Source organism: Bradyrhizobium liaoningense, assembly GCF_018130955.1.
Lineage (GTDB): Bacteria > Pseudomonadota > Alphaproteobacteria > Rhizobiales > Xanthobacteraceae > Bradyrhizobium > Bradyrhizobium liaoningense_C.
In genome coordinates this window covers 173015-226382 of sequence record NZ_JAFCJM010000007.1, presented here as the reverse complement: position 1 = coordinate 226382, position 53368 = coordinate 173015, and the positions used below count along the sequence as shown (strand labels likewise).

At 63.7% G+C, this 53368-nt stretch carries 48 protein-coding genes and 1 pseudogene; 36 read left to right on the top strand and 13 right to left on the bottom strand.

The window, feature by feature from the left end:
• The first annotated feature begins 1054 nt into the window (after positions 1-1054).
• Positions 1055-1429, top strand: coding sequence for a hypothetical protein (locus JQ632_RS08725; RefSeq protein WP_212401881.1), 375 nt, complete (start codon positions 1055-1057; stop codon positions 1427-1429).
• A gap of 116 nt (positions 1430-1545) precedes the next feature.
• Positions 1546-1833, top strand: coding sequence for a hypothetical protein (locus tag JQ632_RS40415; RefSeq protein WP_409363473.1), 288 nt, complete (start codon positions 1546-1548; stop codon positions 1831-1833).
• A 110-nt stretch (positions 1834-1943) separates the two neighbouring features.
• On the opposite strand, the gene JQ632_RS08720 is transcribed toward JQ632_RS40415, so the two are convergent.
• The 3 genes from JQ632_RS08720 to JQ632_RS08710 form a co-directional block, all read right to left on the bottom strand.
• A complete protein-coding gene (locus JQ632_RS08720) occupies positions 1944-2201 on the bottom strand; it encodes a DUF3551 domain-containing protein (protein WP_312015587.1) in 258 nt (85 codons plus the stop codon).
• 64 nt (positions 2202-2265) lie between these two features.
• Positions 2266-2454 carry a hypothetical protein gene (locus JQ632_RS08715; protein ID WP_249151597.1) on the bottom strand — a complete coding sequence of 63 codons (189 nt, stop codon included), beginning with the start codon at positions 2452-2454 and terminating at the stop codon, positions 2266-2268.
• The gene (locus tag JQ632_RS08710; protein WP_212401897.1) at positions 2451-2624 is read right to left on the bottom strand and encodes a hypothetical protein; all 174 of its coding nucleotides are present in this window, start codon (positions 2622-2624) and stop codon (positions 2451-2453) included. Before JQ632_RS08710 ends, JQ632_RS08715 begins: the two co-directional genes overlap by 4 nt.
• Positions 2625-2915: 291 nt before the next feature.
• Between JQ632_RS08710 and JQ632_RS08705 the strand changes: the two genes are divergently transcribed.
• From JQ632_RS08705 to JQ632_RS08660, 10 genes are all read left to right on the top strand, one after another.
• Positions 2916-3593 (top strand): Spy/CpxP family protein refolding chaperone, encoded by a 678-nt coding sequence (locus JQ632_RS08705; RefSeq protein WP_212401879.1) that lies wholly within the window; start codon positions 2916-2918, stop codon positions 3591-3593.
• Positions 3594-3666: 73 nt separating this feature from the next.
• Positions 3667-4149, top strand: coding sequence for a DUF411 domain-containing protein (locus JQ632_RS08700; RefSeq protein WP_212401878.1), 483 nt, complete (start codon positions 3667-3669; stop codon positions 4147-4149).
• 71 nt (positions 4150-4220) lie between these two features.
• A complete protein-coding gene (locus tag JQ632_RS08695) occupies positions 4221-4475 on the top strand; it encodes a DUF2933 domain-containing protein (protein WP_212401877.1) in 255 nt (84 codons plus the stop codon).
• Positions 4475-5152 carry an isoprenylcysteine carboxylmethyltransferase family protein gene (locus JQ632_RS08690; protein ID WP_212401876.1) on the top strand — a complete coding sequence of 226 codons (678 nt, stop codon included), beginning with the start codon at positions 4475-4477 and terminating at the stop codon, positions 5150-5152. The genes JQ632_RS08695 and JQ632_RS08690 overlap by 1 nt, the downstream gene beginning before the upstream one ends.
• A gap of 15 nt (positions 5153-5167) precedes the next feature.
• On the top strand, positions 5168-5626 hold the full coding sequence (locus tag JQ632_RS08685) for a hypothetical protein (RefSeq protein WP_212401875.1): 459 nt from the start codon (positions 5168-5170) through the stop codon (positions 5624-5626).
• Positions 5627-5684: 58 nt separating this feature from the next.
• A complete protein-coding gene (locus JQ632_RS08680; protein WP_212401874.1) occupies positions 5685-6392 on the top strand; it encodes an ABC transporter ATP-binding protein in 708 nt (235 codons plus the stop codon).
• A gap of 4 nt (positions 6393-6396) precedes the next feature.
• A complete protein-coding gene (locus JQ632_RS08675) occupies positions 6397-8760 on the top strand; it encodes an ABC transporter permease (RefSeq protein ID WP_212401873.1) in 2364 nt (787 codons plus the stop codon).
• A 2-nt stretch (positions 8761-8762) separates the two neighbouring features.
• The gene (locus JQ632_RS08670) at positions 8763-10001 is read left to right on the top strand and encodes an efflux RND transporter periplasmic adaptor subunit (protein ID WP_212401872.1); all 1239 of its coding nucleotides are present in this window, start codon (positions 8763-8765) and stop codon (positions 9999-10001) included.
• A 266-nt stretch (positions 10002-10267) separates the two neighbouring features.
• Positions 10268-10711: an SRPBCC family protein gene (locus tag JQ632_RS08665; protein ID WP_212401871.1), complete on the top strand. Its 444-nt coding sequence runs from the start codon at positions 10268-10270 to the stop codon at positions 10709-10711.
• Positions 10712-10866: 155 nt separating this feature from the next.
• The gene (locus tag JQ632_RS08660) at positions 10867-12768 is read left to right on the top strand and encodes an adenylate/guanylate cyclase domain-containing protein (RefSeq protein ID WP_212401870.1); all 1902 of its coding nucleotides are present in this window, start codon (positions 10867-10869) and stop codon (positions 12766-12768) included.
• A 5-nt stretch (positions 12769-12773) separates the two neighbouring features.
• Here JQ632_RS08660 and JQ632_RS08655 read toward each other — a convergent pair whose 3' ends face one another.
• Both JQ632_RS08655 and JQ632_RS08650 read right to left on the bottom strand, forming a co-directional pair.
• Positions 12774-13262, bottom strand: coding sequence for a YHS domain-containing (seleno)protein (locus tag JQ632_RS08655; RefSeq protein ID WP_212401869.1), 489 nt, complete (start codon positions 13260-13262; stop codon positions 12774-12776).
• A gap of 129 nt (positions 13263-13391) precedes the next feature.
• A complete protein-coding gene (locus JQ632_RS08650) occupies positions 13392-14717 on the bottom strand; it encodes an Hsp70 family protein (protein WP_212401894.1) in 1326 nt (441 codons plus the stop codon).
• 295 nt (positions 14718-15012) lie between these two features.
• Between JQ632_RS08650 and JQ632_RS08645 the strand changes: the two genes are divergently transcribed.
• The 9 genes from JQ632_RS08645 (at position 15013) to JQ632_RS08605 (ending at position 24584) form a co-directional block, all read left to right on the top strand.
• Positions 15013-15150 carry a hypothetical protein gene (locus JQ632_RS08645; protein WP_212401868.1) on the top strand — a complete coding sequence of 46 codons (138 nt, stop codon included), beginning with the start codon at positions 15013-15015 and terminating at the stop codon, positions 15148-15150.
• Positions 15151-15620: 470 nt separating this feature from the next.
• Positions 15621-16628, top strand: coding sequence for a tripartite tricarboxylate transporter substrate binding protein (locus JQ632_RS08640; RefSeq protein ID WP_212401867.1), 1008 nt, complete (start codon positions 15621-15623; stop codon positions 16626-16628).
• Positions 16629-16727: 99 nt separating this feature from the next.
• Complete coding sequence (locus tag JQ632_RS08635; protein ID WP_212401866.1) at positions 16728-17225, top strand: tripartite tricarboxylate transporter TctB family protein; 498 nt, start codon at positions 16728-16730, stop codon at positions 17223-17225.
• A 42-nt stretch (positions 17226-17267) separates the two neighbouring features.
• A complete protein-coding gene (locus JQ632_RS08630) occupies positions 17268-18767 on the top strand; it encodes a tripartite tricarboxylate transporter permease (protein WP_212401865.1) in 1500 nt (499 codons plus the stop codon).
• 410 nt (positions 18768-19177) lie between these two features.
• Positions 19178-20467, top strand: coding sequence for an oxalate/formate MFS antiporter (gene oxlT, locus JQ632_RS08625; protein ID WP_212401864.1), 1290 nt, complete (start codon positions 19178-19180; stop codon positions 20465-20467).
• A gap of 227 nt (positions 20468-20694) precedes the next feature.
• Entirely contained in the window at positions 20695-22023 is a 1329-nt protein-coding gene (gene oxlT, locus JQ632_RS08620) for an oxalate/formate MFS antiporter (protein ID WP_212401863.1), read from the top strand.
• 174 nt (positions 22024-22197) lie between these two features.
• Complete coding sequence (locus JQ632_RS08615; protein ID WP_212401862.1) at positions 22198-22623, top strand: CBS domain-containing protein; 426 nt, start codon at positions 22198-22200, stop codon at positions 22621-22623.
• Positions 22624-22785: 162 nt separating this feature from the next.
• On the top strand, positions 22786-23802 hold the full coding sequence (locus tag JQ632_RS08610) for a 2-dehydropantoate 2-reductase (protein WP_212401861.1): 1017 nt from the start codon (positions 22786-22788) through the stop codon (positions 23800-23802).
• Positions 23802-24584 carry a fumarylacetoacetate hydrolase family protein gene (locus JQ632_RS08605; RefSeq protein ID WP_249151595.1) on the top strand — a complete coding sequence of 261 codons (783 nt, stop codon included), beginning with the start codon at positions 23802-23804 and terminating at the stop codon, positions 24582-24584. The genes JQ632_RS08610 and JQ632_RS08605 overlap by 1 nt, the downstream gene beginning before the upstream one ends.
• A 75-nt stretch (positions 24585-24659) precedes the next feature.
• On the opposite strand, the gene JQ632_RS08600 is transcribed toward JQ632_RS08605, so the two are convergent.
• The gene (locus JQ632_RS08600; protein ID WP_212401859.1) at positions 24660-24893 is read right to left on the bottom strand and encodes a hypothetical protein; all 234 of its coding nucleotides are present in this window, start codon (positions 24891-24893) and stop codon (positions 24660-24662) included.
• Between the two features lie 619 nt (positions 24894-25512).
• Here JQ632_RS08600 and JQ632_RS08595 point away from each other — a divergent pair.
• On the top strand, positions 25513-25716 hold the full coding sequence (locus JQ632_RS08595) for a hypothetical protein (RefSeq protein ID WP_212401858.1): 204 nt from the start codon (positions 25513-25515) through the stop codon (positions 25714-25716).
• On the opposite strand, the gene JQ632_RS08590 is transcribed toward JQ632_RS08595, so the two are convergent.
• Positions 25706-26449, bottom strand: coding sequence for a Crp/Fnr family transcriptional regulator (locus JQ632_RS08590; protein WP_249151635.1), 744 nt, complete (start codon positions 26447-26449; stop codon positions 25706-25708). The genes JQ632_RS08595 and JQ632_RS08590 overlap by 11 nt on opposite strands.
• Before the next feature lie 1260 nt (positions 26450-27709).
• Between JQ632_RS08590 and JQ632_RS08585 the strand changes: the two genes are divergently transcribed.
• The 4 genes from JQ632_RS08585 (at position 27710) to JQ632_RS08570 (ending at position 33867) form a co-directional block, all read left to right on the top strand.
• Positions 27710-28705, top strand: a complete 996-nt coding sequence (locus tag JQ632_RS08585) for a nitronate monooxygenase family protein (protein WP_212401856.1) — start codon at positions 27710-27712, stop codon at positions 28703-28705.
• A gap of 46 nt (positions 28706-28751) precedes the next feature.
• Positions 28752-29720 (top strand): zinc-binding dehydrogenase, encoded by a 969-nt coding sequence (locus JQ632_RS08580; RefSeq protein ID WP_212401855.1) that lies wholly within the window; start codon positions 28752-28754, stop codon positions 29718-29720.
• A gap of 219 nt (positions 29721-29939) precedes the next feature.
• Entirely contained in the window at positions 29940-31313 is a 1374-nt protein-coding gene (locus tag JQ632_RS08575) for a cation-efflux pump (protein WP_212401854.1), read from the top strand.
• 226 nt (positions 31314-31539) lie between these two features.
• The gene (locus JQ632_RS08570; protein WP_212401853.1) at positions 31540-33867 is read left to right on the top strand and encodes a PAS domain-containing sensor histidine kinase; all 2328 of its coding nucleotides are present in this window, start codon (positions 31540-31542) and stop codon (positions 33865-33867) included.
• Between the two features lie 4 nt (positions 33868-33871).
• Here the strand turns inward: JQ632_RS08570 and JQ632_RS08565 are convergent, their stop codons facing one another.
• The gene (locus tag JQ632_RS08565; protein ID WP_212401852.1) at positions 33872-34765 is read right to left on the bottom strand and encodes a LysR family transcriptional regulator; all 894 of its coding nucleotides are present in this window, start codon (positions 34763-34765) and stop codon (positions 33872-33874) included.
• A 214-nt stretch (positions 34766-34979) separates the two neighbouring features.
• Between JQ632_RS08565 and JQ632_RS08560 the strand changes: the two genes are divergently transcribed.
• From JQ632_RS08560 to JQ632_RS08525, 8 genes are all read left to right on the top strand, one after another.
• The gene (locus JQ632_RS08560) at positions 34980-35456 is read left to right on the top strand and encodes a formate dehydrogenase subunit gamma (protein WP_212401851.1); all 477 of its coding nucleotides are present in this window, start codon (positions 34980-34982) and stop codon (positions 35454-35456) included.
• Positions 35453-37006, top strand: coding sequence for an NADH-quinone oxidoreductase subunit NuoF (locus JQ632_RS08555; protein WP_212401850.1), 1554 nt, complete (start codon positions 35453-35455; stop codon positions 37004-37006). Before JQ632_RS08560 ends, JQ632_RS08555 begins: the two co-directional genes overlap by 4 nt.
• Before the next feature lie 10 nt (positions 37007-37016).
• Positions 37017-39890, top strand: a complete 2874-nt coding sequence (gene fdhF, locus JQ632_RS08550; protein ID WP_212401849.1) for a formate dehydrogenase subunit alpha — start codon at positions 37017-37019, stop codon at positions 39888-39890.
• Between the two features lie 4 nt (positions 39891-39894).
• The gene (fdhD, locus tag JQ632_RS08545) at positions 39895-40722 is read left to right on the top strand and encodes a formate dehydrogenase accessory sulfurtransferase FdhD (RefSeq protein WP_212401848.1); all 828 of its coding nucleotides are present in this window, start codon (positions 39895-39897) and stop codon (positions 40720-40722) included.
• Complete coding sequence (locus tag JQ632_RS08540) at positions 40712-40927, top strand: formate dehydrogenase subunit delta (RefSeq protein WP_212401847.1); 216 nt, start codon at positions 40712-40714, stop codon at positions 40925-40927. Before fdhD ends, JQ632_RS08540 begins: the two co-directional genes overlap by 11 nt.
• A 95-nt stretch (positions 40928-41022) precedes the next feature.
• Positions 41023-42063 (top strand): iron ABC transporter substrate-binding protein, encoded by a 1041-nt coding sequence (locus JQ632_RS08535; protein ID WP_249151593.1) that lies wholly within the window; start codon positions 41023-41025, stop codon positions 42061-42063.
• 13 nt (positions 42064-42076) lie between these two features.
• Complete coding sequence (locus JQ632_RS08530) at positions 42077-43096, top strand: iron ABC transporter permease (protein WP_212401846.1); 1020 nt, start codon at positions 42077-42079, stop codon at positions 43094-43096.
• Positions 43093-43860, top strand: a complete 768-nt coding sequence (locus JQ632_RS08525) for an ABC transporter ATP-binding protein (RefSeq protein ID WP_409363474.1) — start codon at positions 43093-43095, stop codon at positions 43858-43860. Before JQ632_RS08530 ends, JQ632_RS08525 begins: the two co-directional genes overlap by 4 nt.
• Before the next feature lie 292 nt (positions 43861-44152).
• Here JQ632_RS08525 and JQ632_RS08520 read toward each other — a convergent pair whose 3' ends face one another.
• The 4 genes from JQ632_RS08520 to JQ632_RS08505 form a co-directional block, all read right to left on the bottom strand.
• Complete coding sequence (locus tag JQ632_RS08520; RefSeq protein ID WP_212401845.1) at positions 44153-44617, bottom strand: DUF2269 domain-containing protein; 465 nt, start codon at positions 44615-44617, stop codon at positions 44153-44155.
• 227 nt (positions 44618-44844) lie between these two features.
• On the bottom strand, positions 44845-47805 hold the full coding sequence (locus tag JQ632_RS08515) for a bifunctional [glutamine synthetase] adenylyltransferase/[glutamine synthetase]-adenylyl-L-tyrosine phosphorylase (RefSeq protein ID WP_212401844.1): 2961 nt from the start codon (positions 47803-47805) through the stop codon (positions 44845-44847).
• The gene (locus tag JQ632_RS08510; protein ID WP_212401843.1) at positions 47802-49262 is read right to left on the bottom strand and encodes an ATP-binding protein; all 1461 of its coding nucleotides are present in this window, start codon (positions 49260-49262) and stop codon (positions 47802-47804) included. The genes JQ632_RS08515 and JQ632_RS08510 overlap by 4 nt, the downstream gene beginning before the upstream one ends.
• Positions 49263-49426: 164 nt before the next feature.
• Positions 49427-49585, bottom strand: coding sequence for a hypothetical protein (locus JQ632_RS08505; RefSeq protein ID WP_212401842.1), 159 nt, complete (start codon positions 49583-49585; stop codon positions 49427-49429).
• A 95-nt stretch (positions 49586-49680) separates the two neighbouring features.
• Here JQ632_RS08505 and JQ632_RS08500 point away from each other — a divergent pair, with 95 nt between their 5' ends.
• Both JQ632_RS08500 and JQ632_RS08495 read left to right on the top strand, forming a co-directional pair.
• A complete protein-coding gene (locus JQ632_RS08500; RefSeq protein ID WP_212401841.1) occupies positions 49681-51111 on the top strand; it encodes a DUF1254 domain-containing protein in 1431 nt (476 codons plus the stop codon).
• 355 nt (positions 51112-51466) lie between these two features.
• Positions 51467-52714, top strand: coding sequence for a site-specific integrase (locus JQ632_RS08495; protein WP_212401840.1), 1248 nt, complete (start codon positions 51467-51469; stop codon positions 52712-52714).
• Positions 52715-52781: 67 nt separating this feature from the next.
• Here the strand turns inward: JQ632_RS08495 and JQ632_RS39370 are convergent.
• A pseudogene (locus JQ632_RS39370) lies at positions 52782-53025 on the bottom strand (Ku protein); the annotation flags it as partial.
• Between the last annotated feature and the right edge of the window lie 343 nt (positions 53026-53368).

Here is a 53368-nt window from a genome sequence, read left to right as displayed (position 1 = left end):
GACTGCGCTTCATGCTCTGGTCCTTGTCGTGGGCCAGAACGAACTTCAAACTGGATTAAGCCCGTGGGGCAAGGTCATCACGAACTAAGTTCTTGGCAAGCGGCAGCGCGCCCGTATTTCTGACAGCTTTCCTTTCCCATCAAAGAAGTTCAAGTCATTTGAGCTGAATCAAGTCCCTTCGCCGTGGCTCCCCTCCTACTAGTATCAGGGCACACTGCTTCAGAGGAGGCAGGCTATGGCGCGACGATCTTTCGGTGGGAGTGCCGAGGACAACGGCGGAGAGGATAAGGACCCCGGTAGAAGCGGGGCCCGGTCTACCTTCGATCGCTTGTTGCGAGAGTATTTCGAACTTTTCGACGGAGAATTCCCGGCGACGAGCAAAGAAACACGATCGTCCGATCCTCCTTCTGACGCACGCAACGAAGAGTCCGTCGCGACGCGGGACACCGAAGGAAGTCTCGGTGCGTTTCGCGCTGCAGCGCAGCTAGCCTGGTCTTCAAGGCAGTTGAATGTGCTCGAATGGGGCCGACCTGAACCTTTGGACAGTCGAGATGTCTAAATCTGTATGCAGTGCACTCCGCTGCTGGATGCACATGCTCAAACTGAGCTGAACCAACGTCGAATTTGGATAGCCACGTGTCCTAGGTTGAAACATCTGTGCTGGAGAGCTCATATGTTCCTCACCGCGTCCCGCGCCCTCATCCTCGCTGTTACCGCTTTCGCGATAACGGGAACGGCATCTGCCCAGACAACGCCTCCCCCTCACGTCCCGCTGCAGAAAGCCACTGGCACCGCGAAGCCGGAAGTGGTGCCATCGCTGTTCGTGCTCAACTCAAGGGTCGTGACGCCCGCCGATGTTCGCCAGGCTGCACCTCTAGCGGGTCACTGCAGGAGCGGCTTTGTCTGCAGGCAGGACTTATTTGATCGCAACAACAGGAACAACCTGCGATCCGATTGGCCTGGTCCTCCGGCTCAACCGGGCCAGTTCTAACGCAGTGCTTCCTGGTGGCACCTCAAGGTGCGGTTCAATTGATAGAGCTTGAAGGAGGTCAAGATGAAGATAGCGGCGTTATCTACCGCGCTCCTCGGAAGCCAATTGTTTGTAATGCCCGTTTCCGATCGCGTCCCGGAGTTGAAGGTGGAGGCGTTGTGCAAGGCCACCACGACGGACGACAAGGCAATGGGGCTCGCCATGCCACAAAGCTTTGCCGACTGCATGCGCGACGAGACGGCTGCACAACAACAGCTCATCGCGGCTTGGGGCAGTGCTTCCGTTCCCCTTCGCGATAGCTGCGAAGGCGAAGCAACAGCCGGCGGAAGCCAGAGCTATGTTGACCTGCTCACGTGCATCCAGATGGCGGAGTGGGTGAAGTCGCCGTCCACTGCGACGCGCTTGAAGGGAGCAAGCAAGACTCGAAATGCCCAGTGATGCGCCTCTCGTTTCGAGAGCGGCAGCCGCGCCGCCGCAGGCAGGAGATCAGCTACGCCAACGGATGTCCTGAGTAGCAAGCAAGAGTAGCGTTCATGTCAGCAAAGGAGGTCGTTATGAAGTATCCCCATATGAAATGGTGGCTCGGGGCGGCGATCATTGCCTGCGCCGCGATCGGCTCCGTGCAGTGGTCGCCAGAGCAGGGACTGTCTCTCTCGGTCGACAGCGCACAGGCAAGGGTCGGGCGACCGGCGACTCCCATGAGCGCTGCGGGCGTCGCGCGTCGAACAACCCGCCGCGCAGTCGTGGGTGGAGCTGCCGTCGGTGCAGCGACCGTAGGAGCCGCTGTGGCGGCACCAACTTGCGCCCGTGTGCTGGTGAACGGAGTTTGGGTCTGTCGCTGACCAGTCACCGCTGAAGCCGACCATTTAGGCTGTACGAGCGGCAAGACAACGTGAGAGAGAGCGTGGCTCCTTCTCGCGGGCGTGCCGCCGTATAGTGGCTTGTCGTGCTTCTAGTTGACGCCACCTTGGCGCCGTCGGGAATTGTGGCCCAGCGCCCCCCGCCAATATGGGTTCTCCAGGCACATGGCCGAGAGTCCCGAAGCGGTCATCTTGCACTGATCCATTGAAGCATAGCTGCAGTCAATGATGGTGAGGCTCCGCCCGGGCCACGACTGAAGGCACACCGGGTAACGCGGGTCGTAGCGCTGAGCCGTGGCCGGGACGACCGCGAGAATTGTTGTGCCCGCCAGGATCATCCCATAGAGCATGCGCATCGCGTACCTCTTTCCGGATTTCAGATTGACCCGCGACAGCGTCGATTGCTCGTCACGCCTATTGGATCGTCGCGTTCACTGTGATGACCGACCTGCCCGAGCCATACGGACCCTCTCCTGAGCCGTAGATGGCAAACGTATCGCCGCCCTTGTAGCCACGTGGCGCCGTATAGGTGAAGGTCGTGATGTTGACCTGCCTTAGCGTTCCGCGCGCGGGCTTCTGCGAGATGCCGGAACTGGCCATCATTCCTGGAATCCTGATCGGGAAATTGCATGTTTCGCCGGACCTGACAGCGAAAATGCCATCATGTCGACGCCAAAGGCGGAAGGGTGTCCGGTGACCCGGCAATCGGCTGCGTGGGCCGAGACGGGTGCCAGGCCAAGCGCAATGATTGCCAGGACGGAGAAACGCCGCATGGCCGACCTCCTGTGACGACGGCTTTTGGGACTTGGCGTCGGATCACGTCCACCACCATTGATTTGAGTCAAAGGTTCGCAACGTGGAAGCATTGCGGCGACGCGCTATGCGGCGGGAATGAAATTGAAAACTCCAAAAGGGGCCGCCGGCTTCGGCGCCTTTTTGCTTGAGGTCCCTCCCCATGTGGTGAGGGCTTTTGTCGCGACGGCTTCGTTCGTTGAGCTGGGTCAACCCGGCTTGATCATCGGTCGGCAGAATGGAGTGGAATGCTGAATCTCAGGAGAACCACGATGCGAAGCCCAACGCTTGCGGCAACCCTGCTGCTCACCATCCTCGGCAGCCCCTCCCTCGCGCAATCGCCGTCCGAGCACCAGAGCCATCACCCGGATCAGAAGGAGGCGCCAGCGGCCAACCAGACTGCGCCACCGGAGGCTCCGCGCAACACCGGCCCCTCGCAGGGCATGATGGGCGGCGGCATGATGAACATGATGGGAGGCGGCATGCCGATGTCGGACATGATGCCGATGATGGGCATGATGCGGCCGTCCGGCGGCGGAGACGGAATGGGCGGCATGGAGACGATCGATCGCGTCGAAGGACGGATCGCGTTCCTCCGGACCGAGCTCAAGATCACGGACGCCCAGCAGTCTGCCTGGAACGCGTTCGCCGATGCGCTGCGGACCAACGCCAAGACACTGGGAGACATGCGCAGTTCGATGATGTCCCAGAGGTCTCCGGGGCTGGTCGAAAAGCTTACGTTGCAGGAAAAATGGCTCGCGGCCCGGCTGGAAGGAACCCGGGCGATGAAGTCGGCGCTCTCGACCCTGGCCGCGACGTTTTCCGACGAGCAGAAGAAGGCTGCCGACGAACTACTCGCGCCGAATATGGGTATGATGCCGATGATGTCGGCGATGCGGGCGGGCGGCACGATGGGCATGGGAATGCCGCCCCGCAAGGCACCGCAATAAACTGGATCTCGAGCACCGCCACGGAGTTACGGCATGACGGGCCACATGACGGCGAAGTGAAAGGGAGCGAAGGATGAAGGGCTGCAGCTATCCCATAACACGCCGGTCACTTGTGAAACTGATGGGTCTGGCGGCCCTGGTGGGGTCTGCCGCTGCGGCGCGTGCCGAAGCGACGCTTGTCCTCGTGCATAAGGATCCGAATTGCGGCTGCTGCACCGGTTGGGCGCAGCATCTGAGCGATTCCGGATTCGCGGTGCGAGTGGAGGAAACATCGGACCTGGAGTCGGTCCGAAACCGTCTGGGAGTGCCGACCGAGCTGGCGGCCTGTCACACGGCCGAAGTCGGTGGCTATCTCGTCGAAGGGCACGTCCCGGCCGAGGCCATCCGCCGACTTCTCCTCGACCGACCGAACGCACGCGGCATCGCCGTGCCGGGCATGCCGGTCGGATCGCCCGGCATGGAGGGGGGCAGCCCGCAGCCCTACACGGTCGTCCTGTTCGGCGCCGATGGCCAACGCCCATTCATGCGGTTCATCGGGAAGCAGACGATCACGTAGCCGGGCCGCCGTTGACCTGCGTCAACAATGATGGCAACGGCGCCACTATGCTCCGAAACAGGAGCATGCCGATGTCGGTGCAGGACCAGTCCGGGTATCGAGAGCGCCCTCAGGAGGGCTTGTCCCTCAAAGCCAAGGCCGGCCTGGTCCTGATGGGATTCATGGCCATCGCCGGCGTGCTCTTGTTCACTGAGCACAGGGCCCACGTGCTCGGATTGCTGGTTTGGCTGCCGCTCCTCGCCTGCCCGCTGATGCACTTCTTCATGCATGGACGACATGGTCACCACCACGGCGGTGGTCGACCGAACGGTCCAAGGAGCGTGTGATGCACGACGCCGCGCCCGCCTACGGCCTCTGGAGCCTTGTCGTCGTCAATTCGGCGGTCTTCATCCTGTTCGCCTACAGCTTCTTCAAGCCGCAGACGTCGCGCGACTGGCGCTCGTTCGGTGCGTTCAGCGCGTTCCTGGTGGCACTGTTCGTCGAGATGTACGGTTTCCCGCTCACCATCTACTTCATGTCTGGATGGCTGCAGTCGCATTACCCGAATGTCGACTGGTTCTCCCATGACGCCGGCCATCTGCTCGAGATGATGTTCGGCTGGAAGACAAATCCGCACGCCGGGCCGTTCCACATTTTGAGCTTCATTTTCATCGCCGCCGGTTTCATTCTGATCTCGGTCGCCTGGAGGGTGCTGTACGACGCGCAGCAGACCCGCAGCCTGGCGACCACCGGCCCCTACAGCTACGTCCGGCACCCGCAATATGTCGGCTTCGTCCTGGTGATGTTCGGCTTTCTGTTGCAGTGGCCGACGATTCTCACGCTCGCGATGTTTCCCGTCCTGACCGTCATGTACGTGAGGCTCGCTCGCGGCGAGGAGCAGGATGCCAGGTCAGAGTTCGGCGAGGCCTATGCGAAATACGCTGCGGAAGTCCCGGGCTTCATCCCGCGGTTGAGCCGAATTTTCGGGCAGGGCTCGACCGGCGGCACCTATCGTCACGGTTGATCCGGGGCGGCCACGATGCGCGACGCACCGTACCGCTGGCGTCCATCCTCGATGCTGCTGGCGGCCTCCGGCATCCTGTTGATCGGGGTCGGCATCTACTTCCTTGTCCTTCGGCCACCCTTGCTGCCGGAGGACATCTGGTACATGAGCCTCACTCCGGCCGAGTTGCAGTCGATCGGGCCCAGGCTGACATCATGGCTCACCCACGTCTTTCGCGTCATGGGCGGCTACGTGGCGGCTACGGGAGTGCTCGCGCTCACCCTGGCCCTGACGTCCTTCCGTGACCATCGCGCTCTGGCTGCGGCCGGCGCCGCGCTTGCCGGCGGGCTCTCGATCGGTTTGATGGCCGTCGTCAACTTCATGATCCATTCCGATTTCAAATGGGTCCTGCTCGGCATGGCGCTCGTCTGGGCGGCGAGCCTTGCAGTGTTCGTCCGTGAATCCGCCGTTGCTCCGTCGGGCGCGAAACCCTGACCTAGGTCAATACCGGAACGGCTGAGACGGCCGACAATCGCGTCCCGAAAGGGCAGCCATGAGCGAGGCCGTGTTCACCGCGAAGGGACTGACGAAGACCTACGTCTCCGGCGAGGTCACCGTGAACGCGCTGAACAGCGTCGATCTGGAGATCGCCGAGAAGGAAGTGATCGTGCTGCTCGGCCCCTCCGGCAGCGGCAAGACGACGTTGCTCAACATCATGGGCGGCCTCGACCGGCCGACCAGCGGCAGGCTGTTCTTCCGCGATCTGGACCTGACCGATCTCGAAGACCGCGAACTGACGAAATATCGCCGCGACCACGTCGGCTTCGTCTTCCAGTTCTACAATCTGGTGCCAAGCCTCACGGCGTACGAAAACGTCGCGCTGGTCACCGAGGTCGCGCGGAACCCGATGCGGCCGGCCGACGCCCTCACGCTGGTCGGACTGGAAGAACGCATGCATCACTTTCCCGCCCAGCTATCGGGCGGCGAGCAGCAGCGTGTCGCCATCGCGCGCGCAATCGCAAAACGCCCGGCGGTGCTGCTCTGCGACGAACCGACCGGGGCGCTGGACTCGAAGACGGGCATTCGCGTGATCGAGGCGCTGCTCGGGGTCAACCGGCAGCTCGGCACGACTACAGTCATCATCACGCACAATGCCAGCATCCAGGAGGTCGCCGACAGGGTGCTGTTCTTCGCCGACGGCCGGATCTCCCGGATCCAGAAGAACGAGACCCGGCGGCAAGCGGCCGAGCTCACCTGGTGACGGCATGACCGCACTCGACATCAAGCTGTTTAGGGACGTCAGGCGGCTCTGGGCGCAGGTGCTCGCCGTCGCGCTGGTCATCGGAGGCGGCGTCGCGACGCTGGTGCTCGCCGTCGGATCGCATCGCTCCCTCGAAGAGACCCGGATCGCGTATTACGAACGATATGGGTTCGGCGACGTGTTCGCAGAGGTGAAGCGCGCGCCCAAGGCGCTCGCCGACAGAATGGCGGAGATCCCCGGCGTCGCCGCCGTCGACACCCGGATCGCCAAGCTGGCACTGCTCGACATTCCCGGCTTCTCAGAACCGGCCAGCGGACAGGTCGTTTCGCTGCCGGACAACAGCGAGCCGCATCTCAATCGGCTCTACATGCGTTCCGGACGGCTTCCCGAACCAGGACGGTCCGAGGAAGTGGTCGTCAATGAGCCGTTCGCCCGGGCTCACGGCTTCTCGGAAGGCGCGCGGTTCTCGGCCATCCTGAACGGCAAGAAGCGCGAGCTCGTCATCGTCGGCACCGCGCTGTCACCCGAGTTCGTCTACACGGTCGGCCCCGGCGACCTGATGCCGGATGACCGCCGCTACGCGATCATCTGGATGTCGGAAAAGGCGCTCGCCGGCGTCTACGATCTCGACGGCGCCTTCTCCGCGGTGTCGATCAAGCTGCAGCCCGGCGCCTCGGAGCGCGAGGCGATCTCGCGGCTCGACGCCTTGCTCGACCCTTATGGCGGACAGGCCGCCCACGGCCGCAAGGACCAGACCTCGCACGCCTGGCTCGATCATGAGCTCGACATGCTCAACAACATGAGCCGCACGCTGCCGCCGATCTTTCTTCTGGTCGCCGCCTTCCTGGTCAATCTCACCCTGAGCCGGCTGGTCGCGCTCGAACGCGAGCAGATCGGCCTGCTCAAGGCGCTGGGCTATTCCGACAGCAGCATCGTGCTGCACTACTTCAAGTTCGTCGCCCTGATCGTCGTGATCGGCATCATTCTCGGCGGCGTCGCGGGCACATGGCTCGGATTGCGCGTCACGGCGCTGTTCGGCGATTTCTTTCACTTCCCGTTCCTGGTATTCGCGAAGGCGCCGGATCTGTACGTCACCGCGGGCGCGCTCAGCGCAGCGGCTGCCGCGATCGGCGCGTTGCGGGCGCTGCGCGAAGTCGTGAACCTGCCGCCCGCCGTCGCCATGCAGCCCCCTGCCCCTCCGGTCTACAGACGGCTGCTTCCTGCGCGCATCCAGCTCGACCAGATCGTGTCGCAGCCGACGCTGATGATGGTCCGCAACATCGCGCGGCATCCGGTCCGGGCGGCGTTCACGGCCCTTGGAATGGCGCTTGCCACGGCGATCCTGGTCGTCTCGCTGTTCACCCGGGACACGATGGGGCAACTGATCGACGTGACCTACTTCCTCGCCGACCGGCAGGACGCGACCATCGGATTCGTCGAGAAGCGGGTCGAGAACGTCGTCGAGCAGGTGAACCGGCTTCCGGGCGTTCTCGCCGCGGAGCCGTTCCGAGAAGTGCCGGTGCGGATTCGCCATGGCAACGTCGAACGCCGGATCACGATCAGCGGCCGGCCCGCCGATGCCGATCTGAGGCGCATCATCGACGTCGATCTTCGACCCGTCGTACTTCCGCAGACGGGCCTCGCGATCTCGGGCATGCTCGGTCATATCCTCGGCGTCGGAGCCGGCGACACCGTCGAGATCGATCTGCTGGAGGGCGCCCGCCGCACGGTCACGATGCCGATCGTCGCGACCGTCGAGGACTATTTTGGCATCAGGGGAATGATGGACATCGAGGCTCTCCGGAAGCTGATGCGCGAGGCGCCCGTCGTGAACAGCGTGAACCTCAGCCTCGACGAGAACCGGAAGGAGGATTTCTACGCCGCGGTGAAGTCCATGCCGACGGTCGGTGGCGTGGCGCTGCAGCGCGTGTCGTTGGCGAATTTTCGCAAGACCCTTGCGCTGCTCGTCACCACGATGGCGAGCATCTACACCGGGCTGGCCGCCGTGATCGCATTCGGCGTCGTCTACAACAACGCCCGTATCTCGCTCTCCGAACGGGCGCGGGAGCTTGCAAGCCTGCGCGTCCTTGGCTTCACGCGCGGCGAGGTGCTGCGCATTCTTCTGCTCGAACTCGCCATCCTGACACTGATCGCCCAGCCGCCGGGCTGGGTGATGGGCTACGGGCTGGCGTGGGTCATGAAGACGAACCTGGCCGGCGAACTGATGCGCGTCCGCCTTGTCGTCGAGCATTCGACCTACGTCGTCGCAACGTCCGTCGTGGTGCTGGCTGCCGTCGCCTCCGCGGCGGTCATCCGCGAACGCATCAACAAACTGGACCTCGTTGCGGTCCTCAAGACGCGAGATTAGCCATGCCGGCGAACTGGAGCAAACGCATGATCGGTGCTGCGGCTCTGGCCGCAATCGCGGGAGGACTGGCCTGGTTCGCCTGGCCTCGGCCGGCTCTGGTCGATCTCGCAACGGTCGCGAAGGGCCCGATCGAAGTCACCGCCGATGACGACGGCAAGACCCACGTTCGCCACGTCTACACCGTTTCGGCGCCCATCGCCGGAAAGGTGCTGAGGATTTCGCATCCGCTCGGCGAGCAGGGCCCGTCGCTTCACGTCGGCGACGAGGTCGTCGCGGACCGGACCGTGATCGCCCTGATGCAGCCGACGCTGCCGGGCTTCATCGACGTTCGCTCGCGCGACCAGCTTCAGGCCGAGGTCCTGGCCGCGGACGCGGCCATCCAGCAGCAGGAAGCCGAGGTGAAGCGGATCGAAGCCGCGCTGGATTTTTCCCGGACCGAATTCCAGCGAGCCCAGGCGCTATCACGAACGCAGACCATTTCCGCCCAGGCCTTCGACAAGGCGAAGTTCGAGGTGGCCACCAACGAGGCCGCTCTGGCGAGCGCGAAGGCCCAAGTCGACATGCGCCGCGCGGTGCGCACCAGCTTGGCGGCCCGTTTGATGGACCCGGCCAACGCCGCTCCGTCGGCAGAGCCGACGTGCTGTGTCCGGGTGCTTGCGCCTGCAAGTGGAAGAGTGCTGAAGATCATCCAGGACAGCGAGGCGACGGTCTTGCCTGGAACACCGCTGGTCGACATCGGGAACCCTCTCGATCTGGAGGTCGTGGCTGACCTGCTCTCGACCGATGCCGTCCAGATCAAGGTGGGCGCGCCCGTCCGGATCGACGGCTGGGGCGGACAGCCCATCAAGGGCAAGGTTGTCCGGGTGGACCCGGCCGGATTCCTGAAGGTCTCGGCGCTTGGAATCGAGGAGCAGCGCGTCCGGGTGACCATCGACTTTGTGGATCCGCCGGAGAATTGGGCCTCGCTTGGCCACGACTACCGCGTCGTTGTCCATGTGACCACGTGGAGCGCTTCTGATGTCCTGACCGTGCCGGTGAGCGCCTTGTTTCGCAGAGGTGACCAATGGGCCGTTTTTGCAGCTGAGAACGGCCGCGCCCGAACAAGACCGATCCAGATCGGCCATCGCAATAATCGGGTGGCCGAGATTCTCTCGGGGCTCGCTGCCGGCGACCGCGTCGTGCTGCATCCCAGTGACCGGATCGCCGATGAAGGCAGGATTGCGCAAAGAAGCGCGCAGTAGATACAGATCGGTCCGACGATCCACCCTCGGCGCTCCCGAATTCAGGTTGAATCGTCATCGCGCTTTAGCTTCTTGTTTGAGCACGATCTCGGCACAAATGCGTCCGCGTTTGTCGCGAGGGAAAAAGCGCTGCACACTGTTCCGGATCGTGCTCCAGCAATAAATCTGCGCTGCCGTGTCGGATCGGCCCGGTCTCCTTCGTCCTTGGGCCATGAATGGGCGATAGACGTCGACGTCGGGCCCACCAATTCATGAGGATGACGATCATGCCCAGCACTGTACGTCTGCACCGCGTTCTGGCGACCAGCCCGGAGAAAATCTATCGCGCCTTCCTCGAGGCTGATGCGCTTGCAAAGTGGCTTCCGCCGAATGGCTTTGCCTGCACCGTGCATCACCTGGAGCCAAAGGTTGGCGGCACGTTCAGAATGTCCTTCCGGAACTTCACGACGGGCAACAGCCACGCCTTCGGCGGCGAATATGTCGAGCTCGTACCTGGCGAACGTCTCCGCTACACCGACAAATTCGACGACCCCAACTTGCCGGGCGAAATTCAGGTGACCGTGATCTTGAAGAAAGTCTCCGTCGGCACTGAGTTGGATATCACGCAGGCCGGCATACCCGACGTCATTCCACCGGAGGCCTGTTATCTCGGCTGGCAGGAGTCGCTGCGGAACCTGGCCAGGCTCGTCGAGCCCGAGATCAACCAATAGCGCGTCGTGCCGGGTTTCGCGAAGGGCGGCGAGCGATCATCCGCACTCCTGATGCCCTATCGGATCTTTACCTCCTCGCACGGTCTCTGTGGCTATTTGGCGTCGCCGTACGGGACCGAATAGAGCTAAGATCATGGATTATGAGACTGGTAGGGATGGATCTCTCGACCGTGTCTACGGGCCTTACCGAGCGTCACCTCGCTGCAATCGTCGCCGCCGACGTGGTGGGCTACTCGCGTCTGATGGGCGCGAACGAGAAAGGCACCTTGGCGGCGTTGAAAGCACATCGCCTGGCGCTGATCGATCCGCTTATTGCCGCTCACAAGGGGCACATCGTTAAGACCATCGGGGACGGCTTATTGCTTTCGTTCCCGTCGATTGTGGAGGCGGTCTCCTGTGCTGTGGCGATGCAGAGTGGAATGGCACGGCGCAACGAGAACATTGCTGCCGACGTCCGCATCGTATTCCGCATCGGAGTCAATCTCGGAGATGTGATTGTCGAGAAAGGCGACGTATTCGGCGATGGGGTCAACATCGCGGCACGGTTGGAGCAGATTGCACCGCCGGGGGGCATCTGCCTGTCCGAAGATGCGTACCGACAAGTACGGAGCAAGCTCGAAATTCCGATCGCCGAGGTCGGCGAACAGAAGCTCAAGAATATTGCGAATCCTATCAAGGTCTATTGCATCGAGCCTTCAGTGGCGGCGGCGGTCGAGCCGGAACCGCCGCTCGCTCAACCGAGACGACGACCGTCGGTGTGGGCCTGGGCGGGAGCGGCGATAACGGCCGCGATGGCCTTGGCGGTGATCGCATGGTTCAGTTTGCCTCGCGCACCACACGATGTATCGCGGAGTGCCGAGCCGGCAAAGCCGGTTGCGTCCATCGCGATCCCGGTCATTGCCGTGCTGCCCTTTGCCAACCAAACCGGCGATGCAAGCCAGGAATATTTCGCCGATGGCGTAACCGAGGAAGTCATCAATGCGCTCGGCCGCTTCAACACGCTGCGGGTGATCGGACGAAATGCCGTGCTGCCCTACAAGAAGCGGCCGGCCACACGCGAGGAAATCGTTTCCGAGCTAGGCGCGAACTATCTGGTTGGGGGAAGTGTGAGGCGCTCCGGTACACGTGTGCGTATCGCCGCGGAATTGACCAACTCACGAGTTGGCACAGTGATCTGGACCAATCATTTCGACGGCGAGCTCACCGATATTTTCGAGCTTCAGGACACGATCGCCCGTCGGATCGCGGGTACCCTTGCCGCCAATGTGACACTCATCGAAGGCCGGCGGCAGCTCGATCACCCAAGCCCAAATCCGACGGCCTTCGATCTGGTTTGGCGTGCGAGGGCGATTGGCCATGGAGGTTCGCGAACCACGAACCGCCAGTTTCGGGAGCTGATCACGAAGGCGATCGAGTTGGACCCGAATTATGCTACAGCCCGAGCCCTCCTGGCCGAAGCGCTCTACTCCATGGCTGTTCTGGGCTGGACGGAATTCCCCGATCAGGAGCTCGCGCGAGGAGCGGCAGAAGCACGCAAAGCGATCGCGCTGGCCCCCAACGAGCCCGACGGATACCGTGCACTCGGCTATATTCTTCTTTCGCGTACCGAGTACGATCAAGCGAAGGACGCGGTGAAGCGGGCGATCGAAATCAACCCGAGCGACGCCAGTGCCCTTGCTGTATGGGGGTCGGTGCAATCCTTCTCGGGCGAGGTCGGCGGAGCGACCGAAACGCTCGAGCTGGCCCTCAAGCTCGATCCCATGCTCGAACCGAAATTCGTGTTCGATCTGGCCGTCGCCTATTATCTCGCGCATCGCCACGAGGACGCGCTCCGCATCGCCGAGCGCGGCCTTGCGCGCTATCCCGAGTTTCCCATGTTCAATGCTCCGGCTGCTGCGGCTGCTGCCCAACTCGGCCGCAAGGAGCAAGCAGCGCGCTATGTCGCGGCACTCCGCCGCCGTGTGCCGTTTCTCGATTTGGACAAGCTGGGCTCGCGCTTCAAAGACCCTTCTCATCCCGAGTATCTGCGGGAGGGGCTGAAAGCGGCCGGCTTGTAGGCCGGCTATTGCGGTTGGCCGGCGCCACGCGTGTAGTCGGGCAGTGGTGGAACCGGCAAGCCTGAAACCTTCGGCCAGTTCTCGTTGGCCCGGCTTATCATGCCCCCATCCTTGCTCATCAGGTTCGGACCGATCGGCTGCCCGAACAGATAAAGGCGGCCGTCGACCACAAGCCAATATTCCGGATTCCCGTACACCTTCTCGCCTTTCGCCACCGATGCAGCGCACCAGTTGTTGTATTGCGGCAGATAGTGGTCGGGGTCGGCCTTGAACAAACTGAGATGCTGGGCGGATGCAAATCGGTAGACCGCTCCGTCCCACTCGTACTGATATTGCGGATCGCCGACCATTGGACGTTGGTCAGTGAAGTAGGCCACCGGGTCATAGCCCTTAAGCGCAATACGGACCTCGCCAGCCCGCGTGACCGCGTTCCACCCGAAGAAAATCGCCGCGGCAAGGCCAGCCAGCATCAGAGATCTTCTGAGAAGCTTCATGGCTGCTCCCCTTCTTCCCTGTGCCTGAAATCTAGCACGCCACTGAAACGCAGAGTAGCCCTTTCGAACGACCGAACCTACTGCATAGCCGGCTGCGCTGGCGCCGTGCCGGGTAGTACAAAAAACCACTCACGCCCCCGACTTGAGTCCCCCGCCTGCAGTCCAGCGGTCGGGGTCGGGACTGTGTCCGATCAAAGCGAGGCCGTAGGCGATCGACTCGAACTGATCTCCCGACATCAGCCGTTCGTTGCCGAACCGCTCGGCGAACAGTTTGCGGACGGCGGGTACGAAGGAGGTCCCGCCGGTCAGAAACACCTTCTCCACCTCGCGCGCGGTGATGCCGGCCTCGCCCAGCACCTTGTCCACGGTGGCGCCGAGACGAGCGATGTCATCGGCAATCCAGGCTTCAAAGTCCTTCCGTGTGATGGTGGAGCGAATGTCGACTCCGCCGCCATTGAAGCGAAAATCCACCTGATCCTGGGCCGACAGCGCGACTTTGGCGTCGGATACCGCACGGTACAGGGAAAAGCCGAGGTCGAGGTCGACGATGGTGATGAAATCCTGAAGCAGCGCCGGCTTCAGCGCGGTGCGCGCAAGCTCGCGGAGCTCGCGCAGGTCGCCGTTGCTCTTCATCATCGCGAGCTGATGCCAGCGTGCGAGGTTGGTGTAGTGACCGCTCGGGACTGGCAGCACCTTGTCGAACGAGCGGAAGCTGGTGCCCTTGCCGAGCCGCGGCGACACCACGTGGTCGACGATGCGGTAGTCGAACGTGTCGCCCGCAATGCCGATGCCGGCGTGTCCAAGCGGCTCGGCGCGCAACGTGCCGCCCGCGCGCGAGAAACGCATCACGGAGAAATCGCTGGTGCCGCCGCCAAAGTCCGCGACCAACACGGTGGCATCGCGCTCCAAGCGACGGGCGAAGGAGAACGCTGCTCCCACGGGCTCGTAGACATAGCGCGCATGGCCGGCGCCCAGGCGTTCGAACGCGGTCCGATAGCGCTGCATCGCCAGCGTCTCGTCGGGATTGCCGCCAGCGAAGCGCACGGGGCGGCCGACAGTGATATTTGCCGCCTCGAAGCCGAACTTGTCGCCACCATGGCGCGCCAGCGTGCGCAGGAACGCCGCCAAAATATCCTCGAACTTGTAGCGCTGCCGGAACACCTGGGTGGAATTGAAACTGGCGCTGGCCGCAAAAGTCTTGAACGACTGGAGGAAGCGGTAGATGTGGCGGCCTTCGAGAAACTGCTCGATCGCCCACGGACCACCTTCAGCCTGGGCTCCGCTTCCCGGCCGGTCCTCCCAGAAGCACAGGGCCGACACGTAAACGCTATGCCGCTGTCCGCCATGATCGAAGCGGATGGCCTCGACCCGACGGTCGTCCGCCGCAAGCGCTACGACCGTGTTGCTGGTTCCAAAATCGATGCTGATCGAGACGGCGGGCGAGGCGCTCGACATGAACCACTCTGAAAGCTGTTTGGAAAAAGGGGGCAGACCACTAACGGCTTTGAATTGCCCTGCCAAGCCCTGGCCCGCCGCGGCTCGGACGGAATCCCCCAAGGGCCGGATTTTTGGCGCCCTTTTTGGATCTTTATGCCCGAAACGGCCGCGGTAGGGGAATATTATGTTGCGATGCAATACGCCAAATGCTGCTATGCAAACAAAACAGTAGTCCTTGGCATCTGGTATACATAGATTGTCTTTCGACAACGGGGACGGCGACCGGCCGGTCCCCGCAAGAAAGGAAAGACCGATGTCCAAGACTGCTTCCGTCGCGCTCGCGCCCTCCAGCTCCCTGTTCGCCCGCCTGCTCGCCTCGATCGACCGCCTGCTGATGGCGAGCGCCCGGATCTCGATCCGCAACGGCGATCTGCCCCGGTTCGGCCTGTAGGAAGGCCTTCGCCGCGCAGCCGAAACGGCGCGCCGGTTTTGGAACCCTAAAGCGCTTGGATTGTTGAATGGCCCCGTACGGCGGGGCCATTTTCGTTTTACCCTCGCATCGTCCGCGGTTGGAACTGCGACGATTGGTCCGGCGACGTGACCCACTGATCCAATTGTTTGTCTGCTGGCATCTCGCATACCATTCGGCAACCAAGAGGAATTGCACACCCAAAAGTGCAAGACGGGGATGCATAACGCGGGACGGGAACGACCGAGGGCGAGCCACGCTCGTGGTCCTTGGTGGAACCTTAGCCCAAAGGAGCGGATGCCGCGCCTTGTCCCCGCTCATAAACTTCTGGTTGGTGAGGCTGCCATGGGAGATCGACCGTAAAGGGTGACCCCAAACATGTGAATCGGGATGGGCTGACGCGAGCCGACAAAGAGCGGCCGCGTTCAAGGTTCGACAGGGAGAGAAACAAGATGAAACCATTCGTTCTGAATGTCGCTTTTGCGGCAATCGCGATGTCGTGCGTCTGCAGTGCGCCAAGCTCTGCGGCGTGGGAGCCGGTCCGTCCGGTCGAGTTCATTGTGCCCGCGGGCACCGGCGGCGGTGCCGATCAGATGGCGCGCACCATCCAGGGCATCGTCACCAAGCACAATCTGATGAAGCAGCCGCTGGTCGTCATCAACAAGGCCGGCGGCGCCGGCGGTGAAGGCTTCCTCGATGTGAAGACGGCGTCGAACAACCCTCACAAGATCATCATCACGCTGTCGAACCTGTTCACGACGCCGCTGGCAACTGGGATTCCTTTCAACTGGAAGGACCTGACCCCGGTCGCAATGCTGGCGCTCGATGAATTCGTGCTCTGGGTGAACGCGGAGAAACCGTACAACACAGTCAAGGACTACGTCGAAGCCGCGAAGGCGGCACCGGCCGGCTCATTCAAGATGGGCGGCACCGGCTCGAAGCAGGAAGACCAGATCATCACGGTCGGCATCGAGAAGGCGATCGATGCGAGGTTCACCTACATCCCCTACAAGGGCGGCGGCGAAGTCGCCGTTCAGCTCGTCGGCAATCACGTCGATTCGACCGTCAACAATCCGATCGAAGCGATCGCGCAATGGCGCGGCGGCAAGCTCCGTCCGCTCTGCGTGTTCGACGCCCAGCCAATGGCCTATGACGAGCCGATCGCCGATGGCAAGGCCTGGAAGGATATTCCAACCTGCAAGTCGCAGGGGCTTGCAATGGAATATCTCATGCTGCGCGGCGTCTTCATGTCGCCGAAAGCCACGAAGGATCAGATCGAGTACTACGTCGAGCTGTTCAAGAAGGTCCGTGCCACGCCGGAGTGGCAGGAGTTCATGAAGAGCGGCGCCTTCAACACGACCTTCCTGACCGGGGCCGACTACGCCAAGTGGATCGAAGCGGAGGAGAAGCGCCACGAAGGCTTGATGAAGGACGCCGGCTTCCTCGCGCCAGGGAATTGACCTGCGAATTGATCCGCGACAGCGCTGACCGCTGAGGACGCAAGCCGTCCTCCCGTCGGCCCGCGCACGCGAAAGACCGCGACGTTGCCTGGAGGTCCCATGACTGAACAACCCGGATCCGAATCTGGCCCGGCACACAAGACGCTGGAAACCGGCACGGCGCTGTTGATCGGCGCCTTCGGCCTGGTCGTGATCTTCGGCAGCATCAAGGCCGGCATCAACTGGGGTGCTGAAGGCCCGCGTGCCGGCTTCTTCCCCTTCTATGTCGGCGCCGCCATCGTCGGCGCGAGCGCCATCAACCTCTGGAGCGCGCAACGCGACCATGGCGGGCGGCTGTTCGCGACCTGGGGACAGCTCCGCCAGGTGATGAGCGTCGTCGTGCCCACCGCGATCTATGTCGGCTCGATGCCGTTCATCGGACTCTACGTCGCCTCAACGGTCTTCATCGCCTGGTTCATGCGCTGGCTCGGCGGCTATCGCTGGCTGACCACCATCGCCGTGGCCATCGGCATGCCGGTCCTGACCTACCTTGTTTTCGAACGCTGGTTCCTGGTCCCGCTTCCCAAGGGGCCGCTCGAGGAGTGGCTCGGCCTGTAAGGGCTGCGCCGTCATTTGGTTATTGTTGCAGGACGCATCGAGATGGAAGAGTTAGCCAACCTGTTTCACGGCTTCGCGGTCGCCCTGCAGCCCTACAACATCATGCTGATGATCATTGGCATCACGCTCGGGGTCATCATCGGCGTGCTTCCGGGGCTCGGCGGCGCCAACGGCGTGGCGATCCTCCTGCCCCTGACCTTCAGCATGCCGCCGACATCGGCGATCATCATGCTGTCCTGCATCTATTGGGGCGCCTTGTTCGGCGGCGCCATCACCTCGATCCTGTTCAACATACCCGGTGAGCCCTGGTCGGTGGCGACCACTTTCGACGGCTATCCGATGGCGCAGCAGGGCAAACCCGGCGAAGCACTGACGGCCGCCTTCACCTCCTCCTTCGTGGGCGCGCTGTTTGCCGTCATCATGATTACGCTTGTCGCCCCCCTCGTCGCAGGCTTCGCGCTGCGATTTGGCCCGGCGGAAAAATTCGCCGTGTACTTCCTCGCCTTTTGCAGCTTCGTCGGCCTGAGCAAGGAGCCGCCGTTCAAGACCATCGCGGCGATGATGATGGGTTTTGCGCTCGCGGCGGTCGGGCTGGATTCGATCACGGGGCAGTTGCGGCTGACCTTCGGCGTCACCGAGTTGCTCAACGGGTTCGACTTCCTGATCGCCGTGATCGGCCTGTTCGGGATCGGCGAGATCCTCTTGACCATGGAGGAAGGGCTGGCTTTCCGCGGCGGCAACGCGACGATCAACCTGCGGGTCGTACTGCACACATGGCGTGAACTGCCGAGCTACTGGATGACCTCGCTGCGCTCCTGCCTGATCGGGTGCTGGATGGGCGTGACGCCCGCCGGCGCAACGCCGGCCTCCTTCATGAGCTACGGCATCGCCAAGCGGCTGGCGCGGCGTGGCAATAACTTTGGCAAGGGCGAGATCGAAGGCGTGATCGCGCCGGAGACGGCCGCGCATGCTGCGGGCACCTCGGCGCTGCTGCCGATGCTGTCGCTTGGCGTGCCCGGTTCGCCTACGGCCGCGGTTCTGCTTGGCGGCCTGCTGATCTGGGGCCTGCAGCCCGGCCCGATGCTGTTCGTCGAGCAGAAGGAGTTCGTCTGGGGCCTGATCGCCTCGATGTATCTCGGCAATCTCGCGGGCCTGCTTGTCGTGCTCACCTGCGTCCCGATCTTCGCCGCGATCCTGCGCGTACCCTTTGGCATCATCGCGCCGCTCATCCTGGTGCTCTGTGCGATCGGCGCCTACTCGGTGCATAACAGCACCTTCGACGTGATGCTGATGCTGGTGTTCGGCGTGCTCGGCTATCTCCTGAAGAAGTGCAACTACCCGCTGGCGCCGCTGGTGCTCGCCATCGTGCTCGGCGACAAGGCGGAGGAAGCCTTCCGCCAATCGCTGCTGGGATCGCAGGGCTCGCTCGGCGTGTTCTTCTCCAACGGCCTCGTCAGCACGATCATGGTGCTCGGCCTGGTCGCGTTGTTCTGGTCCGCGATCCAGGAAGGCTTTAGCCGGCTGCGCACCGCGGCCGCGTGAATCGCGCGCACGCCAGCGCGCCGCGATCCGCCCTCTCGCGTCGCTTCTGGAATAAAGAATTCCACGCTTTACACGATCGCCCGACCGTCGCACCTCGACGTGCGCTGCCCCGCGCGCCCAGCGGAATCTGAAAAAGCCGTGGAGGCGTGAGCTTCCCGCAGCAGGCGGACTGAGTGCGGCGAGGAATATATCTTACGAAATCAAAGTATTAAGTGCGAACCGGTGGTGGTTTCGGGCTGCGCATGGATGGGCTTTACAATTCCGCCGTCATGGGATGATGTGAGCATCTCCCGCGATATTTCGCCGCACCTCTCAGCCCAGCCCGTCGCTTGAATCTTGGCATAATGAATACCAAGATGCCCGCCGCGCATTCGGGAATGATAAGATAAGCAAGGCGCGTCGGAGGATTCATGACGGATATGGTGCAGGCAACAGCGGCCCCCACTGCCGCGCGCGTGAGCGATGCCTATCGCTGGACGCAATTGGCGGTGGGCGTTCTGGCGATGGTGATGATCGCCAACTACCAATACGGATGGACGTTCTTCGTCCCCGACATCCAGAAAAAGTTCGGCTGGGATCGCGCGTCGATCCAGTGGGCGTTCACGCTCTTCGTGCTGTTCGAGACCTGGCTCGTGCCGGTCGAAGGCTGGTTCGTCGATAAATACGGCCCGCGCATCGTCGTGCTCGTCGGCGGCGTGCTCTGCGCCATCGGCTGGGCGATCAACGCCCAGGCCACCTCGCTCAACGGCTATTATCTCGGCATGATCATCGCGGGTATCGGCGCCGGCGGCGTCTACGGCACCTGCGTCGGCAATGCGCTGAAATGGTTTCCCGACAAGCGCGGTCTGGCCGCCGGCATCACGGCCGCCGGTTTCGGCGCCGGCTCCGCGCTCACGGTTGCGCCGATCCAGGCGATGATCAAGGACTCGGGCTTCCAGACCACCTTCCTCTATTTCGGTCTCGGCCAGGGCATCATCATCTGCATCCTCGCCTTCTTCCTGCTCGCGCCGAAGGCCGGACAGGTGCCGAACGTCGTGGCGAATGCGGCACTGCTGCAGAGCCGCCGCAACTATCAGCCGACCGAAGTGCTGCGTCAGCCGATCTTCTGGCTGATGTACTTCATGTTCGTGATCGTCGGCGCCGGCGGGTTGATGGTGACGGCGAACCTGAAGCCGATCGCGGCCGACTGGAAGGTCGACAACGTGCCGGTCACGCTGATGGCGGTGACGATGACCGCGGTGACCTTCGCTGCCACGATCGACCGCGTGCTCAACGGCCTGACGCGTCCGTTCTTCGGTTGGATCTCCGACATGATCGGCCGCGAGAACACGATGTTCATCGCCTTCGGCATGGAGGGCCTTGGCATCTGGATGCTCTACCTCTGGGGCCATGATCCGGTCTGGTTCGTGCTGCTCTCGGGCTTCGTGTTCTTCGCCTGGGGTGAGATCTACTCGCTGTTCCCCTCGACCTGCACCGACACGTTCGGCGCCAAGTTCGCGACCACCAATGCGGGCCTGCTCTACACCGCAAAGGGCACGGCCGCTCTGCTGGTCCCGATCGCCAACTACATGCAACAGTCGTCGGGCACCTGGGACAGCGTGTTCATCATCGCGGCCGGCGCCAACATCCTGGCCTCGGCGCTGGCGATCGCAGTGCTCAAGCCCTGGCGCAAGGTCGTGGTCGCCAAATCCACGCTTTGACGCAGCCCTCCTTTTCCTGACGAAAAAGCGCGCTCGGCCCCTCGGGGCCGGGCGTTTTCATTCGCGCTGCTTCTGCTTTCACGAGGGAGCGGATTTGATGCAGGTTCCCTCAAGATAGGGCTTGCATTCTGGGATATGGTATACCAGATTGCCCGATGCGCTTGCGACAATACGCCACAACATTGCGACACTAGGTCACAACCGGCGAGCGCATTGGGAGGACATTGATGATGACCGATACGGACGGCGCCGTTACGGCCGCGCCCCTGCGAAGTGGTTACCGTTGGCTCCAGCTCGCGATGGGCATCGTCTGCATGGCGATGATCGCCAACCTGCAATATGGCTGGACGCTGTTCGTCGATCCGATCGATGCCAAGTATCATTGGGGTCGCGCCGCGATCCAACTCGCCTTCACGGTCTTCGTCGTGACCGAGACCTGGCTCGTGCCGGTCGAAGCCTGGTTCGTCGACAAGTACGGCCCGCGCGTCGTCATCATGTTCGGCGGCGTGATGATCGCGCTCTCCTGGATCCTCAACTCCTACGCCGACTCCCTCACCCTGCTCTATGCGGCCGCGATCGTCGGCGGCATGGGTGCGGGCGCCGTCTACGGCACCTGCGTCGGCAATGCGCTGAAATGGTTTCCCGACCGGCGTGGGCTTGCTGCCGGCGCGACCGCGGCCGGCTTCGGCGCGGGCGCAGCACTCACCATCGTGCCGATCGCGAGCATGATCGCGTCGAGCGGCTACGAGAGCGCGTTCCTCAAATTCGGTATCGGCCAGGGCCTGATCGTCTTCGTGCTCGCCTTCTTCATCAGCCCGCCGCGGGTCTCGATCCCGCCGCGCAAGAAGAAGCTCAATCTGCCGCAGACCAAGATCGATTTCACGCCGCCGCAGGTGCTGCGCAGCCCGATTTTCTGGGTGATGTACCTGGTTTTCGTGATGGTCGCTTCCGGCGGCCTGATGACGGCGGCGCAGATCGGTCCGATCGCGCACGACTTCAAGATCGCCGACACGCCCGTCACGCTGGCCGGCTTCCAGATGGCCGCACTGACCTTTGCGATCTCGCTCGATCGCATCTTCGACGGTTTTGGACGTCCGTTCTTCGGCTGGGTGTCCGACACGATCGGCCGCGAGCACACCATGTTCATCGCGTTCGGAACGGCCGCGCTCATGTTGCTGACGCTGTCGGCCTACGGCCACGTGCCCGTCGTCTTCGTGCTGGCGACTGCGATCTATTTCGGCGTGTTCGGCGAGATCTACTCGCTGTTCCCCGCGACCTGCGGCGACACTTTCGGTTCCAAATTCGCAACCACCAACAACGGCATGCTCTACACCGCCAAGGGCACCGCGTCCCTGCTGGTCCCGCTCGCGAGCGTGATCTCGACCACCTATGGCTGGAAGGCCGTGTTCGTCGTGGCGGTGGCGCTGAACGCCACGGCGGCGCTGATGGCGCTGTTCGTCATCAAGCCGCTGCGGCGCTCCTTCATCCTCGGCAACGAGGCGACCGAGACGGACACCGCGACAGGCAAGGCCACGAGAAAGCCGAAGACGGCTTGAGCGGCCAGAGATCCGCAATACCTGAGAAGGGCGCTCAACGGCGCCCCTTTTCATTTGGGCCGGGAACGTCAGCGATCCTGCCGTTTAAATTTTCGGCTGAACCGCATCTTCGGTTTGACAATTGGCATAATGTATACCAGACTTATCCTGCACGATTGATCCAGGGAGGTTGCAATGCTGGTCGGAGACATTCTGAGCAAGAAGACGTCGCGCGTTGTAACGGTGCGGATGAACGAAACGGTCGAAATCGCCGCCAAGCTGATGCGCGCCAACAACATCAGCGCGCTGGTGGTGAAGGACGTCGTCCGCTCCGAGGGCAATACCGCGGTCGGCATGTTCACCGAGCGCGACGTGGTCCGCGCAATCGCCGAGCACGGCGCGAACGGCGTCAACGTCAAGATCTCGCAGCTCGTCTCGGTGCAGCAGCTCGTCTCCTGCTCGACCACTGATACCCTCGAGCATGTCCGCCACCTGATGAAGCGGCATCACATCCGCCATCTGCCGATCATCGACAATTACAGCCTCGTCGGCGTCGTCAGCATGCGTGACGTCTCGGCCGCCTTCGACGAAGTCGCCGCGAGCACGCCGCACGCGGCCTAAGACTCTTTGTTTGAGCATGATCTTTTCGGAAAACCGCTACGCACTTTTCCGGATCATGCTTTAGAGCCACTTCCCCTGCGACTGCCGGCCCCGGCTCGGATGCGTCCGAGCCGGACCGGACCTTTCGTCCCAAAATCTGGCTTCTGCCCGCGAGGAACTTCCATGAAGATCTGCATCTACGGCGCCGGCGCGATCGGCGGATATCTCGGCGTGCAGTTGGCGCGCGCCGGTGCCGACGTCAGCCTGGTCGCCCGCGGCGCCCATCTCGCCGCCATGCGCGAGCGCGGCCTGACCCTGCTCATGGGCGATGAGGAGCACACCGTGCATCCGCGCTGCACCGACGACGCCGCCGAGCTCGGCGTGCAGGACTACGTCATCATTACGCTGAAGGCGCACTCCATCACCGGCGTGATCGAGAAGATGCAGCCTTTGCTCGGGCCCCACACCCGCATCATCACGGCCGTCAACGGCATCCCCTACTGGTACTTCTACAAGCACGGCGGCGCTTACGAGAATTCGACGCTGGAGAGCATCGATCCCGGCGGCCGGCAGTGGCGCGAGCTGGGTGCCGAGCGCGCCATCGGCTGCATCGTCTATCCCGCCACCGAGATCGAGGCGCCCGGCGTGATCCGCCACGTCTACGGCAACAATTTTCCGCTCGGCGAGCCCTCCGGCGAGATCACTGGCGATGTGCAGCGCCTCGCCGACCTCTTCGTCCATGCCGGCATGAAGGCGCCCGTGCTCGACCGCATCCGCGACGAGATCTGGCTAAAGCTCTGGGGCAATGTCTGCTTCAACCCGATCAGCGCGCTGTCGCATGCAACCCTCGACGTGATCTGCACCGATCCCGCCACGCGCGCGCTGTCGCGGGCGATCATGCTGGAGACGCAGGCGATCGCCGAAAGCTTTGGCGTAAGATTCCGCGTCGACGTCGAGCGCCGCATCGAGGGCGCCCGCAAGGTCGGCGCGCACAAGACCTCGATGCTGCAGGACCTCGAGCGCGGCAGGCCCATGGAGATCGATCCGCTCGTCACCGTGGTGCAGGAGATGGGCCGCCTGACCGGCATTGCCACGCCCGCGCTCGACTCGGTGCTGGCGCTGGTGGCGCAGCGCGCCCGTATCGCTGGCCTCTATGACGGCACGACCGTCGCGTCCGGCCTCGCGCGGGCGGTGGCGTGATGGCGGCGGTGACCAGATGGCTTCGCTTCCGCCACGGCGGCAAAACCGGATTCGGAACGCTGGAGGCCGGCCGCATCGCCGTGCATGACGGCGAGATGTTCGGCACCTCGGCACCGAACGGCAAGGTGCTGGCGCTGTCGGAGGTCGAGCTGCTTGCGCCTTCCGCGCCGAGCAAGATCGTCGCGCTCTGGAACAATTTTCACGCGCTCGCCGCAAAGCTCAATCAGCCCGAGCCGCCGGAGCCGCTCTACCTGCTGAAGGCCACCACCAGCGTCGCAGCGCCCGGCGCGGTGATCCGCCGCCCCTCCTCCTATGACGGCAAGACCACCTATGAGGGCGAGCTCGGCATCGTGATCGGCAGGACCTCCAGCCGCGTCTCGCCGCCGGAAGCCGGCCGCTTCATCTTCGGCTACACCTGCGTCAACGACATCACCGCCAACGACATCCTCACGCGCGACCCGACCTTCCCGCAATGGGCGCGTGCCAAGGGCATCGACGATTACGGCCCGTTCGGCCCTGTGATCGCCACCGGCCTCGATCCAGCCAAGCTCGTGGTGCGCACCATCCTCAACGGCGCGGAGCGGCAGAACTATCCGATCTCGGACATGATCTTCAGCGCTGAGGAGCTGGTCAGCAAGATCTCCCACGACATGACGCTGCTCCCCGGTGACCTCATCGCCGTCGGCACCTCGGTCGGCGTCGGCGTGATGAAGGAGCCGGTCAACACCGTCACCGTCGCAATCGACGGCATCGGAGAACTCACCAACGAGTTTCGGCTGTAAGCGGGCGCACCGTTACCGCTTGCGAACCGCCGCGCGATGATGGGCTTCGCGAGAGCTCAACCCATCCTGCACACGTCACGCGACAGCAATCGTGGTCCACTGTTTGTCGTTCGCGTTTGCAATTGGTCGTGACTGCGTCACGTCAAGTGAGCTGGCGGTGCACTCCTTGAAATGTTCAGCGAGCACCGCATCGGCCAGGTGCTCCCAGAACTCCGCCTCGGCGAGCAGCTTCCAGCTTCTGTCGGGATGATAAGCGGCCGACTGTCGGCAGAGTGACGCCTGCGCGCGCAAGCGACGTACTGTTTCCATTCCCCAACCTCCCGTTGGTTCCCGTTTTTGGTTTCTTGTTTTTGTTGAGCAGGCTCACATGCGTTGGCGTCCTCAGGTGAAAGACGCCAGCCCTGCCATCGCGTCAGACCGGCTCCACGATCTGCTCGTTATTCACAGACGCAGTAAACATACGATCGTGTATATTGACAATCTAAAAAAAATATTTCTGCGAGAGTCGCAAACCGAACCATCAACTCGGCTTGAGTGAGGCATAGTCAGTCAGGCAGGGGTTTTCATCGAAAAACAGATCGCACCTCGAGCAAGAGCACGCGTGACGTCAGCGAGCGTCGCGGCAATGCTTTCGCTTGAGAGGCGCGATCAAGCCGCGAGTGAAAGCCGAAACAAAAGTCATACTAAATGGCCTGCTACGCGGTAGCTCACGTCAGGTTAGAGGATTCGTTCAAGGAGGGATCCGGCCGGTTGGAAAGAAGCGCTAGCCTCGAGCACCTCCCCCGGGCGCTCGTACAAGGCTTGCGGTGCATGCCCCCCAAGTGAAACGCGCCGACAGAGGCGCCAATTCCGACCGGCCGGTTTTTCCTGCAAAAAAGCGACGGAATCGCTTCCGACGCAGTTCAATGATCGCGATGGGAGGGACACCATGGCGCGCTTGCAGACCTCAACCGAAGAATCCACCTTCCTGATGCAGGCGAGGGAATTTCTCAACGAAGCTCGAAGGCTGAAGCCGGGCCCCGCGCGCAACGAGCTGCGCGAGACGGCCAAGGTGCTGCACGAGCTTGCGAGGCTCGATGCGGCATCAATGTCCGGCACCGCCTCGCATGGCGGCCCCCGATTCAACTCCTGAGGCTGTCCGCCGCCGCGCGACAATGGTTCGCAGTCGCCGGGTAGATCTGTTCGACTTCGAGACGCATGGTGTCGTGGCACTCGCACGCCGCCGCCTCGAGCCGGGACTTGTCGATCTCGATCCGACCTCGTTGATCGGACCTGATCGCTCCGCGCATGCGCAGATTGCGCATCAGGAGCGTCACCGTCGTACGCCGCACACCGAGTATTTCCGACAAGGCCTGCTGGGTGAGCGGAAGCATGTCATGGTCGATGCGGTCGCGAAGCTGAAGCAGCCAGCGGGCCATGCGAGCTTCGACCGGGTGCAGCGCGTTGCAGGCCGAGCCGCGCTGGAGCTGCGTCAGCATCGCCCTGACGTGGTTCTGGACAGCGCTCCTGATCGCTGGACTCCGGCTGAACGCGGCATGGAATCGCGACGCCGGGACCCGCGAGCCGGTGCCCGCCGCACGAACGACCGCGGTGATGGCTGAAGGTGCCGGGCCGAGCACCGAGAGAATGCCCACTGCCCCCTCGCGCCCGACGACGGCGGTGGCAACCGTCTGTCCGTCCGCCATATCGATCATCAGCGAAATAGCGCCACTATGGGGGAAGAAGACATGGTCGATCTGGTCGCCCGTGCGCGAAAGCACTGCGTCCTGATCGAGCGCCACCGTCTCCAGGTCGGGCAGCAGAAGGTCGAGGTCCGGCGCCGGCAGCGCCGCAAGGAGGTGATTTCCAATTCGGCCGGGATGCATCACTGGGCGCACCCCACGGCAAGATATCCGCGGCATTCCCCATTCGGAGCGTCGCGGAACAGTGGTCCTAGCATATGTTCAAATCTGTTGGTTCGACCTGCACTGGGATTGGAGTCACTTGATTGACTTGATTTCGCACTCAACAACGCACTCCGCACAACTCGGCGGCGGCATTTTTTCTTCTCGCCGCATTGTGAGAAATTAGAAGCAAATGCGTGTGCAGACGCAACTGCAAAATGCGAATGGGTAACACCGTACGCCGTCACGCTGAGTTCCAATTTCCGGCGCGCGGCAAACCACGCTCGCGAGCCGATCTGACATGGCTAAGACGCGCTGACTTGCTCGAAGCGCATCACACAGCAGTGATGCGACCTGCAAGTCGCCTTCCCTTTCCGCCGGACAGGATGGATGTGCAGAGCGAAGGTCCGGAACTTGATCGAAGTCGTTCTGTCATTCCGGGGCGGAGCGAAAGCGACGAGCCATGATGCGCAATTGCGGATCATAGCTCGCGACTTCGTCGCGCCCCGGAATGACGATCTTCGTGCGGCGACGCAGCAAAATTGATCCAGCGCAATTTCGCCGCCCCGATCGCTCCTATCCTCCGCGCAAGAAGAAAGTCCATTTCTGGGTGCAAGGGAGGAAGCGCCATGACGAATGCCGGCAATGCTCTTTTGTGGACGAGCCTGTACTTCGCGCTCTCGTTCGCTGCGATCTTCGTGGTCTGGTTCGCCGACAAGATGCGCTCGAACATTCTCGGGAAATGATAGCCGGAGGCGAGCTGGCTCCGGTCGACGGCGGCTGCTTGGCTTGATCCAGACGAGATGATTGCAGCACATGCGCGCGTCGTCTCGGGTCTGATTAATTGCTGGATTGCTTCGCAATGACGAGACTGGCGAGCGAGTGTGCCGCACTCTCATGCCCCTGACGCTGCGCAGCGCCGTGAGCGCGTTCATGCGCCTCTTCGACGCGCTGTGTTGGTGCGCTGCCGAGCCGGGGCCCATCTCACCGCCTCGAGCCGTGGCCGCATGGCTCCCGGCCTTGCGCAGCAACGCTTGGACGTTGCGGCGGGTCCGGGACATGAGAGACGAAAGAATTATCCCGCCGCACGGAATCACATCCCTCGCCCCCGGCATGATCGCCCTGCCCTGACCGCACCCTACGTCGATAGACTTTTGCCGACCTGGCCGGCATCCTCCCGCCGAAGGCAACCAACAACGGGCCGCGCGAAAAACCACGGGCCAGAGGAAACAGAGGGCGACCATGCTGAAGACACGTTTCACCGAGCTTGTCGGCGTCGAGCACCCGATCGTCCAGGGCGGTATGCAATGGGTCGGGCGCGCCGAGCTGGTCGCGGCGGTGGCGAATGCCGGGGCGCTCGGCTTCATCACGGCGCTGACCCAGCCGACGCCGGAGGACCTCACCCGCGAAATCGCGCGCTGCCGCGACCTCACCGACAAGCCCTTTGGCGTCAACCTCACCATTCTGCCCGCGATCAAGCCGCCGCCTTATGCCGAGTACCGCGCCGCCATCATCGAAAGCGGCATCAAGGTGGTGGAGACCGCCGGCAACAAGCCGCAGGAACATGTCGACGAATTCAAGAAGAACGGCGTCAAGGTCGTGCACAAATGCACCAGCGTCCGCCATGCGCTCTCGGCCGAACGCATGGGCGTCGACGCCATTTCGATCGACGGTTTTGAGTGCGCCGGCCATCCGGGCGAGGACGACACGCCCGGCCTGATCCTGATCCCGGCCGCCGCCAACAAAGTCAAGATCCCGATAATCGCCTCGGGCGGCTTTGCCGATGCCCGCGGCCTGGTCGCGGCGCTGGCGCTCGGGGCCGAAGGCATCAACATGGGCACCCGCTTCATGGCCACCAAGGAAAGCCCGATCCACCAGCTCATCAAGGAGAAGATCGTCGCCAATGACGAGCGCGAGACCGAGCTGATCTTCCGCACCATGCGCAACACTTCCCGCGTCGCAAAAAATGCCGTTTCGAGCAAGGTTGTCGCCATGGAGAAGGAAGGCGCAAAATTCGAGGACATCCGCGAGCTCGTCGCGGGCGCCCGCGGCAAGATGGTCTATGCGACCGGCGATTCCGACGAGGGCATCTGGTCGGCCGGCCAGGTGCAGGGCCTGATCCAGGACATCCCGAGCTGCGCCGAACTGATCTCGCGCATCGTGCGCGAGGCGGAGGCCATCATCCGCGAGAGGCTCGAAAGCATGATCGCGCGACCCAAGGCGCAGGCGGCCGAGTGAACACAAGAGCGATTGAATCAAGCGCATCAAGTTCCAGAGGTGACACATGAAGGCCTACGTCTATGGCCCTAACGGAGCAGCGATTTCCGACGTCGCTCAACCAAAACCAAAGGGCACGCAGGTCCTCGTACGTGTCCGCGCCTGCGGGTTGAACCGAGCCGACATCGGCATGCGCAAGGGCCACGCTCATGGCGCGGCCGGCGGCGCCGGCACCGTGCTCGGGATGGAGTGGGCCGGCGAAGTTGCCGGGCTCGGACCCGATGCGAAGGGCCTCACAGTCGGCGACCGCATCATGGGGTCGGGCGGCGCGGCCTTCGCGGAGTACACGCTGGCCGATCACGGCCGGCTGTTCCGCGCGCCCTCGAACATGAACTTTGAGGAAGCGGCCACCCTGCCCGTCGCGCTCGCGACCATGCACAACGCGGTCGTCACCGCGGGCGCCCTGCAGCCGGGCCAGACCGTGCTGATCCAGGGCGCCAGTTCCGGCGTCGGGTTGATGGCGATGCAGATCGCCAAGCTGAAGGGCGCCAAGCTCGTGGTGGGATCCTCGACCGACGCCACCCGCCGCGGCCGGCTCAGGGAGTTTGGTGCCGACCTCGCCGTCGACTCCTCCGATCCGGGCTGGGTCGAGGAGGTGCTGAAAGCCACCGGCGGTGAAGGCGTCGACCTCGTCATCGACCAGGTTTCAGGCCCGGTCGCCAACCAGAACCTGGCGGCCACCAAGGTCAAGGGCCGGATCGTCAATGTCGGCCGGCTCGGCGGCACCCATGCCGACTTCAATTTCGACCTGCATGCGGCCCGCCGCATCAACTATATCGGCGTCACCTTCCGCACCCGCACCATCGAGGAGGTCCGGGAGATCTTTGAGGAGGTCCGCAAGGACATCTGGGGTGCGGTCGAGCAGCGCAAGCTGCAACTGCCTATCGACAGGGTGTTTGCCTTCGCCGATATCGACAAGGCGTTCGAGCACATGGAGGCCAACAAGCACCTCGGCAAGATCGTCGTAACGGTGTGAGGCCTAGGACCGTCATTCCGGGGCGATGCGCAGCATCGAACCCCAATTCGCAATTGCGAATTGTGGAATCTCGAGATTCTCAGGTGCGCAAGTGCGCACCATAGTTCGGCTCTTCGAGCCGCCCCGGAATGACAACACCAATCGCTCCTGCAACTCAGTCGCGTCTGCACCTGTGGATGGTCGCTTGATGTTCGTCGGTGGCCTGCTAAATCCCCGGCCATGACCACTGAAACCTCAAAAACCTCGGTCGCGGCGATCTCGATCTTTGCCAGCGGCGGCATGGCGATCGCAAAATTCGTCGTCGGCATCGCCATCGGCTCGCTGGCGCTGATCTCGGAGGCGTTGCACTCCTCGATCGATCTGGTCGCGACCATCATCACCTGGGCGGTGGTGCGGGTCTCCGACAAGCCGGCGGATGACGAGCACCACTACGGCCACGGCAAGCTCGAGAGCATCTCCGCGCTCGGCGTCACCGCGCTGCTCTATGTGCTCGCCGGCGGCATCCTGGTCGAGGCCTATAGCCGGATCCGCGAGGGCACGCCGCCGCCGACGATCTCGGCGGTGCCGTTCGTCGTGCTGGTGATCGACATCGTCGTCAATCTCTGGCGGGCGCGCGCGCTGCATCGCGCCGCGCGGGAGACCAAGAGCCAGGCGCTCGCCGCCGATGCGCTCCACTTCGCGTCCGACGTGATGGGCTCGTTCGCCGTCATCGCCGGCCTCATCCTCGCAGCCCTCGGCTTCTGGTGGGGCGACGCGGCGGCTGCCGCAGCCGTTGCCGTGATGATCGCGCTGCTGGGCTTGCGGATGGCCGGCTCGACCGTGGAGACGCTGGTCGACCGGGCCCCGGACGGGGTCGCCGAGCGCGCCACCGCCGCGATCCGCAGCGTGCCTGGAGTGGTCGACGTCGAACGGCTGCGCGCGCGCATGGTCGGCTCGACCTATTTCATCGATGCCATCGTGCAGGTGCCCCGCACCTACCCGATCGACCGCATCGACGCCATCAAGCAGCAATCACAGCAGGCCGTGAGCAAGGCGCTTGGCGATGCCGACCTCACCTTCGCGGCCGTGCCGGTCGCGCGCAACAACGAGACCGTGCGCGACCGCATCATGGTGATCGCGCGCAATTCCGGCCTCGCCGTGCATCACGTCACGGTGCACGACCTCGGCGACAAGCTGATCGTCAGCCTCGACCTCGAGGTCGACGGCGAGATGCCGCTGGTTGCGGCCCACGACGTCGCTAACGCGCTCGAGCGCAACGTCAAGGACGACTTTGGCGAGGATGTGGAGGTCGACGTCCATATCGAGCCACTGGAACCGGAACTGCCGCACGGCATCGACGCTCCCGTAGAGCGGGTCGAAGCCATCACCGCGGCGCTGACAGGGTTTGCCGCCGGCTCCGACATCCACGACATCCATAATGTGCGCGTCCGCAACACCGACGCCGGCGAGATCGTCAACTTCCATTGCCGCGCCGTGCCCTCGATGAGCGTGATCCGCGTGCATGAGCATGTCGACGAGATCGAGCGCGCGTTGCGCCGCGCGTTCCCGAGCGTGAAGCGCGTCATCAGTCACGCCGAGCCGCCGCGCGCGTGAGGCGCGAGTCACACGTTCTCGTTTCGGACTCACACGCCACGTCATTTTTCGGAACGCCGCGGCGCCAAGTCTCCGTTGGACAAGATTTATTTCGTATTAACGAATCGTTGACTCTCGACAGCCCGGGAAAACTGGATTCAAATCGCTGTGATTCGGAAGCGAGCTGGGGCTCTTCCGAACCGGGTAGCAGCGAAGTTTTTTTCTGAGCCAGTGGGGGGCCGAAGGCATGGCGCGCGCAGACGCCGCGAACGCGTGCGTCCAATCCGATTCGATCAAAGGATTGGCGCAGTCGATCGCGAAACCTGCCTACCACCGGCTCCTGGTTGCAGAGCCGGCGCTGCGACGCGCTGTGCCGACGCTCATCATCGCCTTCCTCATCACGATTTGCCTCGGCGCGCTCGTGCAGGTCGTCGACCAGACCCGGCAGAAGCGCGCCGTGATGAAGCGCGACATCTCCGCGCTCGCCGATCTGCTCGGCGAGCGCATCGACCGTCTCACCTCGATCCGCGCCGAGCGACTGAAGAACATCGAGGCGCTGCCCACCCTGCTGCCCGACCTGATTCCGTCCTGGGGCACGGCGAACGGCCGCCACGTCGTCGTCACCTCTGCCGGCGCCGAGCGCCGCATCCTCGCCCGCATTCCCGTCGAAACCGATGTCGGCGGCAACGACCGCCTGCTCGACGCCATCACGACAGCGCAACTGCTCACGGCGCCGCCGCAGCAGGGCGGCGTCTCCGAGCTGACGCTGCCGAACGGCAACGGCGCGATGGTGACGTCGCGCACCATCAGGTCGCTGCCCGGCCAGGTCACCGTCATCCAGGAGAAGATCGAGCCGATCTGGGGCTCCGACGCGGCGCTCTCGGTGACCCTGTCGGCGACGACCGGCTTCGTCGTCCTGATCCTCGGCTTCGCCTTCCACTGGCAATCCACCCGCGCCCGCGAGGGCGACCTGATCAACGACGCCGTGCGCGGGCGCATCGACACCGCGCTCAATCGCGGCCGTTGCGGCCTGTGGGACTGGGACCTGTCGCGCGGCCGCATCTTCTGGTCGCAGTCGATGTTCTCGATGCTCGGGCTGGACGGCCGCAACGAGCTGCTTACCTTCGGCGAGGTCAACGCGCTGGTGAAATCCGACGACATCGACCTGTTCGCGATCGCCGACCAGCTCATCTCCGAACAGATCGACCACATCGACCAGACCTTCCGCATGCAGCATGTCGACGGCCACTGGATCTGGCTGCGGGTGCGCTGCGAGCTCACGAGCGCGGCCGATTCCGGCATGCACCTGATCGGCATCGCCGTCGACATCACCGAGCAGAAGAGCCTCGCCGAGAAGACGGTGGAGGCCGACCTGCGGCTGCGCGACGCCATCGAGACCATTCCTGAAGCCTTCGTGCTGTGGGACGCCAGCGACCGTCTGGTGCTCTGCAACTCGCACTTCCAGCGCCTGCACAGGCTGCCCGACACCGCAGTCATCCCCGGCACCTCCTACGAGACCGTGCTCGAGGTCGGCCGCATGCCGGAGGTGCGCACCCGGCACAACGAGACCGCCAACCCGGCGCCAGGCGCCCGCACCTTCGAGGCCCAGCTCGACGATGGCAGCTGGCTGCATATCAGCGAGCGCCGCACCAAGGACGGCGGCTACGTCTCTGTCGGCACCGACATCACGCGCATCAAGGAGCACGAGCAGAAGCTCGTCGACAACGACCTGCGCCTGCGCGCCACCGTGATCGACCTCAAGCGCTCGCAGGCCGCGCTGGAACGCCAGACCAACGAGCTGGCCGACCTCGCCGAAAAGTACCAGCGCGAGAAAACCCGCGCCGAGGAAGCCAACCAGACCAAGTCAAAGTTCCTCGCCAATATGAGCCACGAGCTGCGCACGCCGCTCAACGCCATCATCGGCTTCTCCGAGATCATGGGGAGCGGCATGTTCGGCGAGCTCGGCTCGGAAAAGTACCAGGAATACTGCCAGGACATCCTCACCAGCGGCCACTATCTGCTCGAAGTCATCAACGACATCCTCGACATGTCGAAGATCGAGGCCGGCCGCATGAAGCTCGACATGGAGACGCTGGACCTGTCGCGGACTCTCGCGGAGTCCCTGCGCGTCGTCTCCGGCCGCGCCGAGGATAAGAACCTCACGCTCGACGCCAAGATCGACAACACTATCTCCGTTGTCGCCGACCGCCGCGCCACCAAGCAGATCATCGTCAATTTGCTCTCCAACGCCGTGAAGTTCACCCCCGATGGCGGCCGCGTCGTCGTCCGTAGCCGGCAGCTCGAGGACCGGATCGTGCTGATGATCGCCGACACCGGCATCGGCATCGCGCCGCATTCGCTGGCGCGGCTTGGGCGTCCGTTCGAGCAGGTCGAGAGCCAGCTCTCCAAGACCTATCACGGCTCGGGACTGGGGCTGGCGATCGCCCGCTCGCTGGCGCAGCTCCACGGCGGCTCGATGCGGTTGCGCTCGAAGATCGACGTCGGCACCGTCGTCCGCGTGACGCTGCCGCGCGACGCCAAAAAGGCGATGCCCCGGATTTCCGCCGCCGCCTGACCCCTCAGGATTGCAGCGTCGGCGCAACTTCGCGTGCGATGTTGACCAGCGCGGCGATCAGCGGCGTCATCGGATCGCGCTGCGGGATCACCAGGCCAATGCTGTAGTTGACGTCAGGCTCGACGATCGGGATCGAGCGCACGGTGTCCGAGAGGCCCAGCGTCTCCGCAAGCTTCGCCGGCATCACGCTCGCCCAGCGCCCGGTCTTGACGTGGGTGAACAGCACCAGCAGCGAGTTCGAGGTCAGCGTCGGCCGCGCTTCCGCGCCGACCGAGCGCAGTGCACGGTCGATGATACGGCGGTTCTGCATGTCTGGTGTCAGCAGGCACAGCGGCACCTGTCCGACCTCCTTCCACGTCACCGTGTCGCGATCACCGAACATCGCGTCGGGTGCGGTCAGGAGGCGATAGCTCTCGTTGTAGAGCGGGATGGTGCGCACCTTGCCGATCGGCTCGTTCTCGATATAGGTCAGCCCCGCATCGACCTCGAGATTTTCGAGCAGCCCGAGCACCTCCGAGGACGTCGTCGACTGGATGCGGAAGCGCACGTCGGGATGCTTTGCGCGGAACGGCGTCGTCAATGAGGCCACCATGCCGAGCACGGTCGGGATCGCCGCGATCCTGATCTCGCCGGACAGCTTGTGCCTCAACCCGTTGATCTCGTCGCGCATGGCGCGGGTGTCGCCGACGATCCTGCGCGCCCAGTCGAGCGCACGCTCGCCTTCCGGCGTAAAACCCTGGAAGCGCGAGCCGCGCTGAACCAGCATGACGCCGAGGATCTCCTCGAGCTGCTTCAGCCCCGTCGACATGGTCGGCTGGGTGACGCCGCACGCCTCCGCCGCCCGTCCAAAATGCCGCTCCTTGGCCAGCGCCAGCAGCAGTTCAAGCTTGTCGATCAAGCGTCAGTCCCCTTGCGTATTTTCACGCCGTCCAAGCTATCACGGGCCGCCCCCTCCAACACGCGAAAACGCAGCGATTATCGCATTTTCGTATCGTCCGATTGCAGGTCCCTATCGATCCGGATTCCCGATCGCAGCATGAGACAGCTTTATTGATTTCCGAATGATTCCAATTCTCATAGGCGGGTCGGTCACCCTTTGGTTGAGAACGAGAATGACAGCGGTCAGTGAACATTGGAGCGAAGCGCGCGGCGCTGAAATCATCGCCGAACATGCGGGACAGGAGGGCGCGACGCTGGTCATCCTCCACGCCCTGCAGGAGGCCTTCGGCTACGTGCCGGAGCCTGCGATCCCGATGGTGGCGCAGGCGCTCAGCCTGTCACGCGCTGAGGTTCATGGCGTGTTTACCTTCTACCATGATTTCCGGCACAAGCCGGCCGGCCGCCACGTGCTGAAGCTGTGCTGCGCGGAAGCCTGCCAGGCCGCTGGCGGCGATCGCCTCGCGGCGCGCGCTGAAGCCAAACTCGGCGTGTCGCTGGGCCACACCACCGCCGATGATCGCGTCACGCTGGAGCCGATCTACTGCCTCGGCCTATGCGCCACCGCCCCGTCCGCGATGCTCGATGGCCGCCTCGTCGGCAGGCTCGATGAAGCGCGCCTCGACGCGCTGGTCGCGGAGGCGCAGCGATGACGATGCGTCTGTTCGTCCCACGCGATGCCGGCGCCGTTGCGGTCGGTGCCGACGATGTGGCGCTCGCGCTGGAGCAGGCTGCGGCCAGGCGCGGCCTTGCGATCGAGATCATCCGCACCGGTTCCCGCGGCCTCTATTGGCTGGAGCCGGTGGTCGAGGTGGCGACGCCCGCGGGCCGGATCGCTTTCGGACCCGTCACGCCTGCCGATGCGCCGTCCCTGCTCGACGCAGTCGCTACCGGCGGGCCGCATCCGCTCGGACTCGGCGCGGCCGAAGAGATCCCGTGGCTGAAGCGTCAGACCCGCCTCACCTTCGCCCGCTGCGGCGTGATCGATCCGCGCTCGCTCGACGACTACCGCGCCCATGGCGGCTACAAGGGCCTGGAGCGCGCGCTGTCGCTCGGCCCCGACGCTGTTCTCGCTGAAGTCACCGCATCCGGTCTGCGCGGCCGCGGCGGCGCGGGCTTTCCGACCGGCATCAAGTGGAAGACGGTCGCGCAGGCGAGCGCGAACCGCAAGTTCATCGTCTGCAACGCTGACGAAGGCGACAGCGGCACGTTTGCCGACCGCATGATCATGGAAGGCGATCCCTTCCTCGTCATCGAGGGCATGACGATCGCGGCGATCACGGTCGGTGCAACCAAGGGCTACATCTACATCCGCAGCGAATATCCGCATGCGGTCGAGGCGATGAACGCCGCCATCAAGGCTGCGAAGCGCGGCGGCTATCTCGGCACTGACATCGGCGGCTCCAAGCAGGAGTTCGATCTCGAGGTCCGCGTCGGTGCCGGCGCCTATGTCTGCGGCGAAGAGACCTCGCTCCTCGAAAGCCTCGAAGGCCGCCGCGGCATCGTGCGCGCAAAGCCGCCGCTGCCCGCCCATCACGGCCTGTTCGGCAAGCCCACGGTCATCAACAACGTGCTGTCCTTCGCGGCGGTGCCGTTCGTCATGGCCGAAGGCGCCAAGGCCTATGCCGATTTCGGCATGGGCCGTTCGCGCGGCACCATGCCGATTCAGCTCGCCGGCAACATCCGCCATGGCGGGCTGTTCGAGACCGCCTTCGGCGTCACGCTCGGCGAGCTCGTCGACGAGATCGGCGGCGGCACCTTCACCGATCGCCCCGTCCGCGCCGTGCAGGTCGGCGGTCCGCTCGGCGCCTACTTCCCGCGCGCGCTGTTCGATACGCCGTTCGACTACGAGGCCTTTGCCGCCCGCGACGGCCTGATCGGCCATGGCGGCATCGTCGTGTTCGACGACAGCGTCGACATGCGCAGGCAGGCGCGCTTCGCGATGGAATTCTGCGCCATCGAATCCTGCGGCAAGTGCACGCCGTGCCGGATCGGCTCGACCCGCGGCGTCGAGACCATCGAAAAGATCATCAACGGCGAGCGCGTGGCGGAAAACCTCGCGCTGGTCGAGGACCTCTGCAACACCATGAAATTCGGCTCGCTCTGCGCGCTCGGCGGCTTCACACCATACCCCGTGCTCAGTGCATTGAAGCATTTCCGGGAGGACTTTGTCCCGGCGCCGACGCTTCAGGCCGCGGAATAGGAGAACGAAAATGTCTCTGATCGAAGAAATCGACTTCGGCACGCCAGCTTCCAAATCGAAGACGATGGTCACGCTGACCATCGACGGCAACCAAGTCACGGTGCCAGAGGGCACCTCGATCATGCGCGCCGCGATGGACGCCGGCCACCAGATCCCAAAACTGTGCGCGACCGACATGGTCGACGCCTTCGGCTCCTGCCGCCTCTGCCTCGTCGAGATCGAGGGCCGCGCCGGCACGCCGGCCTCCTGCACCACGCCCGTGATGCCCGGCCTCGTCGTCCACACCCAGACCGAACGGCTGAAGAAGCTGCGCAAGGGCGTGATGGAGCTCTACATCTCCGACCATCCGCTCGACTGCCTCACGTGCGGAGCCAATGGCGATTGCGAATTGCAGGACATGGCGGGTGCCGTCGGCTTGCGCGACGTGCGTTATGGCTATGAAGGCGAGAACCACGTCTTCGCCAAGACCGACGGCTGCACCAACGACAATTGGATGCCGAAGGACGAGTCCAACCCCTACTTCACCTATGATCCCTCCAAATGCATCGTCTGCTCGCGTTGCGTGCGCGCCTGCGAGGAGGTGCAAGGCACCTTTGCACTGACGATCTCGGGCCGCGGTTTTGACAGCCGCGTCTCGCCCGGCATGAGCGAGAGTTTCCTGGGCTCCGAATGCGTCTCCTGCGGCGCCTGCGTGCAGGCCTGCCCGACCGCGACGCTGACGGAAAAATCCGTGATCGAGATCGGCCAGCCCGAGCATTCCGTCGTCACCACCTGCGCCTATTGCGGCGTCGGCTGCGCCTTCAAGGCGGAGATGCGCGGCGAGGAAGTCGTGCGCATGGTGCCCTACAAGGACGGCAAGGCCAATCGCGGCCATTCCTGCGTCAAGGGCCGCTTCGCCTGGGGTTACACCAACCACAAGGAGCGCATCCTCAGGCCGATGATCCGCGAACGGATCGAAGACCCCTGGCGTGAAGTCTCCTGGGACGAGGCGTTCTCCTTCGCCGCCACGAAGATGCGCGGCATCCAGCAGAAGTACGGTCGCGACGCCATCGGCGGCATCACCTCGTCCCGCTGCACCAATGAAGAAACCTATCTGGTGCAAAAACTGATCCGCGCCGGTTTTGGCAACAACAATGTCGACACCTGCGCCCGTGTCTGCCATTCGCCGACCGGCTACGGTCTCGCCACCACCTTCGGCACCTCCGCCGGCACGCAGGATTTCGACTCGGTCGAGCACACCGACGTCGTCGTCGTGATCGGCGCCAACCCGGCCTCGGCCCATCCCGTGTTCGCCTCGCGCCTGAAGAAGCGGCTGCGCCAGGGCGCAAAGCTGATCGTGATCGATCCGCGCCGCACCGAGATGGTGGAGGCGCCGCATGTGAAGGCGCTGCACCTGCCGCTGATGCCCGGCACCAACGTCGCGGTCATGACCGCGATCGCCCACGTCATTGTCACCGAAGGCCTCGTCAACGAAGCCTTCGTCCGCGAGCGCTGCGACTGGAGCGAGTTCGAGGAATGGGCGGCCTTCGTCGCGCAAGCCAAGAACAGCCCGGAAGCAACCGCGATCCTGACCGGCGTCGACCCAAAAGTACTGCGCGAGGCCGCGCGGACCTATGCCACCGGCGGCAATGGCGCGATCTATTACGGCCTCGGCGTCACCGAGCACAGCCAGGGCTCCACGACCGTGATCGCAATCGCCAACCTCGCGATGGCAACCGGCAATATCGGCCGGCCCGGCGTCGGCGTGAACCCGCTGCGCGGCCAAAATAACGTTCAAGGCTCCTGCGACATGGGCTCGTTCCCGCACGAGCTCCCCGGCTACCGCCACATCTCGGGCGAGGCCGTGCGCGACCAGTTCGAGGCGTTGTGGAACGTCAAGCTCAACCCCGAGCCGGGCCTGCGCATTCCCAACATGTTCGATGCCGCGATCGAAGGCACGTTCATGGGCATCTATGTGCAGGGTGAGGACATCCTGCAATCCGATCCCAACACGTCGCATGTGGTGGCGGCACTGTCGGCGATGGAATGCGTCATCGTCCACGACCTGTTCCTGAACGAGACCGCCAACTACGCCCACGTCTTCCTGCCCGGCTCGAGCTTCCTGGAGAAGGACGGCACCTTCACCAATGCCGAGCGCCGCATCCAGCGCGTGCGCAAGGTGATGACGCCGAAGAACGGCATGGCCGATTGGGAAGTCACCATCGGCCTCGCCAAGGCCATGGGCTTCGAGATGAACTACAGCCATCCGTCCGAGATCATGGACGAGATCGCGGCGCTGACGCCGACCTTCGCCGGCGTGTCCTACGCGCGGCTCGACGAGCTCGGCTCGGTGCAATGGCCCTGCAACGAGAAGGCGCCCGAGGGCACGCCGGTGATGCATATCGACGGCTTCGTCCGCGGCAAGGGCAAGTTCGTCGTGACAGAATATGTCGCAACCGACGAGCGCACCGGCCCGCGCTATCCGCTGCTGCTGACCACGGGCCGCATCCTCAGCCAGTACAATGTCGGCGCGCAGACCCGCCGCACCGACAACGTGGTCTGGCACAGCGAGGACCGGCTCGAGATCCATCCTCACGACGCCGAGCAGCGCGGCGTGCGCGACGGCGACTGGGTGCGGCTGAAGAGCCGCGCCGGCGAAACCACGCTGCGCGCCGAGATCACCGATCGCGTCGCACCGGGCGTGGTCTACACCACCTTCCACCACCCGGACACGCAGGCCAACGTGATCACAACAGAGTATTCGGACTGGGCGACCAACTGCCCTGAATACAAGGTCACGGCGGTGCAGATCTCGCCGTCGAACGGACCGTCGGACTGGCAGAAGGCCTATGACGCGCAGGCGCGGCATTCCCGCCGCATCGCACCCGCCGAAGCCGCGGAGTGAACCCATGCACGTGGCGGTACAGGCCATCGACCGCGAAATCTGGCGCGACGGCGCGGCCTCCGAGGGCGCGCGGCTGATCCCGGAGGAGACGCCGATCGCGCTGACCTATAATGGCGGCACCTATGCCGTCATGATGGGAACGCCGCAAAACCTCGAGGATTTTGCGGTCGGATTCAGCCTCAGCGAGGGCATCGTGACATCGGTCGACGAGATCCAGTCGCTCGAAATCGTGCGCCTCGATGACGGCATCGAGCTTCGGATGTGGCTGGCGCCCGAGACCGCAGGCCTGATCAGCGAGCGGCGGCGACACATTGCGGGCCCGACCGGTTGCGGGATCTGCGGCGTCGAGTCCATTGCGGAGGCGATCCGGCCTGCTGCGATCGTGCCGCAAGGAGAGCGCTTCAGGCACGACCAGGTCATGGCGGCGATGCAGGCCATTGCGCCTCTGCAATCGATCAACTGGCAGACCCGCGCCGTTCACGCCGCCGCGTTCTGGTCCCCTGCCCGCGGCATCGTGGCGCTGCGCGAGGACGTCGGTCGCCACAATGCGCTGGACAAGCTCGCCGGCGCGCTCGCGCGCAGCCGGACCGATGCGAGCGACGGCATGGTGCTGCTGACGAGCCGCGTCTCCGTCGAGATGGTACAGAAGACGGCTGCGATCGGCGCGCCTGTCATGGTTGCCGTCTCCGCGCCGACCGCGCTCGCGGTTCGCACCGCAGAGGCCGCCGGCATCACGCTGGTCGCGATCGCCCGCAGCGACGGATTCGAAGTTTTTACGCATGGCGGCCGCGTGGCGGCCTGCGTCACCACAGAGGTTGCCAATGTCGCCTGACCGATTGATTTACATGGCCAACCAGATCGGAACGTTCTTCCGCAGCCAGGGCCATGACAAGGCGGTGCCGGGAATTGCCGAGCACATCAAGAAGTTCTGGGATCCCCGCATGAAGCGCGCGATCTTCGCCCATCTCGACGCCGGCGGCGCCGGCCTGGATGCTCCCGTCCGTGACGCCCTCGAAACGCTGAAGAAGGCGGCCTAGCCCCGCCTCAAAGCCGCCGGAGCATGGCGCATATGCCATGCCCGCGCTCCGACGGTCATTGCAGCCTCATCAGGCGGCCTTATACAGGTCGGGCAATGATCGGAAGGGTTTTGACGATGGGCCTGACGCGCCGGACGCTGCTTGCCGCCCCCGCACTCCTGCTCGGAACCACCCGCGTGCGCGCGGCTGCTGTCACCGACGCCACCGGCCGCGCGCTGGAGATCCCGGCAACCGTCAGCCGCGTCTTTCCTGCCGGGCCTCCCGCATCAATACTGCTCTACACGCTCGCACCTGAGTTGCTGCTCGGCTGGACGCGCGCCAACCGTTCCGAGGAATGCGCATTCCTGCTGCCGGACATCTGCGCGCGGCCGGAGGTCGGCCGGCTTACCGGGCGCGGCAACACCGCGAACCTGGAATCGGTCATCGCGCTAAAGCCTGACCTGATCCTCGACGTCGGCTCGACCACGCCAACCCTTGTCTCGCTGGCCACGCGCGTGCAGGAGCAGACCGGGATTCCCTACGCGCTGCTCGACGGCCGCTTCGATGCGACAGCGGCGACCTATCGCCTGCTCGGCGCCCTCACCCGTCGCGATGCCGAGCCGCTCGCGACCTACGCCGAAGCGACGCTCGCCACCATCACCGCGCGCGTCAACCGCATCCCCGAGAACGAGCGGCCGCGGGTCTACTACGCACGCGGGCCGCGCGGGCTCGAGACCGGGCTCGGCGGCTCGATCAATGTCGAGACGTTGGAATTTTTGGGCGCGCGCAACGTCGCGGCCGAGCAGAAGGGCGGGCTCGCCACCGTCTCGGTCGAGCAGGTCCTGGCGTGGAATCCGGCTGTCATCGTGACCATCGACCGCGACTTCGCCGCCAACGTGCGCAGCGATGCGCAATGGGCCGGCGTCACGGCGGTGCGCGACGGCCGCGTGCACCTGTCGCCAAAGCTGCCGTTCGGCTGGGTCGACTTCCCGCCCTCGGTCAACCGGCTGATCGGGCTCTGGTGGCTGGCAAAGATCCTCTACCCCCAGCATTTCCCCGAGGACATGCGCGAGCTGACGCGGGACTTCTATTCGCGATTCTACCATATCGCACCGTCCGACGCCGATATCGACCGTGTGCTCGCCGGGCGGGACTGATAGTCTGCCGGCGATGTCCCGCTCGCCCCTCCCCGGTCTGTTGATCTCGTTCGCCGTCCTGCTTGCGGGGCTGCTGCTCGCCTTCACGGTCGGGCGCTATCCGGTTGGTCTCGGCGACCTCATCGCCGTGCTCTCGGCAAAGCTGTCCGGCCATGCGTCGAGCGTGCCCGCCGCCGTCGAGACCGTGATCTGGCAAGTGCGGGGCCCGCGCGTGATCGCCGCGAGCCTGGTCGGCGCGGCGCTCGCCGTCGCCGGCACCACATTCCAGGGCCTGTTCCGCAACCCCCTGGTCTCGCCAGACATCCTCGGCGCCTCCTCAGGCGCCGCACTCGGCGCAGTGCTCGGCATCTACTTTTCGCTCGGCGTGTTCGCGATCCAGGCGCTGGCCTTCGCGGGTGGATTGGTCGCGGTGGCGATGGTCTATGCGGTCGGCTCCGCAGTCGCAGCGCGCGATCCCGTCTTGGTGCTGGTGCTTGCCGGCGTCGTGATCGGGGCGTTGCTCGGCGCCGGCGTCGGCCTGATCAAATATCTCGCCGATCCCTACAACCAGCTGCCGGCGATGACGTTCTGGCTGCTCGGCAGCCTCGCATCCACGAACCCATCCGATCTCATTCCGCTGCTCGGGCCCGTCATGATCGGCACGCTCATCCTGCTGGCGCTGCGCTGGCGCATGAACGTGATGTCGCTGCCGGACGAGGAAGCGCGCGCGCTCGGCGTCTCCACGGGGCCCCTGCGCATCGCGATCATCGCCGCCGCTACGCTGGTGACGTCCGCCAGCGTCGCGACCGCCGGCATCATCGGCTGGGTCGGCCTCGTGGTGCCGCATATCGCACGCACACTGGTCGGCCCCGATTTCGGCCGGCTGATCCCGGCGGCGGCGCTGATGGGCGGCGGCTTCCTCCTGCTGATCGACACGCTGGCGCGCACCGCGGCGCAGGTGGAAATTCCCCTCGGCATCCTCACCGCCTTCGTCGGCACACCGTTCTTCATCTGGCTGCTCGCCGGCGTCTCCAAGACGTGGTCCGCGCCGTGATCATGTCGGGGCACGATCTCTCCATCGGTTATCGCGACCGCGTGGTCGGTAGCCACCTCAACGTTCAGCTTGCGACCGGCGAGGTGCTGGCGCTGCTTGGTCCCAATGGCGGCGGCAAGACCACGCTCTTGAAGACGCTGATCGGGCTGCTTCCGCCCAAGGCGGGAGATATCAGGCTTGGCGAGCGCAAGCTCGCGGGCCTCACCAGCCGCGAGCGCGCGCGGCTGATCGCCTATGTGCCGCAGTCGCATGCGGCGACCTTTGCCTTCACGGTCGAGACCGTCGTGCTGATGGGGCGGACCGCGCATGGAGGCCTGTTCGGCCGGCCGACCTCGGCCGATCGCACGATTGCCGCGCGCATGCTCGAACGGTTCGGCATCGCGCATCTTGCGGAACGTCCCTACACCATGCTCTCGGGCGGCGAACGCCAATTGACGCTGCTCGCCCGCGCGCTGGCGCAGGAGCCGCAATTCGTCGTGCTGGACGAGCCGACCTCGAGCCTCGACTTTGGCAATCAGGGCCGCGTGATCCGCGAGTTGCGGGCGCTTGCCGCCTCCGGCCATGGCGTGCTGTTCACGACGCATGATCCGAACCACGCGATGGCGGCGGCTAGCCGCGCCTACCTCTTGCGCAAGGGCATGCGGGTCGGCGAAGGTCCGGTCGCCGATGTGTTGACGCTCGAAAAACTGTCCGCGCTCTACGGCGCCAGCGTCAGGCAGATGATCGATGCCGCGACCGGCGCCGCGGCATTCCTGCCGGACTAAGGCGGCGGTCCAACAAAACGTCGAAAACAACCCCATGCACAGTAGCCGGACGGGTCGGTCGACGACTTGCTGATTTTACGAATTTCGCTTGACCCGTCGGGCAAATCAGGGGTATATTGCCATCGTCGGCAGGAGTGGCGCCATATCCTGCCCAGACGGCTCTGCACCGTCATGGCCGGGCCGCGCGTCAGGTTCTTGATCGCCCCCTCGATTTCTCCGCGGGAAAATCCTGCAGCAGTGGAAAGCGGTCTATTTGATTTCCCACTTCCAATACCTTGCTGATCGAAGGCTTTCAGACTGACTTGAAAACCATCAAATAGAATATCCCAATCATGGCTGCCGTTGATGGGAGGCCCAAAAAGGTCCAATTCTTGAAGAGCTCATGATACACAGCGGGTAATTCTGAGCTTGTCTCACTAGCCTTTTTGCAAAGATCAACCATGCGATGCTGCAGCCAGACACCAGGGATCCAGCAAAGACCGGCTATACAAAATAGTACCAAGGCCCACCCAAGCCATCCCGTCCAAACTGGAAATCCCGCCAGTGATGCCATCCACCATCCAGTGATGATTTGAGCCAGCGCGGACAATACAGTCAGGTACGACTCGACCTTGACAATATGAGGCCCGACTTCGGCAATGACTTTTACTTTCTTGGAGCCAAATACAATTGTACCTAGCAAGGCAGCAAAAATGCCTCCACCAAATAGAATTGTGGCGCTCATGATATGGAGCAATTTTAGTATTGGGTAGATCATCGTAAGTCTCTCAAAAGAATCTCATCAGGCCTTCAACTAGACCGCTTTCATCAATCTGAAAACCGTCAGCTCGAAGCAGGCACACCAAGAACGCCATCCGTCATGGCCGGGCTTGTCCCGACCATCCACGACCTTTCTCGCAGCACGAAGAACGTGGATGCCCGGGACATCTAGCGCGAAGACGCGCTTCGCGCTTCTGCCCGGGCATGACGACGGAGTTTGTGGCACTAACCGACCAGCGCGTTGAAGACGCGCCTGACTTCGGTCTGCGTTTCACGGACACGGGCTTCCAGCGCGGAAAAGTCGGGGGTGTCCCCGGCCCGCACCATCACGCGCTGAAGATCCACACCTGCCGTCTCCGGATTGAACTTTCCGATCACGCAGAGCCTGAGGATTTGCGTCAGGTCGTGATAGAGCCGCGCCGCGGAACGCAAGATCTCAGCTTCCGACGCATCGAGCACGCCGAGTCTTGCGGCGTTTTCCAGCACCTGAAGCGTCGAGACGCTGAGGATCTCCGGCTTGTCGGCGGCGTGGACGAGCTGGAGATATTGCGCGATGAAGTCGATGTCGACGAGACCGCCTGCCGCGAGCTTCAGGTCCCAGATGTCGTCCTCGCCCTTCTCCAGCGCGATCGCCCGCCGCATCTCGGCGACGTCGTTGGCGACAGTCGCGCGATCACGGCGCCGCGTCAGCACCTGGCGAATGACGGCTTCGATCTCGTCGCGGAACGCAGGCGATGCCGAGACGACGCGCGCCCGCGTCAGCGCCATGTGCTCCCATGTCCAGGCTTCGTTCTCCTGATAGTCGGCGAAGGAGTGGATGTGCGAGGCCACGGGACCGGCGCGCCCCGAGGGACGCAGCCGCATATCGATCTCGTAGAGCACGCCGTAATTGGTTCGCGTCGTGAACGCACTGATCAGGCGCTGTGTGAAACGCGCGAAGTAATGTGCGCCTTGCAGCGACCTTGCGCCGTCGGAGTCCGGATCGTCAGCGTCGAAATCATAGAGCAGGATCAGGTCGAGATCGGAGGATGCCGTCATCTCGCGGCTGCCGAGCCGGCCCATGGCGATGATGGCGGTCTCCTGCCCCCTGATCCGTCCGTGCTGGGCGGCGAAACGATCGGCGACCAGCCCATGCACGGTGTGAACGATGCCCTCGGCGACGTCGGCGAACGCCGTGCCCGCCTGCTGCGCCGAGACGGTGCCGGACAGAATGCGCGTGCCGATCAGGAACAGGCTCTCCTGCCCGAACAGGCGGAGCCGGTCGAGAAATTCCTCGTAGGAGTCCGCATCGCGCACCGTGGCGGCGAGACGCGCCGACAATTCCTGCCGATCCGGCATCGCGCCGAAGAACCGCGGGTCGATCAGGCCGTCCATGAGCTGCGGCTTCCGCGCCAACATCTCACCGAGCCGCGGGGCAGCACCAAGCACCAGCGCCACCAGTGCGACGAGATCTCGGTTCTGGCTGAGCAGCGTGATCAGGCGACCGCCGCGCTGCAGGGCCTGGAGGAACTGGTCGAAGGCGACGACGGCACGGTCCGGGTCCTCGGCGTGCGCGAGGCCGTCGATCAGCGCCGGCACGAACTCGATGAAAGCGGTGCGCGTCGCCCCGTTGCGGAATACGCGGTAGTTGCCGGTCATCCAGTCGCGCACGGTCTGGGCCAGCGCGGCGGGCTTCTTGAAGCCGAGCGTGGTGAGATGCTGCAACAGGCGCTGGTCGTCGGGGCCCGCACCGTAGTCGACCGCCGGCAGCTGGACCGTGCCGGTCGGATCGCCTTCGAACAGCTTTTCGTAGTGGCCCTGGACGATTTCGAGCTGGCGCAGGAGGTCGCGGGCGAAGGCTTCGCGGCTGGTGTAGCCGAAGAACCACGCAAAGCGCTCGACCGCCTCCTTGTCGTCAGGCAGCGCGTGGGTCTGCTCGTCGGCGATCATCTGGAGGCGGTGCTCGACCCGGCGCAAGAATTCGTAGGCGTTCGTGAGCTCGTCGCGCGCCTGATAGGTGATCCAGTTGCTGGTGGCGAGCACGTCAAGCGCGACCAGCGTCGGCCGCACCCGCAGCTCAGGATGCCGCCCGCCGGCGATCAGCTGCTGGGTCTGGGCAAAGAACTCGATCTCGCGGATGCCGCCGCGGCCGACCTTGACGTTGTGTCCTTCGACGGAGATCTCGCTCTGGCCGCGATAGGTCTGCATCTGCCGCTTCATGTCGTGGACGTCGGCAAGCGCCGCAAAATCCAGATGCTTGCGCCAGACGAAGGGCGAGATTTCGGCGAGCAGTGCTTCGCCGGCGTTGATATCGCCGGCGCAGGCGCGCGCCTTGATCATGGCGGCGCGCTCCCAGGTGCGCCCTTCCCGCTCGTAATAATGCAACGCCGCGTCGCGGGAGATCGCCACTTGCGTGGAGGACGGATCTGGCCGCAGCCGCAGGTCGACGCGGAACACATAGCCGTCATAGGTCCGCTGTTGCAGCAGGCGCGACAGCCCCTGCGTGACCCGGACGAAGAACGGCTGGGGCTCGATGTCATCGGCCAGCGTCGTCGCATCCGGATCGAAGAACACGATCAGGTCGATGTCGCTGGAGTAGTTCAATTCGCCCGCGCCCATCTTGCCCATTGCAAGCACGATCAGGCCGGAGCCTTCTTCGGGCGCGTCGGGATTCGACGGCGAGATGCGGCCGCGTGCGGCTTCCTGTCGCAGCAGAAATTCAAGTGCCGTCTGCACCGAGGACACAGCGAGATCGGTCAGCGCCGCCGTCACCCGCATCACCGGCCAGACGCCGCCGATGTCGCACAGCGCGGTCAGGAGCGCGGCTTCCGATTTCGTGCGGCGAAGCAGCCGGATCACCTCGGCTTCGTCCGATGCGGCGAGGACGGCGTGTCTGGTGCCCTCGATCAGCGACGCAAAATGCGCATCGGGATCGCTCTGAAGCAGCCGGATGAACCGTGCCGGATCGGCACGAACCAGCTCGAACAGATATGGCGAGAAGTCCGCGATCCCCGCCAGGATCTCCCGGGCGAATGAATGCACCAACTGCGCCTCGATCGCAGCCGCGGCTTGCGGATCGAGCTCGGCCAGCCAGTCACGAAGGCGTTGTTCGGCGGTGGTGGAAGCGGCAACATGAGGCGCTTCCGCAAAGCGAGCGGCAAGAGCGACACCATGCTTGTCCGCGTTTCCCGGCGCGGAGAGAGTCATGCCACCTTCTGTGACACATCCTGCGTTAGGGGAGCAACCCTGTCGCTGGCGCCCGCCCGCGCAGGCAGCACCAGCGTGGCGACGAGGCCGGGATGGGCGTCGCCCAGCTTCAATTCACCGCCGTGCAATGTGGCCACGGCCGACGCGAGGCTCAACCCCAGACCGGAGCCGGGTAGTGTCCGGCTCGCTTCCAGCCGCACGAACCGCTCGATCGCGTGCTTGCGATCGCCTTCGGGGATGCCGGGGCCGCGATCGGTGACGCTGAGCAGGACGTGACCGCCCTCGCGCTTCGCCTCGATCAAAATCTGGCGGCTGTCCATGCTGACGACGGTTCCCGCTGCCTGCGCAACAGGCTTGCCGTATTTGACGGCATTTTCGACGAGATTGGCGAGCGCCTGGCTGATCAGTTCGCGGTTGGCGTGGACGGGCGTGGGTTCGGTCTTCACCTTCAGCATCATGCCGTCATCTTCGGCGAGCGGCTCGTAGAGCTCGTGGATGCCATTGGCAACGTCGGCGGCGTCGAAGTCGTCCATATTGCCGCGGGCCTGGCCGGATTCTGCGCGCGCGATCATCAGGAGCGCATTGAAGGTGCGGATCAGCCCGTCGGATTCCTCGATGGTACGTTCGAGTGCCGCGCGATACTCGCCCTCGCTACCCGATTTCGCCAACGCTTCCTCGGCGCGGTTGCGCAGCCGCGTCAGCGGCGTCTTGAGGTCGTGTGCGATGTTGTCGGAGACTTCCTTCAGCCCGGCCATCAGGGCCTCGATGCGCTCCAGCATGGCGTTGAGGTTTTCGGCCAGGCGGTCCAGCTCGTCGCCGCTGCGCCCGACCGGCAGGCGTTCGCTGAGATCGCCGGTCATGATGCGCTGGGCGGTGCCGGTCATTGCATCGATCCGGCGCAGCACTCTGCGCGCGACGAAGATGCCGCCACCAAGGCCCAGCACGACCACGATGAGGATCGACCATTGCGCGGCTCTTGCGACGATGCCGAACAGGCGGCGGCGCTCGTCGAGATCCCTACCGATCAGCAGGCGGAAGCCGTTCGGCAGCTCGCTGACGTAAACCAGCGCGCGATGATCGCGGCTGTCGGTCTCCTCCATCCGCCGGTAGGCCGTTTCGATCCAGCCGCGCGTCGCCATCACGCCGGGCGCGAGCGAGCCGACATTGCCGGCAATAGCCTGCCCGGACGGGTTGGTCACGAGATAGAGGTTGGCGTTCGGCCGCAGCGACCGGTATTCGATCGCACGCGCGAGGCCGTACAGGCCACGGCCGATGTAGATGTCGTTGATCTCGGCGGTTTCGACGTTGACCGTCTGCGTGATTTCTTCGGTGATCAGCCGGCGCGTGTTCCAGGCGAAATAGCCGAGCAGCGACGCCGCGAACATCGCGAACAACAGCAGATAGACCAGCATCAGCCGGAACGCCGTGGTTCGGATCAGTTTACCGAATGCCGTCACGGATCATGTACGGCACCGGCAAAATGGTAAATTCAAAACCATTTTCCTCGCCGTCCTCTCAGGGGTGGTTGGTCCTTTTGGCAAGCGGCTACAATCCCTTATCGGCTATGGCGAACCGCGCCGTCACGGTTCTCATGATAAAGGCAGAAAGAGCCCCTCTCTACTTAAATCTGTGCAATCTCGCGGGCTTCCGGGGTCCGCTTCCGGAGCTGGAGCAGACTTGAGACGGCGGATTGCTCGATCTCCGGCTTCGCCCCTTCGCGGACGTTCTTGATGTAGATCAACCGGACCACGGCGCTTCGCGTCTTAGCTGGCTCGTCCACTGTCCATTCTCCGCCCTTGAAGGAAAATTGGAAAATCCGCAGCAGCAAAGCAGGATTATTGCTCGCCACTGCAGGGATAGTCAGGAGGAACCATCATGAATAAGCGTCTGTCATCATTAGCAGCGGTCTTGTCGGGTCTGATTCTCATGGTCCCGACATCGGTCCCGAGCGCTGCTCAATCGATTTCTGCGGACGAGGCACAGGCCATCGCCGTGGAGGCATATACTTACTTCTATCCGCTCGTGACGATGGACCTGACGCGCAAGCAACTCATCAATACCGATGCCAAAACCGGTGGAATGGGCGGTCCGCCCAACACATTCGACAATATCCTGGCCTACCCGACCGCGGACATGAGGGCGGTCGTGCGGCCCAATTTCGACACGTTGTATTCGAGCGCCTGGCTGGACCTGACGCAGGAGCCCATGGTCGTTTCGGTTCCTGATACCGGTGGCCGCTTCTATCTTCTACCGATGCTTGACATGTGGTCCGACGTGTTCGCTTCGCCGGGATTGCGCACGACAGGCACCAAGGCAGCCAATTTCCTGGTCGTGCCGCCGGGCTGGAATGGAGACGTGCCGGCAGGCTTCACGCGCATCAATGCGCCGACGCCCCATGTATGGGTCATCGGTCGCACCAAGACCGATGGGCCCGCCGACTATGCCGCAGTTCACGAGGTGCAGAAGGGCTACAAGATCACGCCGCTGTCTGGATGGGGCAAGCCTCCGGTCGCGGTAACGCAAACCATCGATCCCAACGTCGACGTCAAGACGCCGCCGAAGAGACAAGTCGACACGATGGCGGGCGACAAATTCTTCGCCTATGCCGCGGAGTTGCTCAAGGTCAACCCGCCACACATCACCGATGAGCCGATCATCGCCCGCATGAAGCGGATTGGTTTCGAGCAGGGCAAGAGCTTCGACACAGCCAAGGTTGACGCGACAGTGCGGAAGGCCATCGACGACGCGCCGGCGCAGGCGCAAAAGCTGATGGCATGGAAAGTCCCGACATTGGCGCGCGTCGCCAACAACTGGTCCATGAACACGGACACGATGGGCGTTTACGGCACCTATTATTTGAAGCGCGCGATCGTCGCCCAGATCGGACTCGGTGCCAATCTGCCGGAGGACGCGATCTACCCGGGCAGCATTGGCGATGAAAGCGGCAAGCCGCTCGACGGCGCAAACAAATACATCATCCGCTTCACCAAAGACGAGTTGCCGCCGGTCGAGGCATTCTGGTCAATCACGCTATATGACAACGAAGGCTTCCAGGTTGCCAATCCGGTCAATCGCTTTGCGGTGAGCAGCTGGATGCCGTTCAAGCGCGACGCCGACGGCTCGCTGACTATCTATTTCCAGAATGAAAATCCCGGCAGCGATCACGAAGCCAACTGGCTGCCCGCACCCAAAGGTCCGTTCAGCCTCACCATGCGCCTCTATGCGCCGAAGTCGGACGCGCTGACCGGCGTGTGGAATCCCCCGGCCATCAAGCGGATCGATAGCGACACCGTTGGCCGGAAGTGACGATAGATGCCGACGCGGCCAGGTCTAGTTGGCAGACCATGGACGCGCCGGCGTCTTACCGAATGCCGTCACGGATCATGTATCCAATTTCAGCGCTGCGTCTGCTATCACCGAGCATCGTCACCCTTCGCATTCTCTTTTGTTTACAGTATCTTGGGCTTATAAGCTATCGTCTGTCTTCGCCTAAAACCGCCGAACGCCAGCCGGGCCAGGTAAAAAAGTGGTAAGGTGACGCACGGCTCCCTTTGAAAGTATCCGTGACGGTCACACATCCGCACCGGTTCCCGTGGAATTACTGACGGTGGCGGCCAAAGCATCCGTGCCGGTAAGTGGTAAGCGAAAGGGGAACGTTAAAGTGGCGCTCAATTCGAACCAAGTTAAATCCCTGCAAGCTGGCGTTCATGCGGACACCGGGGGTCTCTATCTGGTCGTGCGCGCGAGCGGTGATCGGGTGTGGGCCTTCCGCTTCACGGACCTCGAGGGCAAGCGGGCGCAGATGGAGTTCGCCAAGGCTGGCGACCGCGACAGCGCAGGGGGTGACGTTCTGACCCTAAGCAGCGCGCGCGAGAAGGCCCGCGAATATAAAGTCGCATTGAAGCGCGAGGGTATCGATCCGCGCGTCAAGAAGCGGGCGACCGCTCAAGGCAGCAAAACATTCAAGGAATTTGCGGAGGAGCAGTACCCTGATTGGTGCCGGGGCTTGTCCAAAGAGGAGTTATCCCAATGGCAGCGCTCCATCCGCGACGTGCCGAGCTTGCACGAGAAGAAAGTCCACGAGATTACCACCGAGCACGTGTTGGAGGCACTCAAGCGGACCTGGACCGTCAAGCCTGTCACAGCGTCGCGGACGCGCCAGCGAATTGAGCGGTTGATGGACGCTGCCAAAGCCTTGAAGCTTCGCTCAGGTGAGAATCCGGCCGCATGGCGCGGCAACCTCAAACACCTGCTGCCGTCACCCCGCAAGCTGAATCGCAAAAAGGGACATCGGTCCGCGCCATACACGAAGATGCCGCAAATGATGACAGGGCTGCGCTCTGATCCCGGCAATGCCGCGCGCTGCGCAGAAGTGGGCATCCTCACCGTGTCGCGCAGCCAAGAAATCCGGCTCATGGAATGGACCGAACTCGACTTCGAGGCGAAGACATGGATGGTTCCGGCTGAGAAGATGAAGATAAAGGGGGACTTAGAGCCCAAACCGCATCTCGTTCCGCTGTCGCATCAGGCCATCGAGATCATCCAATCGATGCGGCGCACAGATAAGTATGTATTCCCCTCGGACCACGCTGAGGAACATCAGCCGTTCCGGGCGAACGCCCTTGTTGGAGCTATCGAGCGCACCGCCGTCAAATCTTCCATGCATGGCTGCCGCACGAGCTTCAGAAACTGGGGCGCAGACAACAAAGAGCACAATTTTCGCCGCGAAGTCCTTGAGTTCTGCTTGTCGCATCGAGTCGGCGACGAGGCCGAGCTGTCGTATTGGGACAGCGAGATGATCCAGCGGCGACGCGAGGTGCTCCAGGCGTGGGCTGACTTCATCAAGTCGCGCGAGTCAGGGAAGCAGCAGGCCGAAAGAAAGCGACAGAAGCTCAGACTGGTCGCCTAACGAGGAAGCGACTCGGCCGGGTCCCGGCCGAGTCCGTCGGTGCTGCCGGTGATAAATACGATAGCGCTTAGGCCGACTTTCGCTGCGGCCGCGGCACCGACTTCTTCGCCGCTGCCTCCTTTGGCTTCTTGCCTTCGATTGGCATCAGCATTTCTTCTGTCCGACGGGGGCCTTCTTCGGCTTCTTGGCCGCCTTTGCCGGCGCCGCCTCCTGCCCACGGACCGCCGCAGCGCCTCGATTAAGTCGACGAAGTTGCTCGGTACCGGCTTAGACCTGGGGGTGATCGGCTTTCCGGCTCGCTTTTGGTTGATTCGGCGAGATGCGCCAAGCTGCGCCTTAGCCGGTCTCAACCCTCCTCGCTCGAAAAAGAGCGGCCAGCGCGGAAGCGGCGGCCCAGTCTCACAATCTGCCTGGGCCGCAGGCCCGATCAGGCGTGCGCTAGGGGAGCATCGCCTCAACGGAAAATGGCACCCGGAGAGCGTGAGCATAGAGCGACCCGAAGGGGCACGCGGGTCCGAGTGCAGCGACGAGACCGGTTCAATAGCGGCACCCGGGAACGGGGCAGTGATAGCGATCGCCGCAGGCGAGCCCCTTTTCCGAGTGTCCCCGGCGAGGAGCACCAAAGCTCTAACGCGACGAATCGAAGCAGCAAGG

Bases quoted from the DNA above. Each gene is read 5' to 3' on its own strand.
- JQ632_RS08585 (WP_212401856.1), top strand. From the start codon at position 27,710: ATGCTGAAGACACGTTTCACCGAGCTTGTCGGCGTCGAGCACCCGATC.
- JQ632_RS40415 (WP_409363473.1), top strand. From the start codon at position 1,546: ATGAAGTATCCCCATATGAAATGGTGGCTCGGGGCGGCGATCATTGCC.
- oxlT (WP_212401863.1), top strand. From the start codon at position 20,695: ATGATGACCGATACGGACGGCGCCGTTACGGCCGCGCCCCTGCGAAGT.
- JQ632_RS08720 (WP_312015587.1), bottom strand. From the start codon at position 2,201: ATGCTCTATGGGATGATCCTGGCGGGCACAACAATTCTCGCGGTCGTC.
- JQ632_RS08575 (WP_212401854.1), top strand. From the start codon at position 29,940: ATGACCACTGAAACCTCAAAAACCTCGGTCGCGGCGATCTCGATCTTT.
- JQ632_RS08710 (WP_212401897.1), bottom strand. From the start codon at position 2,624: ATGCGGCGTTTCTCCGTCCTGGCAATCATTGCGCTTGGCCTGGCACCC.
- JQ632_RS08555 (WP_212401850.1), top strand. From the start codon at position 35,453: ATGACGATGCGTCTGTTCGTCCCACGCGATGCCGGCGCCGTTGCGGTC.
- JQ632_RS08630 (WP_212401865.1), top strand. From the start codon at position 17,268: ATGGAAGAGTTAGCCAACCTGTTTCACGGCTTCGCGGTCGCCCTGCAG.
- JQ632_RS08530 (WP_212401846.1), top strand. From the start codon at position 42,077: ATGTCCCGCTCGCCCCTCCCCGGTCTGTTGATCTCGTTCGCCGTCCTG.
- JQ632_RS08685 (WP_212401875.1), top strand. From the start codon at position 5,168: ATGCGCGACGCACCGTACCGCTGGCGTCCATCCTCGATGCTGCTGGCG.
- fdhF (WP_212401849.1), top strand. From the start codon at position 37,017: ATGTCTCTGATCGAAGAAATCGACTTCGGCACGCCAGCTTCCAAATCG.
- JQ632_RS08680 (WP_212401874.1), top strand. From the start codon at position 5,685: ATGAGCGAGGCCGTGTTCACCGCGAAGGGACTGACGAAGACCTACGTC.
- JQ632_RS08515 (WP_212401844.1), bottom strand. From the start codon at position 47,805: ATGACTCTCTCCGCGCCGGGAAACGCGGACAAGCATGGTGTCGCTCTT.
- fdhD (WP_212401848.1), top strand. From the start codon at position 39,895: ATGCACGTGGCGGTACAGGCCATCGACCGCGAAATCTGGCGCGACGGC.
- JQ632_RS08655 (WP_212401869.1), bottom strand. From the start codon at position 13,262: ATGAAGCTTCTCAGAAGATCTCTGATGCTGGCTGGCCTTGCCGCGGCG.
- oxlT (WP_212401864.1), top strand. From the start codon at position 19,178: ATGACGGATATGGTGCAGGCAACAGCGGCCCCCACTGCCGCGCGCGTG.
- JQ632_RS08580 (WP_212401855.1), top strand. From the start codon at position 28,752: ATGAAGGCCTACGTCTATGGCCCTAACGGAGCAGCGATTTCCGACGTC.
- JQ632_RS08725 (WP_212401881.1), top strand. From the start codon at position 1,055: ATGAAGATAGCGGCGTTATCTACCGCGCTCCTCGGAAGCCAATTGTTT.
- JQ632_RS08705 (WP_212401879.1), top strand. From the start codon at position 2,916: ATGCGAAGCCCAACGCTTGCGGCAACCCTGCTGCTCACCATCCTCGGC.
- JQ632_RS08605 (WP_249151595.1), top strand. From the start codon at position 23,802: ATGGCGGCGGTGACCAGATGGCTTCGCTTCCGCCACGGCGGCAAAACC.
- JQ632_RS08570 (WP_212401853.1), top strand. From the start codon at position 31,540: ATGGCGCGCGCAGACGCCGCGAACGCGTGCGTCCAATCCGATTCGATC.
- JQ632_RS08560 (WP_212401851.1), top strand. From the start codon at position 34,980: ATGACAGCGGTCAGTGAACATTGGAGCGAAGCGCGCGGCGCTGAAATC.
- JQ632_RS08715 (WP_249151597.1), bottom strand. From the start codon at position 2,454: ATGATGGCCAGTTCCGGCATCTCGCAGAAGCCCGCGCGCGGAACGCTA.
- JQ632_RS08520 (WP_212401845.1), bottom strand. From the start codon at position 44,617: ATGATCTACCCAATACTAAAATTGCTCCATATCATGAGCGCCACAATT.
- JQ632_RS08540 (WP_212401847.1), top strand. From the start codon at position 40,712: ATGTCGCCTGACCGATTGATTTACATGGCCAACCAGATCGGAACGTTC.
- JQ632_RS08635 (WP_212401866.1), top strand. From the start codon at position 16,728: ATGACTGAACAACCCGGATCCGAATCTGGCCCGGCACACAAGACGCTG.
- JQ632_RS08670 (WP_212401872.1), top strand. From the start codon at position 8,763: ATGCCGGCGAACTGGAGCAAACGCATGATCGGTGCTGCGGCTCTGGCC.
- JQ632_RS08615 (WP_212401862.1), top strand. From the start codon at position 22,198: ATGCTGGTCGGAGACATTCTGAGCAAGAAGACGTCGCGCGTTGTAACG.
- JQ632_RS08695 (WP_212401877.1), top strand. From the start codon at position 4,221: ATGTCGGTGCAGGACCAGTCCGGGTATCGAGAGCGCCCTCAGGAGGGC.
- JQ632_RS08700 (WP_212401878.1), top strand. From the start codon at position 3,667: ATGAAGGGCTGCAGCTATCCCATAACACGCCGGTCACTTGTGAAACTG.
- JQ632_RS08690 (WP_212401876.1), top strand. From the start codon at position 4,475: ATGCACGACGCCGCGCCCGCCTACGGCCTCTGGAGCCTTGTCGTCGTC.
- JQ632_RS08535 (WP_249151593.1), top strand. From the start codon at position 41,023: ATGATCGGAAGGGTTTTGACGATGGGCCTGACGCGCCGGACGCTGCTT.
- JQ632_RS08590 (WP_249151635.1), bottom strand. From the start codon at position 26,449: ATGCATCCCGGCCGAATTGGAAATCACCTCCTTGCGGCGCTGCCGGCG.
- JQ632_RS08660 (WP_212401870.1), top strand. From the start codon at position 10,867: ATGGATCTCTCGACCGTGTCTACGGGCCTTACCGAGCGTCACCTCGCT.
- JQ632_RS08640 (WP_212401867.1), top strand. From the start codon at position 15,621: ATGAAACCATTCGTTCTGAATGTCGCTTTTGCGGCAATCGCGATGTCG.
- JQ632_RS08500 (WP_212401841.1), top strand. From the start codon at position 49,681: ATGAATAAGCGTCTGTCATCATTAGCAGCGGTCTTGTCGGGTCTGATT.
- JQ632_RS08665 (WP_212401871.1), top strand. From the start codon at position 10,268: ATGCCCAGCACTGTACGTCTGCACCGCGTTCTGGCGACCAGCCCGGAG.
- JQ632_RS08610 (WP_212401861.1), top strand. From the start codon at position 22,786: ATGAAGATCTGCATCTACGGCGCCGGCGCGATCGGCGGATATCTCGGC.
- JQ632_RS08675 (WP_212401873.1), top strand. From the start codon at position 6,397: ATGACCGCACTCGACATCAAGCTGTTTAGGGACGTCAGGCGGCTCTGG.
- JQ632_RS08600 (WP_212401859.1), bottom strand. From the start codon at position 24,893: ATGGAAACAGTACGTCGCTTGCGCGCGCAGGCGTCACTCTGCCGACAG.
- JQ632_RS08645 (WP_212401868.1), top strand. From the start codon at position 15,013: ATGTCCAAGACTGCTTCCGTCGCGCTCGCGCCCTCCAGCTCCCTGTTC.
- JQ632_RS08650 (WP_212401894.1), bottom strand. From the start codon at position 14,717: ATGTCGAGCGCCTCGCCCGCCGTCTCGATCAGCATCGATTTTGGAACC.
- JQ632_RS08595 (WP_212401858.1), top strand. From the start codon at position 25,513: ATGGCGCGCTTGCAGACCTCAACCGAAGAATCCACCTTCCTGATGCAG.